At 51.2% G+C, this 57,671-nt stretch carries 43 protein-coding genes and 1 tRNA gene; 12 read left to right on the forward strand and 32 right to left on the reverse strand.

The window, feature by feature from the left end; translation table 11 throughout:
- The first annotated feature begins 374 nt into the window (after positions 1-374).
- Entirely contained in the window at positions 375-1,343 is a 969-nt protein-coding gene (locus AC1S52_RS01820; RefSeq protein ID WP_482027335.1) for an integron integrase, read from the forward strand.
- 148 nt (positions 1,344-1,491) lie between these two features.
- Here AC1S52_RS01820 and AC1S52_RS01825 read toward each other — a convergent pair whose 3' ends face one another.
- From AC1S52_RS01825 to AC1S52_RS01880, 12 genes are all read right to left on the reverse strand, one after another.
- Entirely contained in the window at positions 1,492-3,162 is a 1,671-nt protein-coding gene (locus AC1S52_RS01825) for a tetratricopeptide repeat protein (RefSeq protein ID WP_482027336.1), read from the reverse strand.
- Entirely contained in the window at positions 3,159-5,669 is a 2,511-nt protein-coding gene (locus tag AC1S52_RS01830; protein WP_482027337.1) for a COG1470 family protein, read from the reverse strand. Before AC1S52_RS01830 ends, AC1S52_RS01825 begins: the two co-directional genes overlap by 4 nt.
- Complete coding sequence (locus AC1S52_RS01835) at positions 5,666-7,930, reverse strand: hypothetical protein (protein ID WP_482027338.1); 2,265 nt, start codon at positions 7,928-7,930, stop codon at positions 5,666-5,668. Before AC1S52_RS01835 ends, AC1S52_RS01830 begins: the two co-directional genes overlap by 4 nt.
- A gap of 26 nt (positions 7,931-7,956) precedes the next feature.
- The gene (locus AC1S52_RS01840) at positions 7,957-9,336 is read right to left on the reverse strand and encodes a hypothetical protein (RefSeq protein WP_482027339.1); all 1,380 of its coding nucleotides are present in this window, start codon (positions 9,334-9,336) and stop codon (positions 7,957-7,959) included.
- Positions 9,329-10,381, reverse strand: coding sequence for a phage tail protein (locus AC1S52_RS01845; protein WP_482027340.1), 1,053 nt, complete (start codon positions 10,379-10,381; stop codon positions 9,329-9,331). The genes AC1S52_RS01840 and AC1S52_RS01845 overlap by 8 nt, the downstream gene beginning before the upstream one ends.
- Complete coding sequence (locus AC1S52_RS01850) at positions 10,378-12,645, reverse strand: putative baseplate assembly protein (RefSeq protein ID WP_482027341.1); 2,268 nt, start codon at positions 12,643-12,645, stop codon at positions 10,378-10,380. The genes AC1S52_RS01845 and AC1S52_RS01850 overlap by 4 nt, the downstream gene beginning before the upstream one ends.
- 108 nt (positions 12,646-12,753) lie before the next feature.
- Positions 12,754-13,152 (reverse strand): GPW/gp25 family protein, encoded by a 399-nt coding sequence (locus tag AC1S52_RS01855; protein ID WP_482027342.1) that lies wholly within the window; start codon positions 13,150-13,152, stop codon positions 12,754-12,756.
- 187 nt (positions 13,153-13,339) lie between these two features.
- Positions 13,340-14,383 carry an AI-2E family transporter gene (locus AC1S52_RS01860; protein WP_482027343.1) on the reverse strand — a complete coding sequence of 348 codons (1,044 nt, stop codon included), beginning with the start codon at positions 14,381-14,383 and terminating at the stop codon, positions 13,340-13,342.
- A gap of 113 nt (positions 14,384-14,496) precedes the next feature.
- Complete coding sequence (locus tag AC1S52_RS01865) at positions 14,497-15,249, reverse strand: phosphoadenylyl-sulfate reductase (protein ID WP_482027344.1); 753 nt, start codon at positions 15,247-15,249, stop codon at positions 14,497-14,499.
- 111 nt (positions 15,250-15,360) lie between these two features.
- Positions 15,361-16,974 (reverse strand): iron uptake porin, encoded by a 1,614-nt coding sequence (locus AC1S52_RS01870; RefSeq protein WP_482027345.1) that lies wholly within the window; start codon positions 16,972-16,974, stop codon positions 15,361-15,363.
- A gap of 158 nt (positions 16,975-17,132) precedes the next feature.
- Entirely contained in the window at positions 17,133-17,561 is a 429-nt protein-coding gene (gene gloA, locus AC1S52_RS01875; RefSeq protein WP_482027346.1) for a lactoylglutathione lyase, read from the reverse strand.
- Between the two features lie 156 nt (positions 17,562-17,717).
- Positions 17,718-18,641 (reverse strand): LolA family protein, encoded by a 924-nt coding sequence (locus AC1S52_RS01880; RefSeq protein ID WP_482027347.1) that lies wholly within the window; start codon positions 18,639-18,641, stop codon positions 17,718-17,720.
- Positions 18,642-18,878: 237 nt separating this feature from the next.
- Between AC1S52_RS01880 and AC1S52_RS01885 the strand changes: the two genes are divergently transcribed.
- Positions 18,879-21,953: a bifunctional diguanylate cyclase/phosphodiesterase gene (locus AC1S52_RS01885; protein WP_482027348.1), complete on the forward strand. Its 3,075-nt coding sequence runs from the start codon at positions 18,879-18,881 to the stop codon at positions 21,951-21,953.
- Positions 21,954-21,995: 42 nt separating this feature from the next.
- Here the strand turns inward: AC1S52_RS01885 and AC1S52_RS01890 are convergent, their stop codons facing one another.
- On the reverse strand, positions 21,996-22,682 hold the full coding sequence (locus tag AC1S52_RS01890) for an FHA domain-containing protein (RefSeq protein ID WP_482027349.1): 687 nt from the start codon (positions 22,680-22,682) through the stop codon (positions 21,996-21,998).
- A gap of 454 nt (positions 22,683-23,136) precedes the next feature.
- Between AC1S52_RS01890 and AC1S52_RS01895 the strand changes: the two genes are divergently transcribed.
- The gene (locus AC1S52_RS01895) at positions 23,137-23,673 is read left to right on the forward strand and encodes a pentapeptide repeat-containing protein (protein ID WP_482027350.1); all 537 of its coding nucleotides are present in this window, start codon (positions 23,137-23,139) and stop codon (positions 23,671-23,673) included.
- On the opposite strand, the gene AC1S52_RS01900 is transcribed toward AC1S52_RS01895, so the two are convergent.
- The 3 genes from AC1S52_RS01900 to AC1S52_RS01910 all read right to left on the reverse strand — a co-directional run bounded on the left by AC1S52_RS01900 (position 23,670) and on the right by AC1S52_RS01910 (position 26,992).
- A complete protein-coding gene (locus AC1S52_RS01900) occupies positions 23,670-25,133 on the reverse strand; it encodes a DUF697 domain-containing protein (RefSeq protein WP_482027351.1) in 1,464 nt (487 codons plus the stop codon). The genes AC1S52_RS01895 and AC1S52_RS01900 overlap by 4 nt on opposite strands.
- A complete protein-coding gene (locus AC1S52_RS01905) occupies positions 25,105-26,778 on the reverse strand; it encodes a slr1306 family protein (RefSeq protein ID WP_482027352.1) in 1,674 nt (557 codons plus the stop codon). The genes AC1S52_RS01900 and AC1S52_RS01905 overlap by 29 nt, the downstream gene beginning before the upstream one ends.
- 140 nt (positions 26,779-26,918) lie before the next feature.
- Positions 26,919-26,992, reverse strand: a tRNA-Met gene (locus tag AC1S52_RS01910).
- Positions 26,993-27,514: 522 nt separating this feature from the next.
- On the opposite strand from AC1S52_RS01910, the gene AC1S52_RS01915 reads away from it, so the two are divergent.
- From AC1S52_RS01915 to AC1S52_RS01925, 3 genes are all read left to right on the forward strand, one after another.
- Positions 27,515-34,264 carry a two-partner secretion domain-containing protein gene (locus AC1S52_RS01915; protein WP_482027353.1) on the forward strand — a complete coding sequence of 2,250 codons (6,750 nt, stop codon included), beginning with the start codon at positions 27,515-27,517 and terminating at the stop codon, positions 34,262-34,264.
- 245 nt (positions 34,265-34,509) lie between these two features.
- Positions 34,510-36,438, forward strand: coding sequence for a CHASE2 domain-containing protein (locus tag AC1S52_RS01920; RefSeq protein ID WP_482027354.1), 1,929 nt, complete (start codon positions 34,510-34,512; stop codon positions 36,436-36,438).
- 156 nt (positions 36,439-36,594) lie between these two features.
- Positions 36,595-37,356 (forward strand): DUF928 domain-containing protein, encoded by a 762-nt coding sequence (locus tag AC1S52_RS01925; RefSeq protein WP_482027355.1) that lies wholly within the window; start codon positions 36,595-36,597, stop codon positions 37,354-37,356.
- A gap of 90 nt (positions 37,357-37,446) precedes the next feature.
- Here the strand turns inward: AC1S52_RS01925 and purQ are convergent, their stop codons facing one another.
- The gene (gene purQ, locus AC1S52_RS01930; RefSeq protein WP_482027356.1) at positions 37,447-38,163 is read right to left on the reverse strand and encodes a phosphoribosylformylglycinamidine synthase subunit PurQ; all 717 of its coding nucleotides are present in this window, start codon (positions 38,161-38,163) and stop codon (positions 37,447-37,449) included.
- Between the two features lie 149 nt (positions 38,164-38,312).
- A complete protein-coding gene (locus AC1S52_RS01935) occupies positions 38,313-38,741 on the reverse strand; it encodes a VOC family protein (protein WP_482027357.1) in 429 nt (142 codons plus the stop codon).
- A gap of 319 nt (positions 38,742-39,060) precedes the next feature.
- Here AC1S52_RS01935 and AC1S52_RS01940 point away from each other — a divergent pair, with 319 nt between their 5' ends.
- Entirely contained in the window at positions 39,061-39,714 is a 654-nt protein-coding gene (locus AC1S52_RS01940) for a HEAT repeat domain-containing protein (RefSeq protein WP_482027358.1), read from the forward strand.
- A 148-nt stretch (positions 39,715-39,862) separates the two neighbouring features.
- On the opposite strand, the gene folE is transcribed toward AC1S52_RS01940, so the two are convergent.
- The 5 genes from folE to AC1S52_RS01965 form a co-directional block, all read right to left on the reverse strand.
- A complete protein-coding gene (gene folE / locus AC1S52_RS01945; RefSeq protein WP_482027359.1) occupies positions 39,863-40,567 on the reverse strand; it encodes a GTP cyclohydrolase I FolE in 705 nt (234 codons plus the stop codon).
- Between the two features lie 135 nt (positions 40,568-40,702).
- Positions 40,703-41,428, reverse strand: a complete 726-nt coding sequence (locus AC1S52_RS01950) for an SDR family oxidoreductase (protein WP_482027360.1) — start codon at positions 41,426-41,428, stop codon at positions 40,703-40,705.
- Positions 41,429-41,877: 449 nt separating this feature from the next.
- Complete coding sequence (locus AC1S52_RS01955; RefSeq protein ID WP_482027361.1) at positions 41,878-42,858, reverse strand: acetyl-CoA carboxylase carboxyltransferase subunit alpha; 981 nt, start codon at positions 42,856-42,858, stop codon at positions 41,878-41,880.
- Positions 42,859-42,957: 99 nt separating this feature from the next.
- Positions 42,958-43,998: a long-chain acyl-[acyl-carrier-protein] reductase gene (locus AC1S52_RS01960; protein ID WP_482027362.1), complete on the reverse strand. Its 1,041-nt coding sequence runs from the start codon at positions 43,996-43,998 to the stop codon at positions 42,958-42,960.
- 244 nt (positions 43,999-44,242) lie between these two features.
- Positions 44,243-44,938, reverse strand: coding sequence for an aldehyde oxygenase (deformylating) (locus AC1S52_RS01965; RefSeq protein ID WP_482027363.1), 696 nt, complete (start codon positions 44,936-44,938; stop codon positions 44,243-44,245).
- Positions 44,939-45,178: 240 nt separating this feature from the next.
- Between AC1S52_RS01965 and AC1S52_RS01970 the strand changes: the two genes are divergently transcribed.
- The 3 genes from AC1S52_RS01970 to AC1S52_RS01980 all read left to right on the forward strand — a co-directional run bounded on the left by AC1S52_RS01970 (position 45,179) and on the right by AC1S52_RS01980 (position 48,024).
- On the forward strand, positions 45,179-46,033 hold the full coding sequence (locus tag AC1S52_RS01970) for a carbohydrate ABC transporter permease (protein WP_482027364.1): 855 nt from the start codon (positions 45,179-45,181) through the stop codon (positions 46,031-46,033).
- Positions 46,034-46,152: 119 nt separating this feature from the next.
- A complete protein-coding gene (surE, locus tag AC1S52_RS01975; protein WP_482027365.1) occupies positions 46,153-46,944 on the forward strand; it encodes a 5'/3'-nucleotidase SurE in 792 nt (263 codons plus the stop codon).
- A gap of 117 nt (positions 46,945-47,061) precedes the next feature.
- Positions 47,062-48,024 carry a DUF4351 domain-containing protein gene (locus AC1S52_RS01980; RefSeq protein WP_482027366.1) on the forward strand — a complete coding sequence of 321 codons (963 nt, stop codon included), beginning with the start codon at positions 47,062-47,064 and terminating at the stop codon, positions 48,022-48,024.
- Between the two features lie 132 nt (positions 48,025-48,156).
- On the opposite strand, the gene AC1S52_RS01985 is transcribed toward AC1S52_RS01980, so the two are convergent.
- The 8 genes from AC1S52_RS01985 to AC1S52_RS02020 all read right to left on the reverse strand — a co-directional run bounded on the left by AC1S52_RS01985 (position 48,157) and on the right by AC1S52_RS02020 (position 53,890).
- On the reverse strand, positions 48,157-49,848 hold the full coding sequence (locus AC1S52_RS01985) for a potassium channel family protein (RefSeq protein ID WP_482027367.1): 1,692 nt from the start codon (positions 49,846-49,848) through the stop codon (positions 48,157-48,159).
- A 605-nt stretch (positions 49,849-50,453) separates the two neighbouring features.
- Positions 50,454-50,771, reverse strand: a complete 318-nt coding sequence (locus AC1S52_RS01990) for an urease subunit beta (protein ID WP_482027368.1) — start codon at positions 50,769-50,771, stop codon at positions 50,454-50,456.
- Between the two features lie 21 nt (positions 50,772-50,792).
- Positions 50,793-51,395, reverse strand: coding sequence for a glutathione S-transferase family protein (locus AC1S52_RS01995; RefSeq protein WP_482027369.1), 603 nt, complete (start codon positions 51,393-51,395; stop codon positions 50,793-50,795).
- Positions 51,396-51,468: 73 nt separating this feature from the next.
- Positions 51,469-52,047, reverse strand: a complete 579-nt coding sequence (locus AC1S52_RS02000) for a hypothetical protein (protein ID WP_482027370.1) — start codon at positions 52,045-52,047, stop codon at positions 51,469-51,471.
- A 23-nt stretch (positions 52,048-52,070) separates the two neighbouring features.
- The gene (ureA, locus tag AC1S52_RS02005) at positions 52,071-52,373 is read right to left on the reverse strand and encodes an urease subunit gamma (RefSeq protein WP_223049564.1); all 303 of its coding nucleotides are present in this window, start codon (positions 52,371-52,373) and stop codon (positions 52,071-52,073) included.
- A 2-nt stretch (positions 52,374-52,375) separates the two neighbouring features.
- Entirely contained in the window at positions 52,376-52,690 is a 315-nt protein-coding gene (locus tag AC1S52_RS02010; protein WP_482027371.1) for a HepT-like ribonuclease domain-containing protein, read from the reverse strand.
- A 19-nt stretch (positions 52,691-52,709) separates the two neighbouring features.
- Positions 52,710-53,018: a nucleotidyltransferase family protein gene (locus AC1S52_RS02015; protein ID WP_482027372.1), complete on the reverse strand. Its 309-nt coding sequence runs from the start codon at positions 53,016-53,018 to the stop codon at positions 52,710-52,712.
- A complete protein-coding gene (locus AC1S52_RS02020; RefSeq protein WP_482027373.1) occupies positions 53,015-53,890 on the reverse strand; it encodes an urease accessory protein UreD in 876 nt (291 codons plus the stop codon). Before AC1S52_RS02020 ends, AC1S52_RS02015 begins: the two co-directional genes overlap by 4 nt.
- Positions 53,891-54,126: 236 nt before the next feature.
- Between AC1S52_RS02020 and fmdA the strand changes: the two genes are divergently transcribed.
- Both fmdA and AC1S52_RS02030 read left to right on the forward strand, forming a co-directional pair.
- Positions 54,127-55,332 (forward strand): formamidase, encoded by a 1,206-nt coding sequence (gene fmdA, locus AC1S52_RS02025; RefSeq protein ID WP_482027374.1) that lies wholly within the window; start codon positions 54,127-54,129, stop codon positions 55,330-55,332.
- 93 nt (positions 55,333-55,425) lie between these two features.
- On the forward strand, positions 55,426-55,689 hold the full coding sequence (locus AC1S52_RS02030; protein WP_482027375.1) for an FmdB family zinc ribbon protein: 264 nt from the start codon (positions 55,426-55,428) through the stop codon (positions 55,687-55,689).
- A 123-nt stretch (positions 55,690-55,812) separates the two neighbouring features.
- Here the strand turns inward: AC1S52_RS02030 and crtH are convergent, their stop codons facing one another.
- A complete protein-coding gene (gene crtH, locus AC1S52_RS02035; RefSeq protein WP_482027376.1) occupies positions 55,813-57,396 on the reverse strand; it encodes a carotenoid isomerase in 1,584 nt (527 codons plus the stop codon).
- Positions 57,397-57,671 lie beyond the last annotated feature (275 nt).

Here is a 57,671-nt window from a genome sequence, read left to right on the forward strand (position 1 = left end):
ATAGATCTGCCCAAAATCGGGTATTGAGTCAGGTTAGACGCTCTATGCGCCGCAGATTTTGCTGGCCGAAGCCCAGCAATTGACCATGAGACTGTTATGAGACTGAAAATTGCTAGAAAACCAATTAATCGAGGTGCCCAACTATATATTCACCGTCAGATCTGCGGGATAACACCCTTATTGCCCAGAATTATCTACCAGATCTGCGGGATAATACCTTCTTTTTAAGGAATTAAACAGAAACTTTGCAGGTTAAGTCAGGGATTTTGGGGTGTTATCTGGCGCTTCTGATAGTTAATCCTGGAAATCTGGGGTGTTATCTAGCAAAAGTGACGGATAACACCCCCTAGATTGGTCTTATCCAGCATTAACCCATGTCTCAACCTCAACCGCCTAGACTGCTCGACCAAGTAAGGCAATCAATCCGCCTCAAGCATTTCAGCCTCAAGACTGAAAAATCTTATATTCACTACATCCGTGATTTCATTCTGTTTCACGACAAGCGCCATCCAAGGGAAATGGGGGTAGATGAGATCAGGTCTTACTTATCTCATCTAGCTCTTGAGCGAAACGTGGCAGCATCAACGCAAACAGTGGCACTAAGTGCCCTGTTATTCCTATATCGTCAGGTTCTGCAAGTTGAGTTGCCCTACATTGATGAAATTGAACGAGCAAAACGACCTGAACGGGTTCCAGTAGTGTTCACCCGTTCCGAGGTCAAGCAAATTTTGTCCCATCTAGATGGGGTGCATTACCTAGTCGTCAGTTTGCTCTATGGCAGTGGACTGCGTCTGATGGAATGTCTGCGGCTCAGAGTAAAAGATATGGATTTCGAGTATCAGCAGATTACTGTACGGGATGGTAAAGGCAGAAAAGATCGGATAACAATGCTACCCTCCTCAAGTATTGAACCTCTCAGGCAGCAACTTCAAAAGGCAAGGAGCTTGCATCAGCAGGATTTAGCATTAGGTTATGGCACAGTGGAATTGCCCTACGCTTTGGAACGTAAATATCCTAATGCAAATCGGAATTGGGGATGGCAGTTTGTATTTCCCTCCTGGAAGCGATCGCTCGATCCCCGGACTAAAACAGTGCGACGGCACCACCTCTATGAACAATCAGTTCAGCGAGCTGTAAAACAGGCAATTCGGCAGGCAGGAATCACTAAGCATGGGGGCTGTCACACCTTTCGGCACAGTTTCGCTACTCATTTGCTCGAAGATGGCTACGACATTCGTACTGTACAAGAGTTATTGGGTCATAAGGATGTGAAAACAACCATGATTTATACCCATGTGCTGAATCGAGGTGGGAGAGGGGTAAGAAGTCCGCTTGACTCGTAGACTCAATCTCTTTAGGAATGCGAACTCATTAAAAATGAAAAGTTAAAAATCCAAAATTGTTTCCAGTCGGAGTTTTTTATTACTTTTAATTTTACATTTTGAATGATTCATTGCCCTTAATACCCAGTACCCAGTACCCAACACCCAACTATGGGGATTTCTGCGGCTCCTTTTCCGGTTTTGGAGTCTGCTCTTGCAATAGAGTCACCGCTTTAAGTGCCTGTTGGGCAACGGCTTGCTGGGGATTCAGACCGATCGCCATTTGCAAAGCCTCGATCGCCTTGGGATACTGCTCCAGTTGGGCAAGTGCCAGTCCTAAGCCAGTCCAGGCTTCAGCATTAGTTTTGTCGAGTTGGATGGCTTGTTCAAAACTTTTCTGAGCATCCTTGTATTGCTTCAGGGCAACCAGGGCAGTTCCGTGGTTCTGCCAGCCCTGTGTCAGGTTAGGGTTGGCGATGATGGCACGGGTGGCAGACTCCAGCGCGGCGGGATAGTCGCCGAGGGACCACTGTAAAGCACTCAGATTTGCCCAAACAGAAGCATTTTTGGGATCTCGTTTGAGGGCTTCGGTGTAGGCATTGAGGGCATTTTGGGGTTTGTTCAGCGATCGCCAGATACGCCCCTGGTTTGCCCACGCCTGGGGGTCGTCGGGGTTAATTACCAGTGCCTTTTCCACCGAAGCCAGCGCCTCGTCATAGCGTTGGAAATACCACAGGACGACGGCGCGATCGCTCCACCCTTGTCCCCAGTCGGGGCGCATTCCCACGACCCGGTTTGCCATTGCCAGCGCTTCTTCTAACTTACCCACGCTGGTAAAAGCAAGGCTTTGTTGGTTCAGGGCATGGGCAATGGTTGCTTCGCCACCCCAAACGCCATCTCCCTGAATTGCCTTCTGACAGGCAGCCAGAGCCGCTTCTGCTTGTTGCAACTGGTTCAAGACTCGACACTGGGCAAGTAAGGTCTGGGACGAGGTGGGCTGGAGTTCGACTGCCCGGTTGTAGGCAATCAGAGATTCGGTCAGGCGTTGCAATTGACGCAGGGTTTCGCCCTGCTGGAACCACGTTGGTCCGTGATTGGGGTTGAGGAAGAGGGCGCGATCCAACGCCTGCACTGCAAGTTCCAACTCACCGGAGTTGCGGTGGGTCAGTCCCCGAATGTACCAGGCGATCGCCGGATTTTCGGAACCCCAGTTGCCATTGCCATTCAGGGCTTGCTGATAGGACTCGATCGCCGCCTGTTGCTGTCCCAGTTTTTCCAGTGCCTCCCCCCGGTAAAACAGGGTCAGGGAGTCATTGGGTGCCTGTTTCAATGCCTCCTCATAGACCTTAATCGCTTCCAGAAAAGCCTTTTCCTCGTTCAAAATCGTACTGCGGTAGTGGTGGGCGACCAGGGGAGAGCGATCGCTCCAGTTGGCATTCACCTGGAGGGCTTTGTCACAGGCGGCAACTGCCGCTTCCCTGTCTCCTAGTTCCTTCCAGGCGATGCACTGAGCGGTCAAAGCCTGGGAGTTTTTTGGCTGCCGTTTAAGTGCCTGCTCTAGGGAAGCGATCGCCTCCGGGTACTGCTGCAAACTCAGTTGCAAAGAACCGTAGCGCGCCCACAGTTGGGGGTCTCCCGGACGCAGTTCAATCGCCCGCTCGCAGGCGGTGACTGCTTCTGCTGGCTTACTTTTCGCCTGCAAAGTGCACAATTGTGCCCAGTAAGTGGGGTCTTTCAAATCCTGGAAGCGATCGCGGGCGGAGACGGACAGTGGCAACAGGGCACCTCCCAAGAAGGACAGGAGCGCCAGTGGAATTGCACGCTGGAAGTGAGTCATCATTGGCTAAACTGGGGCGGTTGCTCTGCGGGCGAGAGGCGATCGTCGAGGGTGGGAGACGGTGCGCCAAAGGGAGCAGGTTTGGGAGCAGCGGTTCCAGACCCAGGCGCACTGCCGGGTCCAGGGGCACCGCCGGGGGTAGCAGAGGCACCATCGCCGGAAGCAGCGGAGGATGGTGGGGGTGGGGGGGCTTCAGGCGGTTTAGGCTGAGTCGGATCGTAGGTTTCCAGGGTGACGGAACGGTTCAGGGGTTCGCCGGTTGCCGTTTTTGCCTGGAGAGTCAGGGTGGTGCTGCCCTGGGCACTGAGGGGAAAGTTGACCCTGCCGGTTAGGGGTACACTGCCGGGAGAAGGGGTTAGCTCGACCCGGGTGGTGGAGCCACCCTGGACTCGCCAACTGACCTGAACCTGGGGTACGGTGAGTCCAGGAGGGATTGGGACCAGGAGTTTGGCGGGTGCCTCTCGCCCATTGATTTGAAAGCTGAGAATCTGAGGAACGAGGGACTGAATCTTGACGATTTCCGTGGACTTGGGTTTGACCTCTGCCGCTGCTGGTTGTCCAGTGGCATCCGGGGTTGCCTGGGCAGTGGCACTGACTGCCTGCAATTCAAACCGATATTCGCCCACAGCGGTTAAGCCCGTGGGAACGTTGCGACAGAGCAGGACCGGACCTATCTGGCAATAGGGGGCGAGGGCTTCTGGTAGCTTGCCGGGGCTGGGAAACTCGTACCAGGACTGCCCAATCATTTTGCCCTCCTTATCCCGGCCCACCAGGTGCAGGGCAGTGATTTCTCCTGGCATGGTGACCGTCCAGTCGAGCCGCACACCGGCGCTATCAATCACCGGCAAAGTGGCTTCTGCGAGGGTAGCAGGTCCGGCTTCCCGGTAAATCAGCGACCTGGGCACCAGGGCAGTCACGGCTGGCGAAGGTTTGGCGGTAATTTCGACCGGAGTGGTTTTGACGGAGGTGGAGGCAAGCCGTCGCCGTTTGGGCACCAGAGTCAGTTCAAAGATGTACTTGCCCGGTTGAAAGGCATCTGTTCGCACCTGGCTACAAGTCAGTAAGGTATCCTGCTGGGTGCAGAAGGGTTGCAGGGCAGCGGGCAGTTGGTTGCCTTTGAAGTCGTAAACCAGCGGTCCACTGAGGATGTCTCCTTCGGGTCCATAGCCCGTTAGCTTCAAGGTTTGGATTTGTTCGGGATGTTCAATTTGCCAGCGCACCCGCGCCATGTCGTTGTTGAGTTCGGCATAGCGATTGTCCTCAGCGGCAAATTCCAAAACCTCCGGTGGAATGGGAGGGCGCAGAAAGTACCACCAAATCAGAAAGATCAAAGCACCCAAGAGTCCCAGGGTTGCCAGGACTGCCAGCAACAGTTGCCACCAGGGGCGGGGCATCCAGGTCAGATAGCCCTGGAGGGTTTCGGGGATAATTGGGTGCCGCTCTGGGTCGGTCAGATCTATCTGAAACGGGTAGACTTTGCCCGGTCCAAACCAGGGGCGAGTCCACCAGCGCTGGGGTCGTCCTTCCAGGGGCACCTGGGTAGTCACCTGGGGCGCAATCGTCAGAGCATCGGTGGACAAATCATAGATACAGGTACCGGGAGGAGTCAGGGGCTTAAGCTGAATCTGCACCTGCCGGGACGTGTTGCCTAGATTGGCAAACAGAAGCGTAAATTGGGCGGGACGATCGCGCACCTGCTCCTGAAGGATCTGCAACTGTGCCTGGAGCCGGTAGATGGGTTCCACCTGGAGATAAACCAGCCCCAGTAGTCCCAAGTCTGGATCATTTTCTGAGGCTAGGCGAAAGGTGGGCAGGTAATTTCCGGCAAGGGGCAGGATAGGGGGCAACAGGATGGCGCGGATTGTACCGCGATCGCCAGGATTGATGCCCAGGCTATCGGCAAGTTGCACCAGCCCCACACCGCCAAAATCTCGGGGATATTCCACCTGAATCCGCCAGTCATCCGGCAAGCCAGTGCATTCCAGCCGGAAGCGATCGACCCGCTCCGATCGGTTTTCAACCAGAAACTCGATCGTCGCAGGCACTGCCGGTTGCACCATCAGCGGGCGTTCCGGGGTAGTGACAGGGCTGAGGCTAAAGGTGGGGTCCTGGGTCGATGCGGTGGTTTCCGGTGCCAGAACTTGCAAGCGGCAACGGCTGGGCGGCAGGTAGCAGTCAGCATAGGCACCCTGGGGCGATGCCACCACTTCATAATCCAACCATTGGGGTTGGGCATCGGGGGGAACGGTGATGCAGAAAGTGAGTTCGCCACTTTTATCACGGGCTAAAGCCAGCCATTGTTCCCGCTGGTCACACCACTGCTGCAACAGGTCAGAGGGAGACTCCAGCCGCACCTGCACTACCGCATCCTGTTCTCCCCGGTTGGTCAGCGTTACACCCAGGTAATGTTTTGCCCCCGGTGTCACCCGGTCCCGGTCCCAGGCAGCCACCATAATGCTCAGGGGTTGGTAGGTCATGGCGTTACTTTCGGGAATCTGGTTGGCATTCATGCCCCACCTCCTGCCAGAACGGGACAGAAATCACCTCGTCGCCCCGCCTGGTCCAATCGCGCCCGATAGAGCCGCACCCGCCGATCATCGCCGCCGCTAGTGACCCAAATTTCACCGCGAGTTTCGATGATGTCTACAGTATTCACAGGTTTATTCAGTTGCGCCAGAACCCGTCCTTCTAAGTCGCTAGAGCGGCGCATCCCCTGTCCATCCAGTGCCCACAGTTTCACCTGTCCGTCATCCCCTGCACTTGCCAGAAAGCAACTATCCGCACTGAGGGCGATCGATCGCACCGGGCTACCCGCATGTCCCAACCACAGCTTTTCGGTGGGGGCACAGCGTCCCCGGTTTTGCAAACAAGCCTGGGTGTCCCACAGGCTGAGGCGGCCCTGGTTATCTGCAATGGCTAGTCGGTTGGGCTGCTGCTCCGCCACGCTGAAACTGGAGATATAGTCTGTGGGGCTACCGGCGGGGTAGGGAATCTCCAGCGTTGGGGCAGTGTTAGCGGCTGGATTGCCATTGGGTTTGATATCCATCATCAGGAAGCGATTGTAACGCCCACCCATTGCCAGATAGCGGTCTTCATTGCCCACCAGCGCCATGGTTTCAATCGTCAGGCGGGTGTTGTAGGCACGTTGGGGGATGGTTTGCTCCGGCACCATCCGGGTGACATCCCATTGCAGCACCAGCCCGCTGCCATGACCACTGAACAGGGTGCGAGAATCCCGGCTGAACACCAGGGAAAAAACGCGATCGTCCTTGTCTGGGGTAAGGCGCGATCGCTCCCCCGTCAGTAAATTAGCAATCTGGATCTCGCCATTCTCAAACCCCAGGGCAACCTGGTCATTGTTCACCGGACGGTACCGAATCACCCGGATTGCCCGTCTCAAATTGCCAGAGTGGCTTTGGGAGCGGAGTTGTTTTCCCTCTGCCCGCCAGCGTCGGAAGGTCTGATCATCGGAACCGCTGACGACCTCCGTTCCCTGCCCATTGAATTGCACCGAGTTGACGGGACCACGATGCCCCGGATCGGTCAGCAAGAACCATGCCAGTGTCCCCAGCCCTAGTGCCAGCAGGGTGCCCAATATCTGTAACCAGAGGGGAATCACCGGAAACACATGCACCTGGAGGGTTTGCGTTTCAGGCTGGAGCGGAATGGGCGATTCCAGCGGCTGTGCCGATACCTCAAATCGGTGTAACCGCGCCCATCCTAACCAGGGCAACCGTCGCTGAATATAAAGGGGAATGGTACTGCTACCAACGGGGAGTGGCAGCGTCGAGGAGTCTGCCAGAGACACCCCTGGGGGCAACAGGGTGGGAGCTGGGTCAACCTCCAGCGATCGCGATTTCTGCCAAAACCTGCGCCGTTTCGGATTCAGATCCCTGACCCTGAACTGCACCATCGGTTCCAGATTGCTCCGGTTCTCAAACTGAAGCCCAAAGGTGGCAGTCCCCTGAGTCGGGTTTTGCCAGCGCCCTAAGACTTCTGGGATAGCCGCTTCCCAAGGTTCACAAGCAAATAACACTTCCCCCGCAGGAAGGACATGGAACTGCCCGGTAGTAACGACCGTGGGGAAGCGCCCAGTCGCCTCCAGTTGCAGGGGATAGATCTGGCTGGGTGCCTCCATCGGGGCAGGCACCTCACACTCAAACCGCACCTGTAAAGGTTTACCAAAGGGCACCACCAGGGTTTGTAGAATTCCCTCTGGAAACCAGCGATCGGGTAAACCGGAAAGGCGCAGGGTCACTTCCTGGGGCGATCGCGTCGGGTTATGAACCTGGGCAACAATGCCAACTCGCTCACCCGGACTCGCCTGAATCGATGGCACAATCAAAGACAGATTGGGCGGTTGTCCCTGAAACCCTTCTGCCAGCAGCCGCAACGGTTGGCGATCGTACTGACTGTCCAGTTCCCGCGAGGTGACTTCCACCGTCAGGTCAATTGCCCCCCGAAACTGCTGAGCAATCGGCGGCAAATCAAAAATCTCAATTTTGAAGCGGGTGCTGTCGCCGACTGGAATCTTGGAAGATACGGAGGGAGTCAGCCGATACCAGGATTTGTTCACACCTGGGAGGCTCCCGGCTGCCAGGAGCCTGAGTTGGAAGGAGGCAAAGCGATCGCTGTCGTTGTAGACCGTGACATAAAACACATCCGTGGTCTGACTGGCATTCAGGGACACCTGCCGACTTGATAGCTCTGTAATAATCTGCTTTTTCGCAGCGGCAGGTTCAATCATCACCTCATACTCCTTGGATGGCACATTGGGCACCTGGCAAGCAGGGCACCTCAGACAGAAAACTGAACCCGTTGCCGCAGGTTATCGGTGGGGGGAACTTCTGAAACAGCAGGTAGCGGTTGCATCGCCTGCACCCACTGATGTCGTTGAGCCGCAAAATGCAATAGATTAATCCCCCACTCCTGGGCAGACCGCAGCACTTCCCGGGGCTGTTCTGGCACTGCTTTGCGACCCCAGCAGTGGCTCAGGTCGCCCACCATTAATACCAGCCCATCCCAGTTTTTGACATAGATGGGATGCCCCTGACAGGTCGGTAGCTGGCTGAATATAAAGGGCTGCCAGCGCAGGGGATGGTCATCATCCAGTTCCCCATTGCCTGTGAAGGATAAACCCAGACGGGGGGCGATCGCCCCCAGGGGTTGCTCAATTTCAGCCAACCGTTGGCTGACGGCATTTTGGTTGGCTATGATTTCTGCCTCAAGTTGGGCACCCGTCTGTTCAAACAGATCCCGATCGCGTTCGGCTTCTGCCAAGCCCGCCCGAAGTTCCCGTCCGATATTTAACAATTCCAACAGGTTGACTTCGGCAAAGTCGGCAACGACCAGCAACACTCCACCCTGAGCCAGATAGAGCTGTAGGCGTTGCAAAACCGGACTCATCAGCCGCAGCAGAATGCTGTAGGGGATGTAGAGCAACTGGCTACCAGTGACCGACTCCCGTGCTAAGGATTGGGCAGGCAGCGTTTGGATGGTGGGATTGCCGTGCAGCAGAGGATACAGCCCATCCAGCGATCGCAGCAGGTCTACCCAGCCATTCAGGGTAATGCTATCGCTGGGGCGATCGCTGGTTATCTGCCCTACCTGCACCCGAAACTGAGGATAGGGCTTGGGATGGCAACGCCCCCGAAAATCGAGCTGGTTAGTACCGGGAGAAAAGACATCAGTAGGCGGCTGAATTTGGGTGGTTCCGGGTAACAACAAAATCCGGCAAATTTCCACATCGCCCGGCTCCAGGTGCAATTTTTCGACAATCCGAAAACTTTCCCGCACGACCTGGGTAGCGGGAATACCCCGTAGAGTATCCGGATCGACATAGTTGACCGCCAGGTGGACCAGCAGAGATTGACCTTCCGTGGGTTCTGAGACAATCCGAAATTCTTCCGGTTCCTTAACGACGATCGGATTGCCCTCAACATCGATCGCAATCCCCGGTTGAACCTGCAACAACCGCCCATCCCCTTGCCCAGGTAAAGTGGCTACGCCTAAACCGTAGACAATCCCTGGTTCATAGAGTGCCTGGTACTGAAAGTTTTGGCGCTGGCGGTGGTATCGATGCGCCTGCTGCCACCGCTCGGCATTGATCGCCAGCCCATCGCTAATGTGCAGCCGCTCAAAGGCTTCCAACCGGGGATAGGCACGAAACTCAGACATGGACAGCCTCCTCGATCGGGACAATCTGTAGGTCGTAGGTGCAAACAACGGGCTTTTCCTGCTCAATGATAGAACGCACCAGCGTTTCATCCAGGAATTGCCCCACCTGGGGGCATAATTTGACGCTGAAATGCAGGGGTCTGCCGCCGCCCAGAATTGCAGTCGGTCCTATATCGGTTTCCCCCAGCACAAACCCCTGGCGAGTTGCCGTATGGATTTGAATCGGCTGCTCATGTAGAGGGCGGGTGGCATCTCTCAAGGGCAAGCCTGTGTAGAGATGGAGGTAAAGTTCTAAGCCCCGCCGGGTTCCCCGCCAGCGGTAAATTTCCATTGCCCGCCGAATCAGCGATCGCTGCCGTTCCACACTCCAGGTCGCTTCATTTTGCCAACCGACCCACTGTGCTAGAAAGGGGAGTAGGGCTTCCGGGGCAGTCAGGGGATCTAAATACGCCCAGAGCGTCTGTAAAGTGTTAACCGCAGGCTCAAACGACTGCTCAAAAATCTTCAGGAAGCGTCCAATAAAGTCCACTTCTCGATAGACACTGGGTAAAAACTCAGGATAGAGGCTACGGGGACGCAGGAAGAGGCGAAAGGGTTCGCTTGCCAGCAGTTCTCCGGCACGGTCTGATGCAGGCAACCCATACACCCGCACTTCCCCCTGATAGTCCAGGGTCAGGGTTTGCTCCGGTGCCAAAGCCTGTTTGCCCTCAAAAAAAAGGGGATCGGGGCGAAAGCGGACGACTGCCTCGGTGGGGCGCTGGGGCTGGAGTTCGGTGCCTTCCGTGTAGAGGGTATACCAGGCAAGAGGAAAATTCCCATCCACCTGAAGCTGATAGTTGAGGATATGGTCGCCCCGATGCTCTAACCGCACCAGCAGTTCCGAGGCTTCTCCCGGACACAGACAGAGATGGGGAAAGGTGGTGGCTCCGCTGTCTGCCAGGGCACCCCAGGTCGAGAGAGAAACCTCGCCAGCAGAGGGCGGGTTTGTCACGGACATGGGTAACAGTTGCAAGCGAAGGGTGCGGCGATCGGCACGCTGGCTCATAGGTCTGCCTCCTCACCCAGCAGTTGCACCCGATGAGCCGATTGCCGCTCCACATCTGCCCAGGAGCAAATAACCCCCGTGGGTCCTGGATAGACAATACCACCGGATACCAGTTGGCGCTGCCAACCCGTTTCTGGACGCAGTTCAAAGATCTGAACGGTTTCCAGGAATTGCACCCCCGGTGTGTTCTGGAATAGCCTTACCAGGTCAGATTGATAGAGGGGCATCCCCATTTCCCAACCCTCGCCATGCCGTCCACCCGTGGCGGGATTGAGCAACTGATAAAGCGCCTGGAGCAACTGTCGCCGTAAGCCAACCCGTGCCATGCCAATCTGATAATCCGGTTCCACCCCCAACACTGCCTGCACCGAAACCCCCACATAGTTGGGTTCCTGAAGTTGCAACTGGGTACCCAGCAGGCAGCGATCGCCCAAAAACTGCTCAATTTCATGCCGCAACGGCAAACTCAGGGCAAACCTCTCTGGGGCAACTCCCTGCTCCAGGTTTTGCATCATCACACGGGGCACCACATAAACCGTCGCTACGCCAGGAGGATTTGCCGGTTGCTGCCGGGGACAGTATGCCCGTGCCACTGCCCGACTGGATTGTAGAGTCAGGGTTTCATAGTCTTCTGGGGTGACTGCCCGGTTATGGGTCCGCAGCAGGCGCGGAACTCGCAGAACCGCCTCTTCCAGGCTTTCTTCGTTAGCACCATCCCGCGCTGGTTCTAGATTGGTCACCTGTCGGATATAGGGCAGGGCGGTTTTGAGAATGTGGAGTGCCGCTTTGGGCACATTGCCCTGTTCCCCACCCCCCGTCCGATAGGAAACCATGTGCAGCAAAGCCCCCCGTGGTGGCACCGCACCGTACTGGTTTTCCAGAGTTTCAACCCGTTCCATCTCTGCCTGAGCCGGGGAATGCCCCTGCCACTGCACCTGTCGCCGCAATTGCACTTCTTCCTGCAAGTGCTTCGGTTCCCGAATCAGGGGACCAAACTGGATGCGTCCGGTACGGGAATCCAGGGTGTAGTGGCGATCGCTGGGACCCGATGCGGAAAAATTATCCACCTCCTGCCACTGCTGGGGCGGCTCTCCAGACGGAGTCACCTGGAGATATTCTCCCTCCTTGCGTTCCAGGATGCCCTGGGATTGCAGGTAAAAGCTCTGTCCAGGTGTTCCCATACTTTCGCCCACCAGTTCATTCGTAATGTGGGAACACTGGCTGGCACGAATTCGCCCACCCGTGGTTTGGGCAACCAGCGTCGTTAACTGGGGCGATCGGCTGAAGCGATCGACCGTGGACTGAACACAGCGACAACGCAACCAGCGCCCGTAATAGCCTGCAAAGGTGGCTGCTACCCAGGTCAGCGGCATGTGCAGCGTCACGTCTGCCTCACTTAGCCCTGCTAACCCACGCCGTTCCACATCGTCAAAGCTGAAGCCTTTGGTGCCATCGTCTTCCTCCTTTAGTAGCACCGGATGCCATTCGATCCCATCCCAGGCTTCCCACTGGCGGGGTGGACGTTTGGGGTTAATCCCAGTGGAGCCTGCCGGTTCCCCTTCAATGGTTAATTGAATGATGCTGCCATCTAGCGGTTGACTGGCATCAAACACTAAATAAAAACAGTCCCCTGGTTGCGGCATGATTTGAAAAAGGGGTTGCTGCCGCCCGTTCCAGCGTCCCGCATCGTCCCGTACCCACTGGTTAGTCAGGCGATCGCGCACCTGTTGGGGCAATCGCGTCTTCTCCTGTTCCTCTTTTTGTTGAATTTCTTCGACAGTTAGCACGCGCTCCGTTGTGGTCGGCTCTTCTGCCGCTTCTTCAGTCAGAAAATAGCGGATCCAGGGATAGCCCAGCCGCAATTCCTGATCGGTACTGAAGACAATCGCAATGTCAGCCTCCGTCCGTTCGGTGGCAACCTCAGCCCCAGCCGGGATCGATGGAATTGACCCTGCGGCATCCTGGGGACGGGTCAGGTAAAAGGCTAAAACGGTGTGGGCAGGAGCCGAGGGCTGCAACTGAATGCCCAATAATTCCAGAAAGACTACGTAGTTACGGCGTGGCACCTGGTTAAACCGCAACAACATTTGATCGGTCAGCCACGCAAACAGTTCAATCAGGGTAACGCCGGGATCGGAAGGGTTGTGATGCGTCCACTCTGGGCAATAGCGGGGAATGCGGAGCAGGCATTCATCGACCAGATCCTTAAAGGTGCGATCGTCCAGATTCGATTTGGGTAGCTGAGTTAAAAAATCAAAATCCACAAGCCTTCCCCACCGTAAAACAATAAACTTGCAACTTGCCCCGCCCTACAACCCGGTTTCACCTACCCCGTTTCCCCATCCCCCCATCACCCACCCCTACTTCAGAACCTATGCCTCCAGATCCCCAGGCAGCAGGTAAAAGGGATAGACCAGGCTGCGGGAGTCATGGCTATCCTTTGGGTGATAGTTGATTGTGATATCCACCCGCCCTCGCACCGGATCCGGATCGGTCAAAATTTCATCCAGTTCGATCCGGGGTTCCCACGCTTCCAGTGCCTCTTCCACATAGAGCCGCATCAGTAATAGGGTATGGGTATTCAAAGGTGCAAATACCAGATCGGATAGGCGGGAACCAAACTCAGGGCGGTAAACCCGCTCACCCAGACTGGTACGCAGAATCAGGTGAATCGATTCCTCCAGGTTTTGCCCTTCCGAACTGAGTTGCAAGCTACCTTGGACACTGGTTTTGAGGGGAAACCCGATGCCTTTTCCAATCGGAGCGGTCATAACTGCGGCACTCTAAAGGTGGATTAGAAGTACCTTCCAATGTATTGAGCAGTCAGCATTCAGGCTATTTGACGAAAGTTAGGGATTAGGGCTGAAGTTCATGCTTTAACCCAGCCTGCGGGCTAACCAGATGAGTTCTTGCTGAACCAATTTCGCATAGGAACCTGCCCTCTCTTTAGCCGCTGGGTTAATCAACCCCCTCCCCCCTCATTTCATCCACATTGAACAGGCTGATCAGCACACCCGCGATCGGGATTGACAGAAAAACACCTACTAAACCCGCCACTCTGGCACCCACTAGTAAGGCAAAAAACATGACCACTGGATTCATATTGATTGAACCTTGCATAATGCGCGGCATCAATAAATTTTCTTCAACCTGTTGCAGCAGAATACAGCCAACCAAAACCTTTAAACTGGTCAATACCCCCTGGGGCAGAACAATGATGGAAATCAAACTAATGCCTAAAGTGGCTCCAATCCCAGGAATCAGATCAAATACCCCTGCGATCGTCGCCAGCACCAACGGATAGGGAACACCCAGCACAATAAACACTAGAAACGCTGAAATTCCGAAAAAGATAGACAGTAGTAATCGTCCCCAAAAGAAACCTAGAAAATTTTGTTGAATGATAGTAGTCAAACTGTGACGAAAATCTCTAGGCACTGGTTTAAGCACAAAATTCCACAGCCGCTTACCATCCAGTAGCATAAAGAACGCCACTACAGCGATCAAAACCAGATCAACTAAATTTGTCAGCAAGTTTTGAAGTGTTGCGAAACCTATACCAATACCAGCTAAGACCTGGTTACGAAGCTGCTGCTCAAGCTCACTAAAATCAGCACTAATATTCCATTGAGTCAATAGTTTTTGCAGGTTTTCAATCCAAGAGATCGCCACATTTAAGGATTCTGGAGCCTGCTTAAGTAGTTGCTGCGCCTGGGACACAATTGCCAGCCCTAAGGTTGCTACTAATCCCGCAAAGATCAGAATTGCCAACAGAAACACGACTATCACAGCCAGGGATCGGGGAATGAAGCGGGCAACCCACCGTACCGGATAGTTGAGCAGAAATGCCAGGATCGCAGCAAAAATAAAGATAACCAGCACCGTCTGAAAATACGCCAGCACCTGTACAATCGCCCAACCCAGGGCAAATAGGAGCAGGTAGCGGACCAGCTTTATCGTAGTCAATTGTTCCCAAAAGGTGCTGGTTTCTCGTTCATTCATACTGTTAGTTGCGGCATTGCTGAATGGTAGTAGAATTCTTCATCACCTCGAAGGAAACTTCAAGGTTTTCAGCCATCGCTTCATCTCTGAAATCAGCAACGCCTCAGTTCTCATCAAGAAGCCTGAACTGGGTTAATGGCATGTAAGCCACACTCTTTCTTGCCAGCATCTTCCCACCACCAGCGCCCTTCTCGCTCATGCTGATTGGGTAAAACTGGGCGGGTGCAAGGTTCACAGCCAATGCTAACAAATCCCCGTTCATGCAAAGGATTGTAGGGAATTTCATAGGAGCGGATGTACATCCAAACATCGGCAGAAGACCAGTTGGCGAGGGGATTGAATTTAATCAGGGAGCGATCGCCGGTCGAAAACGCCGTATCTGTCTGAATCACAGGCACACTGGCACGGGTAGAAGGGTTTTGATCCTTACGTTGCCCCGTAATCCAGGCATCCAGGGTAGCCAGCTTGCGACGCAGGGGAGCCACCTTGCGAATATCACAGCACTCCTTATGCCCATCCTCATAGAAACTGAACAGTCCCTTCGCCTTTACCAAGGCTTCTATCTGGGCAGTATCCGGATACATCAGTTCAATCTCAATCCCATAATGCTTTCTGACGCGATCGATAAACTGATAGGTCTCAGGATGCAGCCGACCCGTATCCAGGCTAAAAACACTGACATCACGCTTAATTTTGCAAGCCATGTCAATCAAAACAACATCTTCAGCCCCACTAAAAGAGATCGAAATGTTGTCAAATAAGGTCAATGCCCGTTCCAGAATTTTTTGGGGACTCTGGCTAGAAAGCTCTGCCTCAAGAGCGGGAATGTCTAGTTCAGCAATGTTCTGCCCCGTCAACTGCGTCATAATGGGTCTTCCTTAGAAGCGGTGTTCGCCTTAGAAAAGGATGTTTTCTTTCACCGTCCCATTCTATCAAGCAGGTGTCCCACGGCTGAACCAAGCCAGTCAGCGTTGGTGTCAAAAGGAGAACACCATTCGCACATAAAATTCCCAAACGGTACTGGAACGACGATTGTCGGGATTGGTGATAACCATTAAACCAGGGGTAAAGCTGATATTCTCATTCAACAAAAAGCTGTAAAACCCTTCCACATTCGTTTGGGTCGCGTTGCCCAGTCCTCCACTGACAAACGGTTGCCCAATTGCCAAGCCTGCGGTTGAGTCAGGAATAACAATATTACGGACGATAGTACCAATTGCCCAGGTTTGGGGGGTGAGGTCGAGGGTTTGACCCAAAAATGGATTAAAGCCCCGGTATGTGCCAATCCCATAGCGACCAAAGATCCCAAACTGCTTATTCCAGGTCCATTCCACATTCATCCCACCGGCATAGATATCCATACCATTGATAGCGGCACGGGTGAACTGCAGGCGGGTAACGAAATCCCGGTTTAACGCATATTCCAACTCAAGGCTGCCCTGATAGCGATCGCCAAACAGTCCACCGTCGGTCATCCCTGCCTGGGGGCGATCGGCATCGGTGGCAGCGTAAAGGGCTTTTACTGACAGAGAAGAACCACCCGGTTGCCAGCGAACGACTGCCCCTGCCCCTCCCGGTCGATCGACTTGATTCTGGACAATCAGCGGATTGCTCATGAAAAAGCTGGAAGCAAAGTTTCTATCAGAGGCGTTCGCAAAACGATTGTAGTCAATGAAATCTCTGGGGTTCAGGCGCGTGCCCACCGTCAGGCTGAGATCGGCTGTGGGCTGAAAGGTATAGTGCAGCTTGCTGACCTGCACGGCTCTGTCAACCCCAACATAGTCTAGCCCGCCTCCATCAGCCAACAGTCCCAGCGTTCCCAGCAAATTAATTCCCCGACTTTGGGCACGGCTGACCGCATCACCGCCCGCATTGCCAGCCTCCAATTGGGTCAACAGCAGATCGTTACCTGAAAAACTGGTTTGCAGGTTAAGGCGAATACGGGATACGGTTGTGAACGGTGCCCCAGAACCGTCGGTAATCACCGCAATGCTTTGTCCAGTCAACCGGGTAGTGATCGAAAACTGTTGACTTTCTCGGTTGCCCAGCCTGCGGTCCAGGAGATCAAGACGAGTGTCCAAATTAGCGGCAATGCTTCCGTAGGATTCCTGAAGCCGCCGCAGGGTTGAAAAGTCCTCTCGAATTCTGGCAATTTCGCCCGTTGCAAACAGTTCTTCAAGTTTAGTAAAAACCTGGCTCAGGACAACCGCGAACTCATGCCGGGTAAGCGGACGATTGCCGCGAAAGGTTGCGTCTGGATAGCCGGTAAAAACGTTGTAGCGTTCAATTAAGGATTGCAATGCCTGGTATGCCCAATCGGATGGATGCACATCAGCCAACTCAGCAATGGAGCGCACCTGTGCCATTGAATTGGTTTCTGTCTCTTCAAAGTCAGGACAACCAATTGGGGGGCGATCGCCCTCCACCCCATCCATTTCACTGGGACAGACTCTGAGATTTAGATCAGACTGAGTTGCATCTTTAACTGGAGCAATAACCTGTTCTGGAACTGGCGCAGCCACCCAAAATGATGTCTGGGAGAAAACCAGCCAATAGCAAAGTCCCCCAAACAGCCAATTCACTTTTCTCACGTTGCAATCCTCACCCAGACATCGATTAGGTAGCTCTTTAGACAAAAACAACCCAAATCTAATTCCATCAGGAGCATTTTAAAGGAGGAAAGAGGGAATCGCCGATTGGCTCTTTCCTCTACCCATTGTTCCACCCTTCTTTCGACTCAATCTTTCACCTAGACCGTTGCAGCTTGCGAGTCCTCTACCTTGCTAGAACGGTGGGTACTGAGTTGAATCAGTTCAACTTTATACCCGTCCGGATCTTCAACAAAGGCAATGACAGTCGAGCCGTGCTTCATCGGACCCGGTTCGCGGGTTACTTTGCCGCCACGCCCTTTAATCGCATCACAGGTGGCATAAATATCATCGACCCCGATCGCAATATGCCCATAGGCATCCCCAAGATTATACTGTTCGGTGCCCCAGTTATAGGTCAACTCAAGCACCGTATGGTCTGATTCGTCCCCATAGCCGACAAAAGCCAGGGTAAACTCGCCGCCCGGATAGTCCTTTCTACGGAGCAGTTTCATCCCTAAGACCTCGCAGTAGAACTTGAGAGATTCTCCCAGGTTGCCAACGCGCAACATTGTATGAAGTAGTCGCATAGTTTAGATAGTAGGTAGTAGGTGGGGGAGTTGTTAGAGAGAGGAGGGGGAGCAGAGGGGAGGAGGAGCAGGGGGATTCCGAAACTCTTAACTTTCAATTCTCAACTTTCAATTCTCAACTTTGAACTTTATAATCCCCCGCTCCATTCTGAATAATCACAGGGGACCAATTGCGAGGGTCTTGACCTGTTTGGCACCAGAAAGGGGAGGGGGTTGAAAGGTGAGGCGGGTCACTGTGGGGTCAGCAACCCGGCGCAGGACACGTTCGGTGATGACAATGTCAAAGCCTGCTGACTGACCGGATAGGACGATTTGCTGTAGGAGAGCTGTTTTGGGATCGACAAAGGCGCGAATGGAAAAGTCTTCCTTGTCAATATACTCATAGCCATAAAGCTCCTGCCCGTCAATGGTCTGAGTAGTGCCCTTGACAGCTAGATTCTCGGACAGTCCCAGGTCTTTCTGCACTTTTGGATCAGATAGCGCCCCCTGAGCAATAGTTTTCCTGGCTTCTGGAGGAATTTCTAAGAACCATAGGGAAGACATACCAATCCAGTAGTTATCATCGACCTGCCCAAACTTCTCGTAGGGGATAATCGCGTATTGCTTCAAATCAGGGCGGGAGATCCACACCTGTTTACCGTCAGAAACCACAATGCTATCGGGTTGGTTGGAGTTTTTGGAGTCGGGGAAAGTAATTTCTGCCCGGAACTGATTAGGGGACTGGACGAGGGTGTTCACTCTGGCAGTGGAGATCAGGCTGGTGCTGTTGGAGGTGGCTTTGACCTGAATTTCTGACTCGGTCCGGTAGCGATCGCCCTGGAGGAAAGCCGCACTGGCTTTTGCCAGCAAAGACAAGTCGAGGTTGCCCCCAAGCTGACTAAGTAGTTTGGGCAGATAGGTTGGTCGCAGGGGAGAAATGGGTAAATTTGATCGGTATCCCTGGCTGGGGGGAGCAACCGCAGCCGCCTGGGGGAGGAGCATCGGTTTAGCCGGAAAAGTCACCGCCCTGGACAAAGCAACGATTTCTCCGGATACGAGCAAAAAACCAAACATAGCAACCGTTCTGACAATCACGTTCATAGCTAGATGATTTGTTCCGCTACGATATTAATCCTTAAATGAATCCTCCATTAAGCGATTAAATAACTGGTACAGGTTGGCGGTTTGTGGGAACTACGTAATTAGTTGAAGTTTTGTGTTATTTATTGCCGTAGTTAACTGTAGTTTCAAGATAGGCTAAGAGATTACTGTGAAAGAGCAGAAATTGGCGCAGATCTCGCCGAGCAGGTTTTTTCCAGGCACCGATGGAGAGGAAATGTGACCTCTGAGAATGTGACCTCTGAAAGTATGACTGCGTTGTGGACAGCATTTGAAAATAGCCCACTGGGTGTTTTTGTTTTAATGGTTCATCCATCGGGGGACAAGCACAATCTGGATGTTAGCTTTAGCCTTGAAGCAACGAACTCAGCCTTTACTAAGCTGTTCAAAACTGGTTGCTCGGATGGTTTTCAGTGCAATCCAATAAAAAAGTTGCCGGGGGTGGTAGCGGATGTTACCTACCCCTACGCCAGAAAGTGTGTGGCAAAGCAGAAGTCGATTTCCTATTTTCTCACTCCCGGTTTAGAGCGATCGCTAACCCTCATGATCACCCTGTTTCCAGTTGTTCAACCCGATGGGTCAGTTTCCCAAGTCGTCGGAATTTGCCAGGATGCAGAAATGGCATTGGGAGAAAGCCAGCAACGACTGGCAAACCTGATCGATGCGCTGCCAGGGATTGTGTTTTCCTGCGCCAACGATGGCGAATGGTCAATGAGCTACCTCAGCAATGGCTGCCTGGAGTTAACGGGCTATCCCAGCCAAGACCTGGTGGGGAAGGAACGGAAGATTTCCTACAACGCCATTACCCACCCTCAAGATCTGCCTGCGGTGCTGACCTCGATCGACCGGGCAATTGCCCATCAAGAACCTTACGTGATCGAATATCGCATTCTGACGCGATCGGGTCAGGAGAAGTGGCTATGGGAAAAGGGGCATGGCGTTTATGACAGCAATGGGGAAGCCATCAGCCTGGAAGGGTTCATCACCGATATTACGGAATTGAAACAGGCAGAGGCGGCTCTGGGGCAAGCTGAATCAAAGTATCGCAGCATTTTTGAAAATGCTGTCGAGGGCATCTTTCAGACCACACCCGATGGTAGCTATCTGACGGCAAACCCAATGCTGGCAAAGATCTATGGCTATGATTCTCCAGAAGAATTGATCACAACCCTGACCGATATTCGTCACCAGCTTTATGTCGATACCAGCCGCCGAGAAGATTTTATTCGCCTAGTGCAAGAACAGGATGCCGTCTGGGGGTTTGAATCCCAGATCTACCGTAAAGATGGCAGTATTATCTGGATCTCAGAAAATGCCCGCACGATTCGTGACCTGGATGGTCAACTGCTTGGATTTGAAGGAACGGTTGAAGACATCACGGCACGCAAACAGTCAGAAGAAGAGCTACGCCAGCGCGATAGTCTGCTGCAAGGGGTTGCCGAAGCTACCAGCCATTTGTTAACTGATACCGACTATGAGGTGGCGATCGCCAAAGCTCTTGCCACGATGGGAAAAGTGGTTGACGTAGACCGGGTCTACATTTACCAAAACCATCCCCATTCGCAAACAGGCGAACCCGCCATGAGTATGCGCTATGAATGGGTGAGTGAAGCGGTGGAGCCATCCATTCACCAACCCCACTGGCAAAACCAGCCCTACAGCGCCTTTGGGATGACCCGCTGGTATGAAGCATTTCTCAACGGGCACTCAATTAGTGGGGTTGTCCGCGAACTTCCTGCCTTAGAACAGAAACTTTTAGGTAAAGACCAGATTCTTTCGATTCTAATCGTGCCTATTTTGGTCGATGACCAGCTCTGGGGGCATGTTGGTTTTGATGACTGTCAGACTGAACGCCAGTGGTCAAATTATGAAGAGTCGATTTTGCTGGCAATGGCTGCCAGTTTTGGGGGTGCCATTAAACGGCAACAGGCAGAGGCAACCATTCGCTATCAGGCTTTTCACGATCTATTAACCGGGTTACCCAACCGGATGCTGTTTAACGATCGCCTGCCCCTGGCACTGGCAAATGCCAACCGTTACGACCACATGCTGGCAGTGCTATTCCTCGATCTGGATCGGTTCAAAACCATCAACGATACCCTCGGACACGCCGTTGGTGATTTGTTATTGCAGGCGGTTGCCCAACGCCTTGCCGGTTGTATGCGAGAAGGAGACACCGTTGCCCGGTGGGGCGGAGACGAGTTCACCTTGTTACTGCCTCAAATTCAGTCTGCGGAAGATGCTGCCAAAGCTGCCCAGCGGCTGATTGATTCTCTTAAACCTGCTTTTCATCTGGAAGGGCAGGAACTTTACATCAGTAGCAGCATTGGCATTGCTCTCTACCCCGCCGATGGAGAGGATGCCCAAACCTTGCTCAAAAATGCCGATGCCGCTCTCTACCGGGTGAAAGAGCAAGGACGGAACGGGTATCAAATTTATACCCCTGCCATTAACTCCAAAGCAACTGAACTGCTAGCACTGGAAAGCCGCCTGCATCACGCTCTAGAACGCAACGAGTTTGTGGTTCACTATCAACCCCAGGTCAATACCGATACCTGGGAAATCACCCGCATGGAAGCGTTGATACGCTGGATTCATCCTGAATTGGGTTTTGTTTCTCCCCGCGTATTTATTCCTCTAGCAGAAGAGAACGGGCTGATCTCGGCGATTGGTGAGTGGGTGCTGCACACTGCCTGTGCCCAAAACAAGACATGGCAAAATGCCGGAATTTCGCCCCTGCGGGTTGCGGTTAATCTTTCAGCCCGTCAGTTTCAAGACCACGAATTAGTTGGAACGATCGCCCATATCCTGGCAGAAACCCAATTGGAAGCCAATTTCCTGGAACTGGAAATTACTGAAACGACCGCCATGCAAAATGTAGACTTTACCTCAGTCATGCTGCAACAGTTGCATGGGATGGGCATCCACATTTCACTGGATGACTTTGGCACCGGCTACTCCTCACTGGGCTATCTGAAAAAGTTTCCGCTGCATACCCTTAAGATTGACCAGTCCTTTATTCGAGATTTGACAACGGATGCCAACGACACCGCGATCGCCAGTGCGGTGATTGCTCTGGGACGAGGACTCAATTTAAGTGTAGTTGCCGAAGGCGTTGAAACCCAGGAACAGTTGGCATATCTGCGATCGCTTAACTGCTATGAAATGCAGGGCTATCTGTTTAGCAAACCAATGCCTGCGGAAGAGGCAACCCAGTTTCTGCAAACTTATCAAGCACAGGCTCTGTTTGCCGTCTTGCAAGATCCTCCTGCGCTGGAGGTGCGGTTTGCCTGAGGGTAGGTCAGATGCCTGCCAGGAACTTACAAAGGCTATCGCCTATTCCCTTTTCCCAAACAAAATTTCTGGATCTTCCAGTGCTGAATAATCGATAAAATCAGCCGACCGGGTTTCAGCCTCATTGAACCGGGAAAGCACTTCCGGGTGAATGGCATCCAGGGAACGGTAGCCCTGGCTGGCAAAAAACGTGAATTGGATACTGCCTAAACGAACGCGATCGCCATCCTTCAATACATGGCGTTGTTGAATCCGCGCCCCATTCACAAAGGAACCGTTCATACTGTTCAGATCAATTAACTGAAAGCCCATATTCCGCACATATAGGAGAACGGAATGGCGACGAGACATGGCACGATCCTTCAAGGGTAGGGCAGCTTCCCGATTCCGCCCAATAGTCCACACCATTTGGGGTTGGAACAGAATTTCCGACTCTCCCAGTAGGTTGGTCACAATGTAAACCCGTTGTCCCTGCACCACCCCTTGAACATATCTAAAGATTTCCCCAGGGGGATCAAAATCCGCATTCCCGGAATCGGCAGAAGGCAGATCAATCATTAGCGTCTGCGCTCTAGCAAGGGATACTTCATCCCCATCAGCGTTTGCAATATTAGATAGTTGAGGACTAGCTGAGACACGCCGAGATGGGATAACTCTGGGGTCATGCTTTACCGCAGGCTCATTGGCTACCTCTTTAAGCAATTCAGTAGAGTCTAGTTCTGAGTTCATGCTGGATTTCCAGGACCGTAGCCGGTCACTAAACGACCTTGTTTAATCTTGTTCAGTTTAGAGTTCCCCCACGGAAGCCCTCTACTAACGTACAAATTTCATTCCCGCTTCCATCTCCGACCCAGGGGACAGCTTAACCTTCTGTTATCTTGCCTTTTCTCAATCCTGATGGGGATGGGGGTGAACCCATCTACGCCAGCGATCGCGCAGAAGCCAGGATTCCAGTTTCTCGTTGAGTCTGGCTCAATTTACAGCAAAACCCCTTCAAACGCTGGAGATCCAAAGGGAGCCTGTAGGGTTAACAAAAAATTAAGTAACCGGAAGAAATGATTAAAAAAAGTCTCGATTTATTCACAATGCTTTACATTTCTTCTAAAGGGTATAAATACCTATGAAATCATTTAGCTGTAGCAAACCCTGACGGCTGACTTTGTTCTGGTTAAGCAAAACAGAGATGGAAAGGTTAAGTGCTGAAAAACTTTTGATTCAATACGCTGAAGGAAACCGCAACTTCAAAAATTTGGATTTAAGTGGGGAGTATTTGTTTGAGGCTAGTCTACCGGGAGTTGATTTCTCAGGTAGCAATCTCACCCAGAGCCATTTACCCTATGCAAACTTAAGTCAGGCTAACTTTTGCAAATCCCAATTGCAAAAGGCTGAAATGGGAGATGCCCAACTATATCAGGCAAATCTAGCTCAGGCAAATTTGCAAAAAGCCAGTTTGCCCAGGGCAAATTTACGCTTTGCCAATTTGCAGGCTGCCGACCTGACCGGAGCCAATTTGCAAGGAGCCGATCTCTATGGCGCTGATCTGAGTCGCTGCAATCTTCAGGATGCGGATCTCCGTCGCGCCAATCTGGAAAAGGCAATTTTGACCGAAGCTGAGTTGAGCGGTGCTAATTTGTTTCGGGCACAGATTGCAGATATTTCCAGCGCCTACACCAATCGAATGACCATCTACCCCGATGGTTATCAAAATGGAGCATCCTAATATCCCGGCATTCCCAATTCCTGGCTCAACTCCTGTCGCAGACGGTAAATAATGGCTTTAGAGTCCAACTGGTTCAAGATGTCTTGAATCACGGTATTAGCTCCCTGCGGTCCCCAGCTACAGCCCTGTTCTAGATAAACCTGGGCAGCACGACCGACGGCGTAGGAGCCATAACCTGCGATCGCTGCCTGGAACAGGGCAACTCCTGCATAGGCGGAAAAACCAGGTGAGCTATCCAGTCCAGCGGCAGCACTTTTGCCCATTCCGAGTAGAATGCCACTGCCAAGCTCACCCAACAACAGGCTACCGGAACTGAGCAGGATGGTTTTCCAAATTTTGCTTGCTTCATGGCGTGTAATGGGTAGTCCATAGAGTTCTGCCAAAGCGCGGATCATTGCCAGATCAGAAAATGCCCCACCAATCAGATCCAGAAAGGCGATTGGGTTGAGGGCGATCGCGATCGCCTTATAGCGGGTATATCGCCAGATCAGCGCTTCTGCTTCCGGCTGGCGTAGCTGCAAAATTTGACTGGCGAAAGCGGTTTCTGCCTCCTTTGCCTGAACCAATGCATTTAGTGCCAGCAAGGTTTTTCCTTCCTGTTTGAGAATCTCCAGGATTTTTTCTCTCAAAGTACCGATCTGAACTGGCGGCGTTTCCCATTCATAGGAAATGCGTCCATCCGCTTGCTCTACCCGAACCTGAAGCGGAGCCGGATCGGCAGCGACCAGCACAATTTCATCAGCCGATAACAGGTTTTGTAAGCAATTTTTGCCCTTACTTTTGGTTGCCAGCCGTTGCAAGCTCTGGAAAATCATTTGTCGAGTCTGCTCCGGATAGAGATCAATTTTGTTGAACACCAGCAGTAAAGGCTTTTGGGACTGGCGCAGATCACAGAGTGCCTGGAACTCGGTGCGGGTAATATCCCCAGCCACCACAAACAGGATTAGGTCGGACTGACGAGCGATGTCCTCTGCCATCTGCGCCCGCGCCTGTCCATCGATTTCATCCAGTCCGGGAGTATCAATCAGTTCAATGTTGAGGCGTGGGTTTGAAGGGGCAAAAAGTTCTATCCCTGTGGCTGCCTGTCCCTCTATCGCTCCATTCTGTCCAGGAAACCAGGAAATGGATTGGGGAGTCAGGGTCACACCATTCAAAGGTCCGGTCGGCAAAATATTCTGTCCCACCAGCGCATTCAGTACAGCCGATTTGCCCCGACTGACCAACCCAAACACCGCAATTCGGATCGTGTGGCTCTCCAACTTATTCAGGGTCATGGCAAGCCGCTCCATATCTCGTCGCAGGGAGTTCTGAACCGCTGTATCGGGCAGACGATTTTTTGCCACCCGAAAGTAGGCAGTGTAGCGATTCAACGCCTGCCGCAGACTGGCACGGGCACGGGTCACCTGGGTTTCCTGGGAGTCAGGTATGGGTTCAGGCTGAGGGGATCGTGGTTGAGTCAAGGTCAGAAACTGCTAAGCGGATACCAGTTCCATTGTGATCGGAAACTTCCGTTTGTGGAGTGGCAAGGGGAACGGATTCAGGAGTGAGGAGCGTGGCACCAGGACTGAATGACCCTGAGGAGGAGGAAGTGAAGAAAGAGGAGTCAGAAGCTGGCGCAAGTTGGGGCTGGGGGAATGCCGCAGAAACCCGATCCATGGCTTGATTAACAAACAGTTGCAGAAAGGCTAACTGTTGGTTTTGCTGGAAGACCCGCTGCAAGATTTGAGTTAAGCGCTCGATCGCCAATGGGCTGGCTTCGCTCAAGGTCAGGTTGGGTTCCTGGCTATGGAAATACTCGATTAAACTCAATCCGGCAACCCGCGTCAGGTAGGCGGCACTGATGCCCTGGATGCAGCCCCCTGCCAGGTAGGTGATGGCATTGCTTTTCAGTAAACTGGCGATCGCCTGGGTGGAAAGCTCTACCAGTCCCAGCTTGAGCATGACACTACCGAGGGTAGCGGCTATCTTTTGTGCTTGCTGAAGGGAAACTTTTTGACGGTAAATTGCTCCCAAGTCGTGAATCATCTGAGCATTAATGGCAACGGTCGCTACCAGATCCATCGCCGGTAGCGGACTGGCAAAGGCAGTCCCAGCGGCAACCCACTGAAACTGCTCAACCACTGGCAGGGCACGGGTGCGGCGCACATCGTTTAATACGGTTTTAACCTGCACCCCCAATGCCATTGCACTGGTAAAGGAGCTTGCCAGGACCAACTGCTGGCTTTCTTGCTGCAAAATTTGCTCTAATCGCCCGGTCAGGGCAGAAATGTCTGGTTTCTGTTCCTCCAACCATTCCTGGATGGAACTATCGGACTGGTGCTGCCGGACTTTGATCGGATTGGGCGCGGCGGCGATCGCCACTACATCGGCTTCCGCCTTCAAACTGCCCTGTCCCCGCCGTTGAAGCTGATTCAAAATGATCTGACGCTGCTCAGGCAGATACTGATCCTGCTTGTTGAATATCAGCAAAGTCCGTTTGGTGGCTGCCAATCGTTTCAAGGTTTGATATTCTGGCTCGGTGATGTCTCCTGTAACCAGGAACAGGACTAAATCAGCGGCGATCGCCTGCTGCTGTGCCAGTGCTTCCACAGATAGCCCATCGTCTCCGGCAGTAAACAGGCTGGCGGCTTCAGCAAAGCTTAACTGTTTGGATGAATGGTCTGCCCAGCCAGACTGCATGAGCTGGATTAAGGTGGTTTTGCCAGAACCTTTGACTCCCATCACCACCAGGCGAATATCATCCCGGTTCATGTCAGTGGCGATCTGATTAACCTGGGACTGGAACAAATTGACCTGGGGTTTGACGGCTGCAAGGCTAGGGTCTTGGGGATCTTCAACCTCTGTGCCTAATTGGGTGATGACCTTCTCGGCTTCTGCCAGTGCCCGCCGAATAATTCCGATGTCAAGGGTTTGGGGAAGTTGGAAAGCAGTCCTCTTCGGTGCCGGTTCCTGCCGCAACCAGACGAATGCTCCCCCGGCGATCGCAACCAACACAGCATAGACACCCCACTCTCCCAGGGTATGGCTGAGAATTTCCATCAGCCCAATCATCACCGCTAAAACCGCACCACCCACCAGGAAAGGATAATCTCGTTTCTCAGTCATTGCAGGCACCGAAAATTGCAGAAGCATCCCCATTCTACCGGGGTTCGGATGTTTCTGAGGGGAATCTAAACAAAGTAAAGCCTCGCCGAAACAACGGCGAGGCTTTACTGGACTAAACTCAAGTCTTAACTGATATTAAGTGGCGGGGCATGGATTTGAACCATGGACCTTCGGGTTATGAGCCCGACGAGCTACCAGACTGCTCTACCCCGCGGCGGCTTATCCAGTATAGCTATAAATTTGGAAAAAAACCGCAGTCTTGAAAAATAAAATTCCTATTCCCAATTACCCATCCCCATAACCCAATCCCTTTGCTAGTTTTTCCGGAGCCATTGCGGTGGAAGATGAATTCTTGTCTTAGGCGCTGTTAGCCTTTATACGGCTGGAGTGTGGCGATAGCTTCCGATTTTGAACAGGGTTTATAGGGCGATCGCCGTAGGAACCTCATACTTTAAACATGAAGTTACCGTGTCTTCTCCGTGATCTTCGCTACCTGAAGAAAGGAGAGATGATAATTTAAACTCTGCATCTACTCAATTTAATAAGAGCAGAGAATAAATTTTATTCTGTTCCATTTTCATCTTTAGAAAATCCTATGCGGTGTGCGCCAACTTCCAGATCCCTGGTTTCTTGTTGAATTGGGTTCCGCTTACCGAATTATTTTCCTAGAAACCGGGGATCCGGGCTACCGGCTTGCCCATCGCTTAATCCTCTTAATATCAAGGAGAACCCTGCAATGGCACACCAATGGGGTCGATCAGTTTGCAACCTGGGACTGGCGGGGACGCTGACGGTGGGTGGAGTGTTGGCGATGGGCGATCGCACGGCTGCCCAACTGACTCCTGACGCGACCCTGGGGGCTGAAAGCTCCACTATTGTCCAGGATGAGGTGATTGGGGGAGTGTTGAGCGATCGCGTTAATGGTGGCGCAGCGCGGGGAATCAACCTGTTTCACTCCTTTCTTCAGTTCAATGTAGATGCGAACCGGGGGGTGTACTTCTCTAACCCGGTGGGCATCCAGAACATTTTGACGCGGGTGACAGGGGGAAGTCCTTCCCAAATTCTGGGGCGGTTGGGGGTGGATGGGGCAGCGAACCTGTACCTGCTAAACCCCAACGGAATTATATTTGGTCCCGGTGCCAGTCTGGATGTACAGGGTTCCTTTATTGCCTCTACAGCCGATGCTATCCAGATCGGGGACGGGTTCTTCAGTACTACTGACCCAGAGGTTAGTCCGTTGTTAACGGTTGAACCAGGGGCACTGTTTCTCAATTCTCTGACGAGTCAGCAGTCGGGAATTACAAACCAGGCAAACCTGGTAGCGGGGCAAAATTTGGTGCTGGCAGCAGGCAACGTTGATAGTAGTGGACTGCTTCAGGCAGGGGCAGAAGCGAATGTGAGGGCGATCGCAGGCAATGCCAGCATTGCCAGTGTTACGGCTTCGCTGGTCAACCTCTTCACCAGCGGCGATCTGGGTGTGCAGAATGTCACCGCAGGCACCGCTAACCTGGCGGCTGACGGCAACGTGGCTCTCAGCGGTAGCCAGTTACAGATTACTGGGGATTTGACCGTACAGGCATCGAACGGGCTTTTTATTGGGGATAGTGCCGCTAATCCATTTAATGCCCAGGTTGATGGCAATCTACGGTTAGAGGGCAATGAGGGGATTAATATTCAGGCATTGAACAACCCGGCTTCTTTGATCCAGAGCGGGGGTAGCCTGGATTTGATTAGTAACAATGGACCTATTACTGCTAGTGCCGTCTTTACCAGTGGCGGAAATTTCACTGCCAGGGCTACTGCCGCTGACCTGAACCTGACGGAGAGCCAGGTTAATGCAACGGGTAACCTGACCCTGACTGCCAATACGATTCAACTTCAGGACAGCGTACTGAATCCCCTGCGTCTCGATGCCGGTGGAGTGTTGGAGATTAATGGCGGGCAGGGAGTCACGCTTGAGGCATTGAGTAATGCGGCTTCTCTCGTGCAAAGTGACACTGACCTGAACCTGAACAGCGGTGGAAATATTAATGCCCGTGCCATCTTTAGCAGTGACGGAAATTTTACTGCCGCTGCCACTGATCTGATTCTGAACGAGAGCCAGATTAACACAGGAGGAAATCTGGCTCTGACGGCGGCAATCTCTATTCTGTTTCAAGATAGTGCCTTAAATCCATTGATTGTGAATGCCGGAGGCGGGTTACAGATTGAGGGAGGAGCAGATATTACAATTCAGGCATTGAATAATCCAGGTAGCCAGTTTGAAAGTGTTGGAAATCTCAATTTATTTAGCAATGGGAGAATTGAGAGTAGAGGTCGCTTTACAAGCAGCGGTGCAGATGTCTCTTTTTCTGCGGGAAATGACTTAACGCTGACAGAAAGCCAGATCCTTGCAGCAGGTGACGTGGAGTTGCTGAGTCGGCAAGCTTTTGTAGTGCTTGGGGACAGTCCCACTACTCCCTTTCTAGTGACTGCTGGCAACAATCTAAGGATTGATGGATTAGCGGGAATTACGATCTTGGCAGGCAATGCGGATAGCCTGTTCCAGAGCGTCGGCAACCTTGAGTTAAGCAGCGACAACGGATCTGTAAATGCGATCGCCGAGTTTATAGCCAACAGCGAGTTCAACATTAACGCAGGGCGAGATATTTTCTTGCCAGGCGGGTATACCGGAACCTCACTTGGTTTAAACTCTGGCGGCAGGATTGATGTTGGGGCAATTGATACATCTTCCAGTACAGGCAATGGTGGCTTTGTCAGTCTGAGTGCCAGCCAGGATATTAATCTTCTGGGATCAATCAGTGCCTTTTCCACGGCGAATGGTGGCAATGGGGGAAATGTTAGCTTGATTTCTCAGCTTGGCAATATCTTTACCCCTTTGGTAGATAGTTCCTCTGGCACCGGGAATGGTGGTCTGGTGAACCTGCAAGCAAGAAATGGGGGAATTGCGACAGGGGCGATCGCCACCAATTCTGTTAATGGCAATGCTGGCAACATTTCTGCTAACGCTGGCGGAAATATTATTCCTGGCGGTTCAGTCGATGCAAGCTCTCAGTTTGGGGCGGGTGGAAGTATTACCTTTACAAGTGCAAATGGGGCGATCGACACCCGTGCTGGAAGCCTGGATACTTTTTCAGTCAACGGACCTGGTGGAGCAGTTTCTTTAGCATCTAATGGGACGCTCATTACGGGAGCGATTAACGCTTTCTCTAACAATGCCAACGCTGGCAACATTACTCTCTCCAGTCAAACGGGAGCCATTGACACCACAGCCGGCGAACTTAACTCTTCGTCCGTTGTTAGCAATGGTGGTGAAATTAATTTCAATGCCGGAAGCAGTATCACGGCAGGCGCAATTAATTCTTCTTCTAACAATGCCAATGGGGGCGATGTTTCGGTCACGGCTAATGGCACTATAACGACTGCAACCATCAGTTCTTTTTCAATCAATGGGAACGCTGGAGCCATTGATTTAAGGAGCACAAATGGTGGAGTGAATACCACAGGCGGAACACTCAATGCCTCCTCGCAGTTGGGAAATGGCGGCAACACTTCTATCTTTGCCAGTAGCGATATTTTCACTGCCACCATCAACACATCCTCTGGGAATGCCAATGGAGGAAATATTGGCTTAACCAGTGCCAATGGTTCAATTGACACAACAGCCGGGGACCTTAATTCCTCTGCCGATTCTGGTGGCGGCAGTGGGGGGAATGTCTTCCTACAAGCTGCGAATAATATCCAGGTGGGCACCATTGAGGCAGATGGGGGTACCGGTTCTGGCGGCGACATTTCACTGTTAAGCAACGGGGGTGGCAACCTTGTGATTGCCGATCGCATCACCAGCAACACCTCTGGAGCAGGCAAAGGCGGGGACATTTCGTTTGAAACCAACGGCACTCTCTCCTTCTTTCGCAGCCTCATCCAATCTCAAGTGGAACCAGGGGCAACCGGGGAAGGAGGCAGTATTTTCATTCGTGGTGGTTCCGTCCTGTTTGACCAGACGACGCTGGATACCACCACTTCAGGGGCAGGGAACGGCGGCAGCATTTTTGTCACGGCATTGAATAATGGCACTGTCTCCCTTGCCAATAGTACTTTTCAAACCACAGTAGACGCAGGTGCGACCGGAACGGGTGGTGACATCGAGATTGAGGGAGGTGTAGTTTCCCTAAATGGCTCATTTGTAAGAACAGGAACCAGAGGGAATGGTAGAAGTGGCGATATCAGCTTCTTAGGAAATTCCTTTTTCCTGAGTGGATCTCGTCTGGATGCCACAACTGAAGGGGTGGGAGATGCCGGAAACATTGACATGATCGCCACTGGAACAATCGCCTTCACCAATAGCAGTTCTGCCAATACGGAAGTTAGCGATACGGCTGCGATCGGAAAAGGTGGCAACATTAACTTCTCGGCACAAAATGCTTCTCTAACCGGGGGTTCTCTGCTGAGAGCACTGACCAGAGGCACAGGGGCTGCCGGAAACATTCAACTGACCGTCCCTGGACTGATTGAAATTTCTGGAGCGGACGACGTAGGCTTCTATAGCGGAATACTGACTTCCTCCGAAGAACCAGGTGGGGTAGGGTTTCCTGGCAGCGGTTCAGGCGGCAACATTACCATTAACTCGGTAGATCAGCCTCAGGGAACCCTGCGCGTTTCAGATGGTGCGGTTTTAAGTGCGTTGAGCCGGAGTGATGCTCCAGGAGGCAACATTGAGGTCTATGTCAGCAATCTGGAGCTAACAGGTGGGGGACAATTTACGGCTTCTGCTACGGAAACCAGTGGGGGTGCGGCAGGCAACATTAACGTAAATGCTGTTCAGGGGATTTTGATCTCCGGGACAAATCCCGACTTTACTCCAGGTGGACTGAGTCCTAATGAGAATGCAAGCAGTGGCATGTTTGCTCAGTCCAATGGGACAGGATCTGCCGGAAGCGTGACTATTAATACTCCCTGGATGCTGGTGCAGGACAATGCCCAGGTATCCGTCGCCACTGATGGTAGCGGAATGGGTGGGGAGTTGATGATTAATGCCAACCAGTTCAGGGTTGACACCAATGCCAGGATTTCTGCCTCGACAACCAATATTGGAGAAGGTGGTCAGTTAAAAATTAGTGCAGATCAGGTAGAGGTCAGCGGCAACGGTGCGATCGCTGCCTCCACGACCGGACCAGGTGGGGGAGGAAAGCTAACTATTGACACTAATCTACTCAAGGTGTTAACGGGAGGAGAAATTTCTGCCGCCACCTTTGGTATAGGGGCGGGTGGGCAGTTGACCATCAACGCTAACCAGGTACAGGTGCAAACAGGGGGAGAAATTTCTGCCTCAACCACAGGAGCGGGGTCTGGTGGACAGTTGGCGATCAACACCAACCAGTTGGGAGTTGAAACCGGAGGTGGAATTGCGGTATCTACCTCTGGCACAGGATCTGGGGGGCAGGTACTCATCAATGCCAGCCAGTTAAATGTTCAAACGAATGGTGGAATTTCTGCTTCCTCATCTGGGCTGGGAAAAGGCGGACAGATGATTATCAACGCTGACCAGCTACGGGTGCAAGCAGAGGGAGAAATCGTTGCTTCTACCTCTGGTTCAGGAGACGGCGGGCAATTAATCATCAATGTCAAACAGTTGGTGGTTGACCGGGGAGACATCTCTGCGTCTACATTTGGTGCAGGAGATGGAGGGCAACTGATTATAAACACGAACCAGGTGGAGATTCAGTCCAATGGCAAAATTGCTGCCTCTGCCTTCAGTAGCGGAAATGGGGGGCAATTAATCATCGTTGCAGACCAGATTTTGGTTAGGTCTGGCGGGGAAATTGCTGCCTCTACATTTGGTACAGGAACAGGGGGGCAGTTGGCGATCGCTGCTAACCAGGTTGGAGTTGAAACCAGCGGCAAAATTTCTGCCTCTACAGGTGGCAGTGGGGCGGGTGGGCAGTTAGTTATCAATGCCGGACAGGTCAGGGTAGCCACCAATGGTGAGATTGCTGCCTCAACTAGCAGTTCTGGATCAGGTGGAACCCTGTTCATCTTTGCTCCCCAATCCGTCGATCTGAATAGTGGTGGACGTCTATCTACTCAGTCCAGTGGGACTGGGGATGCAGGCAGCCTGTCTATCTTCACCCCCAATCTGCTGGTACAAAATGGGGCAGAGGTAACGGTCAGCAACACAGGCACAGGCGATGCAGGCAATTTGACTGTTGATGCCCGGTTCGTCATCCTGAATAACGGTGCCAAACTAGCAGCAGAAACCGCTTCCGGCAGTGGTGGCAACATCCAGTTATCCGTCCTGGAAACCTTGCAACTCAACAATTACAGCGAAATTTCTGCCTCAACCGAAACTGGACAGGGAGGCACCGTGAGCATTAGTGCTGGCCGCGCGATTAACCTGAACAATCAGAGTGGTGTGGTTGCCCGTGCTACAGGAACAGGAAATGGGACAGCAGGCAATATAAATTTGTCAGCCCCGCAGATTAGACTCCAGAACAATTCTGAAATCTCCACCTCTACCGCAGGACAGGGAGATGCTGGACAGATTTTTGCCCAGGCAGAAAACCTGTTTCTCTGGAGCGGCAGCAGCATTACTACTCGTAGTGCCGGAGCAGGCAATGCCGGATCGATCAATCTTCAAACCAATAATCGGGTTCGTCTAAATCGGGGAGAAATCTCCGCCTCTTCAGAACAGGGTGGTGGTGGCAACATTAACATTGCTGCCAGAGATATTGAATTAAAAAATAGCAGCCTGATCAGCACCCGTGTTTTCAGTGGCGATCGCGGGGGTGGCAATATCTCCATCAGCGCCAGTCGAATCTTTACTGCCTTTGAAGACAGCGATATTCTGGCAAATGCCGAGGATGGCAGGGGGGGCAGAATTGAGATTCGATCGCCCCTATTCATTGCCGATCTGTTTGCTTCAGTGGGGCAAAACCCCGGTCGAGACTTTTCCCGCTTCCGGGGCAATGGTCAGGTTGATATTTCCGCCTCCTCCCGATTTGGGGTCAGCGGGGTAGTGAGTATTCCCGATTTCAGCTTTTTGGAAGACTCCCTCGACCAGCTCTCCGAAAACTTTGTCACTCCAGAGCAAATTGTTGCTGGAAGCTGTCTGGCACGGCGCAATGTAGAACAGGGCAGCTTTGTGATTGCTGGTAATGGAGGGCTACCCGCCGATCCCGACAACTGGATGAAGAGTGACTATCAAGTCGTTGAAGTGAGTCCAATTGGCGATCGCTCCGATCCCACCCAATCCACAAAACCAGCATCAACCCCTAGAGAATTCCTGCCCCTACCCACTCCAAAAGCCTGGAAACCGGGCGATCCCATTCAGGAGGCACAGGGATTCTTAAAAACTGTGGATGGACGAACCGTTTTAGGCACCGACACGCAACTGGCTGCGATCGCCAAAGCACAGGATATCATTTGCGACGAAACTGAATCCAAAGTCTCTTCATCCCGCGTGGAGGCGGTAGGTGGTAGGGAGTGAGGAATTGAGAATTGAGAGTTAAGAATTTTGAGCTAAGGAGATATTCATTCTTCGCACTTAACTTTCAACTCTTAACTTTTAACTCTTAACTCTACCTTCCCCCTTCCCGCCGCCCCTTGTTTGGGCGATGCCTTCATCCAAAAGCTGCTGTAAGCTGGTATCTTTATCCGTTCGCGATCGCCCGGATAAGATATTTTATGGGGGAAAAATTTTCAGCCCCTCCCTTCCTTCCCTGGTGACCAGTTATGTGGGCAGCGCTGACTAAACAGCTTTGGAAATGGCGTGGAGTCTGGATTACAGCTCCCAGTGCAGCGGGAATTGTGATTTTGCTGCGGCTATTGGGCTGGTTACAACCGTTTGAATGGATGGCGTTGGATCGGAGCTTCCTGCTGCGTCCGACAGAACCCCCCGACACCCGGATTGTGATAATTGGTATTGACGATACAGATATCAAAAATCTGGGGCACTGGCCCATGAAAGATGCTGAATTGGCAAAGCTTCTGGAGCAGGTAAGACAGCAAAAGCCCAAGGCGATCGGCTTGGATCTGTATCGAGATCTTCCCGTAGAACCGGGTCATCAGGCGCTGGTTCAGATTTTCAAAACCACACCAAACCTGATTGGGATTGAGAAAAAAGGAGGGAGAAAAGATATCCCCATTGCCGCCCCGGCAGCCCTGTCAAAGTTGGGGCAGATTGCCTCAAACGATATTTTGCAGGATGGCGACAACCGAATTCGACGGGGATTTCTTTACTGGACTGATCAAGACACAGAGTCATACCTGGAAAGCCTGGGTCTGAGGCTGGCACTCATTTATCTGGCAGGGGAGGGAATCACCCCCCAACCTGCCGCTACTAATCCAGAATATTTGCAGCTAGGGCAGGGTATTTTTCCAATCTTTGAGAAAAATGATGGTAGTTACATCCGGGCAGATGCAGCGGGCTATCAGATTTTGCTCAACTATCGGGGAGGGACAGGTACTATGCATAGGGTTTCTCTAACCGATGTGATGCAGGGTAAAATTGCCCCCGATTTGCTGCGCGATCGCATTGTTTTGATTGGGTCTACGGCTGAAAGTCTGAAGGACTTTTTCCTCACCCCGTTCAGCAGCACTTCCATCATTTCGCCGCAAGTCATGTCAGGGGTTGAAATTCAGGCAAATCTGACCAGCCAGGTGGTGAGCGCTGCCCTGGACGGCCGCCGGAACATCCAGGTCTGGGCTGATTGGGTTGAGCATGGATGGATTGTGGTTTGGTCTTTTGTGGGTGCAACCCTGGGCTGGATAGTGCGATCGCCCCGCTTTGCCATTGCAGGTATGTTTGCCCTGGAGGGAAGCCTGATGGTGGGCTGTTACCTTCTATTTGTGGGTGGTTGGTGGGTGCCGGTGGTGCCCCCGGCGCTGGCATTGGCAGGTTCAGCGATCGTCCTCACTGGCTATGCCGCTTACCAGGAACGGGAAGACCGCCAAACCGTGATGAACTTGTTTGGGCGACATGTTAACCCTGAAATTGCAGAAGCCATCTGGCGTGATCGCGACCAGATTCTCAAACAGGGTCGCATGCCAGGGCAAAAAATGACTGCTACTGTTCTCTTCACCGATATTAAAGATTTCAGTGGTATTACCGAACGCATCGAGCCGGAAGCCTTAATGGAGTGGCTGAACGAATACATGGCAGCCATGAGCGATCTAGTCCTCGATTACAGCGGCATTGTGGATAAATTTATTGGTGATTCCATCATGGCGGTGTTTGGGGTCCTCCTTTCCCAGGGCACCCCGGAGGCGATCGCCGAAGATGCCCAGCAAGCCGTTCGATGCGCGATCTCCATGGCTGCCACGCTGGATACCCTGAATCTGAAATGGCAAAGCCAGGGGCTACCGACCACCAGCATGCGAGTCGGTATTTCTACTGGTATGGTTGTCACAGGCACCGTTGGCAGTCGGCAACGACTTGACTACACCACAATCGGCGATAGCGTCAACGTTGCAGCCCGACTGGAAAGCTATGACAAGTCCTTATCTGGCGGAGTTTGCCGCATCCTGATTAGTGAAGAAACCTATCAACTCCTGAATGATGAATTTTTGACCAAGATTATTGGCACGGCACAACTCCGCGGGCGTGAGCGTCCGACAAAAATTTATCAAGTCTTGACAGAAACACGGAGAAAGGATGACTAAAATAAGTGTATTGAAGGGAAAAAAGTAAAATAAGCATTTACTATATACTTACGTGTTACTTATGTTCTCCGTAAGATTACTGGGTGCAGGCTGCTAGTGGGTTCCCTATTTTTCGATGACTAGAAATCCCTCCCCTTAAAAACTCAGAGGAACACTATGGCTACCCCCCGCTTCTTAATCACCTCCGCCGCTGCTGTTCTTATCTTGCAGTCGCTAAGCTTCCTCAACGCTCCAAGTCAAATCTCATCCCGTAGTTTTCATGGCACCCTGGCGGCTTCCGCTTCAGCCTCCCAAACGGTTTACACTCCTCCCTTGCGTCCCAAGCCAATTCTACGGACTGATAGCACAGGTTCGCGGGGGTGTTTTCAAAAGGATCAACCTGCTCAACTGAGCCTGCTGGTGCCAGAACGCCACATTGGGGAAACCGTTTCAGCCCGTCCCAGCTTTTTCTGGTATTTAGAGAATGCCAAAGTTGCCAAGTTTGCCCTGGTTGAGTTTGGAGTAGCCAAGCCCCTATTTGAGAAGACACTTGAAGCAGACAAAGCCGGAATTATGCGGGTTGATTTGCCGCCGGATGCCCCAGAGTTAGCCGTTGGTAAAGAGTACCGCTGGTCGGTGACCGTTGCCTGTAACCCAAACCGTCCGTCTGACTATGTTGCCTTTAATCAGTCGTTTGTGGCGCGAGTTGCTCTTACCTCTGATCTATCCCGGCAACTAGCCGGCGCAAAGACCACGTTGGAACGTGCCCGCGCCTATGCTCAGAAAGGCTTATGGTACGATGCGTTGGGATCTCTTTCTGATGCCAGTGAGAAAGACCCTACTGCCCACAACGAAATGCTCTTCATGCTGGATCAGGTCGGTTTGTCCAAGGTTACAAAGTACGCCCGTAAAAACGCGCAGGCAATTAATTTGCGTTAGTAGAGTAATCTAAAAGTTCTGCAACGTAGGCTGGGTAGAGCGCCAGCGAAACCCAACCTACGTTGCAGTCAGATGTTGCAAAATAATTACTCACTGCATTAGAATTGACGGCAATACCGCGGCTTCCAGTAACCCTTGAAACAGGCGAATCCCATCGGTTCCACCGATCGCTGGGTCAGAGGCACGCTCTGGGTGGGGCATCATACCCAGAATGTTGCCCTGGCGATTACAGATACCGGCAATGTTGTTTAACGACCCATTGGGATTGCTTGATGGGTCGATTGTTCCATCCATAGTGCAGTAGCGAAATACCACCTGTCCATTTGTTTCTAACTCTGACAGGGTATTAGCGTCAGCGTAGTAGCTGCCTTCACCATGGGCGATCGGGACTGTAATCGTTTCGTCTGGTTGATAGTGTTGAGTCCAGGGTAAATCGGTTCGTTCAACTTTTAGAGGGATGCGATCGCAAACAAAATGCAGATCCCGATTCCGCACCAATGCTCCCGGTAATAGACCCGCTTCGGTCAACACTTGAAACCCATTACAAATGCCTAATAGAAACTTGCCCTGTCGGGCATGGTCAATGGCAGACCTCATCGCTGGTGAAAACCGAGCGATCGCCCCACAGCGTAAGTAATCTCCATAACTAAACCCCCCCGGCACAATCACCACATCCAGATCCGACAAATCGCTATCTTCGTGCCAGACCATCCGGGTCGGTTGGTTCAACAGTGTGCGGGTGACATAGGCAACATCGCGATCGCAATTAGAGCCTGGAAACACAATTACGCCAAACTTCACCGTCACAGCTTATCTCTCCCTTTAATTGACATCTTGATTGTAGGGGATGGAGGAGTTGGGAGTGGAAAGTTGAAAGGTTTTATCAAGCTTAGGATACCGCCCTCGCTCCACTTACAGCTTCCCAGACCTCGGAGGTTTTTCAAAACCTCCGAGGTCTAAGCCTGTTGATAGGCTTCATGCAAAATCAGCCAGTTTCCCTCTGGATCGCAAGCATCAATTTCTCGTCCGTGGGAAGCGGTGATGATTTCACTGAAAGGGGGATAACCCAGATCGCTGAGATGAGCGATCGCGGCTTCCAGATTCCCTACCTCCAAACACAACGCCATTCCAGTGGAAAATTGTTGATTCACTATTGAAGCTTGGCTCACAGCTAAATTACCCCCCTGGCTCCGCCCCCCCTCGCTCCCCTGCCCTCCTCTCGGTCGAAAGATTCCTAATCTCACACCGGGTAAGCGAAATTCAGCATAAATGCCGTTTCTATATATCACAGGCTCCTGGCAGAGAAATTGCTGATAAAACTGAACCAGTTGCTCAAAGTCACAGGCTGCCAGTGTGATTAGTGCATCTGTCACTATTAAGGACATTCGATAAACTCAGACAATAAACCTCACCAACTTAGAAACCCGTAGTTTTTCCTGGAAAAATCTCCAGTTCTCAACTTGGATGAGGTTTAAAGGAGAACCCAAAAAAAACTTTGCTTGAAACCTGGAGTGCCTGATGCCAAACTTTTAGGAAAACGAACTTCCCATTCTATATCGATCTTTAAACCGCCATGACTGAAGCCATTTTTCAGCCCCCATCGATCAATTCCTCTCTATAGGTGAGTGCAAGCTAAAGCGTGACTGGATCAACTATGTAGAAAAGTTTGGTCTGGAATCAGAACATATTCCTGACTTGATCCGAATGGTAACCGATGAGGACTTGAACTGTTCTGGACCGGAGAGTTTGGAAGTATGGGCACCCACCCATGCATGGCGAGCATTAGGGCAACTGAAGGCGGAGGCAGCGATCGCTCCCCTGCTTGAGATGTTTGATGAAATGAGCGAAGACGACTGGTTTAACGAAGAAATTCCAGTTGTCTTTGGAATGATTGGGGCACCAGCGATTCCTGCCCTTCAAACCTTTTTGGCAGACTCATCTCACCTTCCCTTTTCCCGTATTGTCTCAGGACACTGCCTGGAGAAAATCGGTACATTGAATCCCGGTGCTCGGTCAGACTGTGTAGCTGTCCTGACCCAACAGCTTGAGCAGTTCACGAAAACAAGCCCGGAAATTAATGGTTTTCTGGTCAGTTACCTGCTTGACCTTAAAGCTGTAGAATCAGCACCCGTCATGAAACGGGCATTTGCTGCCAAACGAGTCGATTTAAGCATTGCCGGAGACTGGATTGATATCCAGTACGATCTGGGTATGATTAGTCGCTCAGAAGTTTACGAACTCCGCACAGCGCTAGATGCAGAAAAACTAAAAGAGAAAGCTGCCAAGCCCATTGTCCAACCTGCCCGTGGTTTTGGAGGGGCAAAAAGCATTTCCAAAAAAAGCAATAAGAAAAAATAGGCTTAGACCTCCGAAGTTTTTAAAAACCTCGGAGGTCTGGAGGGCTATTTACTCCGCCGTTTTAGAAAAGGCGTTGCTGATTGTGGATATGAATTGAGAGTTGTATGAATTGAAATTTCGTTCCAATTCATACTGCTTTCAGCACCATCTACCAAAACGCAGGTTGGTGACGAATCAAGTTCAAGAACTCTTCGCGGGTTCTTTGGTCTTCCTGAAACGCCCCAACCATTGCACTGGTCACAGTCCAAGAACCAGGCTTTTGCACACCGCGCATCACCATACACATGTGGGTAGCTTCCATCACGACTGCAACCCCTTGAGGCTCAAGAATTTCTTGCACTGCCTCAGCAATTTGGCGCGTCAGACGTTCCTGTACCTGAAGCCGACGAGAATACATCTCAACAATGCGTGCCAGTTTACTCAACCCCACAACCTTTTGGTTCGGGATATAAGCCACATGGACTTTACCCATGAAGGGCAACATGTGGTGTTCGCAGAGGCTGAAGGCGTTAATGTCACGCACCAGCACCATTTCGTTGTGTCCTTCGTCAAAAATTGCGCCGTTCACAATTTCTTCCAGGGACTGCTGATAACCGCTGGTCAGAAATCGCATTGCCTCTGCGACTCGTTTGGGTGTTTTGAGTAAGCCTTCCCGCTCTGGATCCTCGCCAACTCCCAATAGAAGAGTCCTTACAGCATCTACCATGTCATCCTGGATTTCTTCAGGAGGTCTTTGGAGCTTGGGTTCTTGCTGCCCATTCAAAGTGTTGCGATCGGGGCGGGTCTCAAGGGCTGAAGCTTTCATAGAAGAGGGTTGGGAGCCGTTGAAACCGTTAGCAGAAGCGGTAGTCATGGTAATTCAAAGGTAGGGGTGCGTGAACAAATAGACAAGCTACGGCAGAGCCGAAAGTGGATGAGATTCGGCAGAGCCGAAAGTGGATGAGATTTGGCAAAGCCGAAAGGGAACAGGTAGAAACACCAGAAAACTCTAAAACGTACCCACATTGGGCATTAGCCGCAGTTCTTCAATGACCGCCTGTTCAGGTAACCGAACAGTATAAAGAATTGACTGAGCGACAATTTCAGGCGTCAACATGAGAGTGCGGTCAAAATCAGCATGGACTGTATCAGAATCCCAAATCTCTGTATTGACCGAACCAGGAGAAAGGGTCACAACCCTAATGCCGTGGGCGCGTTCTTCTACTGCCAGGGTTTTGGAGAGGGCGACCAGACCAAACTTGCTGACACAGTAGGCTCCCCAATCAGGAAAAACCTGGTGTCCAGCAACGGAGGCAACATTAACAATGATGCCTCGCTGTTGCTGACGCATTCCAGGCAAAACGCCTTGAATGCACTGAAAAACACTGGTCAGGTTGAGGTCAATAACCCGTTGCCAGTCCTGTAAAGAAGTCTCTGCCAGGGAACCTGTATAGCCCATACCGGCACAATTCACTAAAACATCGACTGCACCGAAATCGGCAGCGATCGCCCCCACTCGATCCTTCACCTGAGCCACCTGAGACAGATCAAGAGGATAGACCTTGACCTCTACCCCAAAGTCAGACACTTCACGAGCAACAGCATCCAGCTTGGATTGGGTGCGGCTAACGAGTGCCAGATGAATTCCAGCCTGGGCAAACGCAAGGGCAGTTGCCCTGCCAATTCCACTGCTGGCTCCAGTAATGAGAGCACGCTGTTCTGGTTGGGAAGTCATGAAACAAATTAAGGTCCTAAAGCCTGAAATGTTCTGAGTCTTGCGATCGCGGTGGACATCGCTAACAAACTAGACCGAACTTAAACCTAAAAGAAGCTGATGAATGGGAGATTAAAATCTGAGAAAATTGCTCACAAAAAACCCCGTTCAATCCTTGGCAATCAGATTGCTGGCTGGCGGATTCGCCGTTCACAAGATTCAATAAAAATGACATAGGTATAAAGCCTGCATTAAACTAGCGGTTCATCAACCTTATGTTTGTGAGTCTGGGATCGAAAAGGATTATTATTTTGGGGTTTTCCAACCTACAAAATAATTCTTGACAGAACACTAGCAACAACCACAAACGAACCATCAGCCATCATAGATTGTGAACATTTGTTACAAAACTATTATATCACTCAGATTTTCTGTTTTGGCAGGGAAGTGAACAAGATGGCGAACTATACTCATGCAGAAAGTTCGCTAAAAATCCCCATCACCCTGAATTTTTGATACCGCAGATCTCGCCGCTGTTGTCCTGTTATCTGGGTCAAATCGTTCAGGTGCCGCAGTAGTGCCTCACGCAAAATTTCGGTGGTTTTCAGCGGGTCAGAGTGAGCACCCCCAACTGGTTCCGGCAAAATCTCATCAATAATGCCCAGTTGCTTTAAGTCTGGAGCTGTAATCTTCAATGCTTCGGCTGCTTGAGAGGCTTTCCCGGCATCCCGCCACAGGATAGCTGCGCAGGCTTCTGGTGGTGCAACGCTGTAGACCGCATGTTCCAGCATCAACAGGCGATCGCCGACACCAATGCCCAATGCCCCCCCAGAACCACCTTCCCCAATCACGGTACAGATGATGGGCACCTCAAATCGAAACATCTCGCGCAGGTTGTAGGCGATCGCCTCTCCTTGCCCAAACTCCTCGGCTTCCAATCCTGCCCAGGCAGCCGGAGTGTCAATGAACGTCAGAATCGGCATTCCAAATCGATTGGCATGATCCATCAAGCGGATCGCTTTGCGGTATCCTCCGGGTGATGCCATGCCAAATTTGCGCGCAATATTGTCTTTCGTATCCCGTCCTTTCTGCTGACCCAGCATCATCACCGGACGACCCGCCAAACGGGCAACCCCACCTACGACTGCGGGATCATCAAAGCCACCGCGATCGCCGTGCATTTCGATCCACTCATCGCTGATTGCCTGAATATAGTCAAGCGTACTGGGACGGCGAGGATGACGGGCGACTTGAAGCCGCTGGGAAGGAGACAGGCTACTAAAAATTTCTTGCCGAAGTTCCATTGCCCGTGACTCAAGCTGCTGAATCTCATCGGAGACATCGACGTCATTTTCTTCAGCAAGTTCACGAATCTGGGTAATCCGTGCCTCTAGTTCTGCCAGTGGTTTTTCAAAATCAAGAAGAATCGGTTTGCGTTCGGTCGTTGCCATAGTGGGGGAATTTAGAAATCAGGAGCGAGGAGTGAAAATACAGCACATTCACACCATTGTCATTTTAAGAGGTTGTGGAGACACTCCACGCTCTAAGGGCTAACTCCTGACTTGATGTTCCTCCAGCAATAGAGGTCTAAACCCATGTTTGACCGATGCTCCACCAATCTGCTCCATTTTTTCAGCCGTAATCCGATTCCGTCCCCAAGAAAAATTGGTGTGCCACTTTTCAAACTCCAGCAGCATAGATTCTGCAAAGCAAGCAAACAACTGGCGAGCGGGCACATTCATATTGACGATGGTCATGATTTTCCAGTCGATATCCAGAGAATGTTCCACAATGCCACCATTCAAAACATGCACCTGAGGATGATGGATTTTGGTCGCTAAATTTTTGGGATAACCACCATCAATCAATAAGCAAGGGTGCTTCAGGGCAGAAGGATCAATTTCAACTCCTTTGGGCATACTGGCAACCCATACAATAATGTCTGCCTGCGGCAGCGCCTCAGCTAACTCCATAATTTTGCCCCGTCCCAGTTCCTCTTCCAGCGCTTTTAGCCGCTCCTGGTTGCGAGCAATCAGCAATAGGTCTGCCACATCGGTCCGTTCATTTAACCAGCGGCAGACCGCACTGCCAATGTCTCCAGTAGCTCCACAAACGGCAACGGTTGCCTTGGAGAGGTCAATTCCTAGCTGCTTGGCTGCGTGCTCGACTTGACGGCAAATGATGTAAGCCGTGTGGGTATTGCCGGTTGTGAATCGTTGAAAGTCTAGAATTACATTGCGAACTTGCTTGATCTGCTCCAGATTGAAATTCTCAAAAATAATCGATGAAAACCCGCCCAAAGCTGTGATGTTGATACCATGCTTCTGAGCGTGTGCCATTGCATTAATTACCTTGCGAGTCGCGGCTTTAATCCGTCGAGCAGCCAACATTTCTGGTAAAAAACATGACTCGACGTATTTACCTTCAATGATTTGACCCGTAAGGCTTGTTACTTTGATGGTGTCAACGATTTGTGGCGGTGCGCTGCACCAAAAATCCAGTCCTTGATCCGCGTACTCTGGATAACCTAATTCCTTAGCAACTGCCTGGGCATGTTCCAGGCTGGTAAGATGACCGATTAGACCGAACATGGACAACTCTATAAATTGTATGGAATGGATTGAAGCAAGGTGTATGAAGAGCAAACGTCATAAAAACGGAAGGGATAGTACCTAAAGCTACCAATCCATTCCCAAATCTGGGATGAGCAATGATATGAACTTCTGATAGGAATGATTAATTGGCTTGATACAAGCTGAGGACGAGCTTTTCACTAGCATAAATAACACTGTGCGTGGAAGACTCCACGCAACCCCGTCCCCATAAACCCATTGATCAGATGGTTGCCAGCCCCATCGCAGATAGGCGCATGACATCGCGATTGCTAAATCCGATATTGCCTAATGCCTGGCCGTATTCGATCATGAAATCTTCAACCAGTGCATCTTTTTCCATACCAAGAACGCGGGCATCGTCTTCCACCTGGTTGAGCATTTGCCAGACAATCGGCAAATTCTGGCGATTAGCGATTTCTAACTCCTCTTTTGAAGATTCGTAGTTGGCTTTTAGCCATTCTTCTCCAAAGTTGAGGTGACTATACTCATCTTTGACAACCCCTTCGGTGATTTTGCGGGCAAAGTCATCCGCGACAGGGATATAGATGTTGTAAGCGGCGATCGCAAAGCATTCGATCACCAGAGATTGAATTAACAGACAAGTCACAACCTTGTTCTGAGCAGCGGCATCCTGAAAGTTTTGATGTAACCGGGAGAAAAACTGACGGGCAAACTCCATATCTGGTGTTACGCTCAAATTCCGCCCACAGGCTTCAAATCCCTTTTTGTGACGGCTCTCCATCTTTGCCAGATTGAGTAGGCTATCTTTACTTTCTGGCAGCAACTCTGCCAGCTTCAGGTAGTTCTCGTTTGCCTCTTGTTCACCTTCAATTACGATCGCATTAATTCGACTGTAGGCATCTTTGTAGGTTTCACTCTGGAAGTCGATCGCTGCTGTAGCCTCAAGCTGCGGCATAGGTCTCTTATCTCCTCACAAATATAGCCGATACCCAACTCGGCGCTAGGACAGTAGGTTCAGGATAAAGGGGGTGTCTTTAACTGAAAGATGTCAAACTCATACTTGTATCACTTTAGCTCGTTACATGAAGGAAATCGACTAACCAGCTCAAGATTCAGCCACGATTTCCAAACTTAAGAACTTAGGGTTTCCTGACTGAATATTTTCTCTCCCTCCTTAATTGTCAAGTTACCGACCATGCCTGAAACTCAACCTGGTTCTACTCCCTTCGCTAGCCAGAGAATTCAGTTTAACCGATCGTCCCTACTTAGCTTGACGCTACTGACTATTGGGGCTGGCTTGGTATTGCTGCCCCTGGTCGTTGTGATCGTTACCTCTTTTTCATTACCCGAAGTAATTCCCGGAATGCCAAAAACAGGCTGGACCTTGCAGAATTATCAGAATGCCTGGTCCAAAGGAAATTTTTTGGTTGCCTTTGCTAACTCAGCCCTGGTTGCGATCGCCGTCACCGGGTTTCAAATGATTACTTCAGCCCTGGCAGGTTATGCCCTGGCGCGGCTTCGGTTTCGGGGTAGGAAAGCGATTTTGCTGATTGTTCTGGCAACGCTGGTGATTCCCTTTCAAATGCTGGTCATCCCAATTTTCCTGGTGCTGAAGTGGGGGCACCTGATCAACACCTATGCTGCCTTGATTTTGCCCACTGCTGTGAATGGGTTCAGCATCTTTTTGATGACCCAATATTTTCAAACGATTCCGGTTGAACTGGAGGAATCCGCCGCGATCGATGGGGCGAACCGACTGCAAATTCTGTGGCGAGTCATGTTACCTCTAGCACGTCCGGCGCTGGTGACACTATTTCTGTTTACGTTTATTGGGGAGTGGAATGACCTGTTTAAGCCTCTAGTCTTTACCACCCGACCAGAGCTAAGAACAGTCCAGCTTGCCCTAGCAGAGTTTCAGGAACAGTTTACCAATAGCTGGTCGCTGATGATGGCGGCTGTGGTAATTGCCACCGTTCCGGTTGTTTTACTCTTCCTGTTGGGGCAACGCCAGTTTATTCGAGGTATTGCGACGACTGGGATTAAGAATTAGGTGGTAGGGGTCAGGAGTCAGAGGTCAGGTGGTAGAGATCCCCAGGGCAGAATAAAGGTCGTAGGAAAGGGGGAAGGGGTTAGAGTGGTTGGTTGTAAGTGGTTGGCTGTTAGTAACGGATGAAGCTACTGATTAGTAATGATGATGGTGTTTCTGCTTTGGGGCTTCGTTCACTGGCGAACCGTTTAGCGGAAGCAGGACATGAGGTAACCGTAGTCTGCCCTGACCAGGAGCGATCGGCGACAGGGCATGGGCTGACCCTGCATCAACCAATCCGGGCAGAGGTTGTGGAGTCTCTATTTCATCCAGCAGTCAAAGCCTGGGCATGTTCTGGCACTCCGGCGGATTGTGTCAAGCTGGCGCTTTGGGCATTGTTAGACAGTCCCCCCGATCTGGTGCTGGCTGGTATCAACCACGGCTCTAACCTGGGTACGGATGTCCTCTACTCTGGAACCGTTTCCGCTGCAATGGAAGGTTTGATTGAGGGAATTCCCAGTATTGCCTTCAGCCTGTGTAGTTTTATATCCCGTGACTTTGAACCCGCTGCTGCCTTTGCCGTATCCCTGGTTGACCAGTTTGCTCAGCAGCCTCTTTCCGAGCTATTGCTGCTGAATGTAAATGTGCCAGCGGTGGAGGCAGGGGCGATCGCGGGAGTCACTATCACCCGCCAGGGCATTCGACGGTATGTAGATGTGTTTGAAAAGCGGATTGACCCGCGCGGCAAAACCTACTACTGGCTGGCTGGCGAACTATTAGAAGACGTGGAAGAAACCTCAGACCTGGCAGAGCAAGCCCCCACAGATGTACAAGCAATCCGAGACAACTACATCACGATTACTCCTTTACAGTACAACCTGACTTCAGGCACGGGAATCGGAAGTTTACAGCAGTATCGGTTTTTGGTGGAGTGAGGGAGCCTCTCCTTAGCATCGCACTCCCTCCCATGCTCCAGCCCTGTTGAGCCAGCGTGAAGGAGCGTCCACCCCATACAAAACACCTACTCTCCTGGGACGAATGGTTGATTGCCAATGTCCATACCACGCTCAGACCAAGACTCTCCCTGGAAGGACATTTTGCGCCTCTACTTTCAGGAATCGATCGCCTTTTTCTTCCCTGACTTGCATCCCTTGATTGACTGGAAGCAACCACCAGAGTTTCTGGACAAAGAATTCCAGCAGATTGCCCCCGATACGGAAACGGGCAAACGCTATGCTGATCTGCTGGTCAAAGTTTGGCGTAAACGAGGGAAGGAACTGTTCTTACTGCTGCATGTCGAGGTGCAAGCCAAACCAGAAGCTAATTTTGCCGAACGGATGTTTGTTTATGCCCTGCGGATCTTTGATCGATTTCGCCAGCCTGCGGTCAGTTTAGCCATCTTGTGTGATGCCAGGGCAGATTGGCGACCGAACCGTTATGAGTTCAGCTATCCCGGCACACATCTGTCGTTTCAGTTCGACACCGTCAAACTCCTCGACTACCAGGCCCAATGGGCAACCTTAGAAGTCAGCCCTAATCCCTTTGCCACGGTAGTGATGGCGCATTTGAAGGCACAGGAAACGAAGCGTCATGCCAGCCAGCGTAAGGAGTGGAAACTGAGCCTGGTTCGGCGCTTGTATGAAGCGGGCTACAGCCGTCGGGACGTGGTGAATCTGTTCAAGTTCATTGATTGGGTTATGATTTTGCCAGAGGGGTTAAAGCAAGCATTCTGGTTAGAGTTGAAGGCTTACGAGGAGGAACGCAAGGTGCCCTACATCACAAGCGTGGAAGAAATTGGCTTTGAGCGTGGCATCCAACAAGGGCGGCAACAAGGACAGCAAGAAGGGCAGCGATCGCTGATTCTGCTGCTGTTGGAGCGACGAGTTGGGCAGTTACCGGATGACATCCGCGATCGCATTTACCAGTTGAGCCTGACCCAGCTAGAGGCACTGGCGATCGCTCTGCTGAATTTCTCCACCCTTGCCGAACTGGAGATTTGGCTAGAAAGCCATTAGCTGAGGGCTGCACTGCGATCTCATCTCCTAATGCAGGATCGCCTCTCGCCTAGATACTTCTTTGTCAGGGCGATCGCTTGTCATCATAACGAAATTACCCTATCCACAATGAGCACTTTCTCCCCTCACCCTTCACGCCGAAGTCATATACTGCGACGGCACCGATCGCCACAACAACTGTAGCTGTCCAGCAGGCATCGTCAAATACAGGACATCCCCAGCACTCAAACAGACATTCAGCAAATCCCAACCGTGAACCGTCTGACAGCGAGTGACGACATACATCGGCACACAATCCACCTCCATTGCCACATCCTGTACCCGCCGACCACAGAAGGGATGACCCGGTGTGATGACGGTTGCGAGGGCAACCCAGAGACTATCTGCCGCCATGCCATTGCCTAAGATGCGTCCCCCTAGAGCCGCCGCCGCAAAGGCTGGAGCAACCAATTCGGCTGGACTCAGCACTGCTTCAAATTCAAATACCCGCTGCGCCATGTGGGCAAATTCTGGATCCTGATAGCGCACGATCGCCGATATTTTTGGGTTCAAGCCTTTGGCATTTAGAGCAATTTCCAGGTTTGCCGTGTCATTACTGGTGACCGCCAGAATTCCCTGAGCCTGATCAAAGTTTGCCGCTTTCAGGGTTGCCGGAAGACTGGCATCCCCCTGAACCACTGGAACTTTCATCGACCGTACAGTTGTGAGAAAGCGACAGTTGGCATCTTGTTCAATCACCACCACTTCATGCCCACAGCTATAGAGGTGATTGACAATCTGCACCCCCACACCCCCCAGACCACAAACAATAAAGTGCCCTTTCTGGGGAATCCGCGCCACCTCCCAAAACCGATCAAACCGGGTACCCAGGATAAAATCATTCAGCAGGGCATAGGAAAGCCCAATGACTGCTGCCCCAACCAACATGACAAAAATGGTGAATAGCTTTAGATGATCGGGCAGATGTTCAACCGCAATCAAATTATCGCCTGCGCCGGTAATCAAACTAACGGCAAAGTAGAGGGCATCAATGGGAGAGGTTTGCAGGATGGAGGTGAGATAGGTGAGGGTGCCAATACTAATGGTGACCAGCAGCAACAGAGTACTGATCAGGAGCGCCTGACTGTGTTGCCGCAGGTACTTGAGGGCAGTGGGCAATTTAGCCAACCGTTGGGTCAGCGATCGCTTACTTTGACGCACCCCCGGTTTCGTTCCCACAATCAGGCGATCGCCGGGTTGCAGCCACATTCCCCGCATTACAGCCGTCACCAGATCAATGTGTTCGTCAACGGGTAAATAGTAGATCAACATGCGCTCGCGATCGTCCCAGAGATCGCTCAACTTCCGCCTTACCCAGGGATGATCAGTCGTAATGTACTCTTCATGGATGGGCCAAGTCTGATTGAACAGCCGCAGTTGCCCAATCGCCGCATTCCCCATGGCTGAGAAAGCAAAAATTGGAGCCGCCAATGCCGCAACACTCATCGTGATGTGGTCAGGCAGGGTATTATCGAGCCGATCCCCTAAACTCGTATTGAACAAACGATTGACAATCCGAACGCGGGGATTCAATATACGCGCTTGCATCAGTACAGCCAGGTTCAGCCCATCTTCGCTACTTGCCAGAACAATGGTCTGCGCCTCTCGAATACCGGCGGCTATGAGCGTCGCCGCTGATCTCATATCGCCAACAATTATATCCCCGTTGTCACCGGAGAGGGATTGATCGTTAATGCCAACAACCTGCGCCCCCTGTTGCCGCAGTAACCGCAGGATTGCGTACCCAGTGGGACCCAAGCCGCAAACAATGATTCGAGGTTTCATGGGGTAAAGAAAGCTCAGAGCCAACCGGCAGTCGATAATCCTTTATTTTTGAATGAGTCTGACCAGATGACTGTAGCTGAAAGCACTATTGGGAAAGAATTAGGAGCAAGAAAGGGGAGAGGAAAGAAAAATGGGGCGGGCTAATTGATAGACCTGTTGAGATTCCTCCAACTATATCTGCTGCCTTTAGCCCTGACGGAAAAACGGTTGCTATTAGTCTTCGGCATAGAAGTGTGAGCCTGTAGGATTAGCAGAAGAGCCAGATTAGTAGCTTCCTGAAAGCTCATGAGAATGGAGTTGGTTCTATCGCGTTTAGTTAGTAAAGATAACTAACTCCTGCAAAGTAGAAAGTCTCAAAAACCTAAACTTTCAGTTTTTAGACATGAATCATCGTGCGATCGCCAAACAGAATGCCAACCAAATGTGTAAAGCAAAACTTTCAAAATGCCAAACCATCCTTGAGTCTGGCAACCTAAATAAAATCTGACTGACCATCTCCGAATTAGATTTTGAGGAATATAGAGCAATAAACATTGCAACATGCCACTAATGTATACTTCACAAGTCATCAGCGTAGCTTCTGCTGGTTCTTGCTTGTTGCCTGTTTAATGTTCGCTATCCAGAGCACCCCCCACTTTGTTATTCAAGCCATACACCTCCCGACTCCCCACTAAAGCAACCAGTGTCACTGCTTTTTCATCTCCCGGTTCAAAGCGCACTGCCGTTCCCGCTGGAATATTCAGACGAAAACCTCTGGCTTGTTCCCGGTCAAACTCAAGGGCAGCGTTGACTTCGTAAAAATGAAAATGGGAACCAACCTGGATTGGACGATCGCCCGTATTGGCAACGGTCAGTGTCACGGTTTCCCGTCCGGCATTCAGTTCAATTTCGCCCTCATGGATCAACATTTCACCAGGAATCATTTGTTGTTTTCTCCGTTGGTTTTATGGTTGGGTAATTGGAATGTAATCAGGTTGTGCCTGTACTCGCTGAATCCAGGCTTGAATCGCGGCAAAGGAACTGAGATCAAAGTTACCTTCATCTGCGACATGAGTGTAGGCAAATAAAGCAATATCGGCAATGGTATAGCGATCGCCCACCAAAAATGGATGGTCTTTGAGCCGCTGTTCCATCACACCTAACGCGGCATAACCGGGTGCTTGCTTTTCTGCTAACGCTTGCTGCTTTTGCGCTGCCATACCGTGAGATAGCCAAAATCGGGAAGTGGCAATGTAGGGTTCATGGCTGTATTGTTCAAAGAACAACCATTGCATCACATACGCTCGTTCCAGGCGATCGCTGGGTAAGTAAGAAGTTCCTTCACTTAAATAAATTAGAATTGCATTCGACTCAGACAAGAAAACATCTGGCTCAATTTCCAGGAGTGGAATTCGCCCATTCGCATTTTTGGCTAAAAACTCAGGTGTACGGGTTTCTCCTTTCAAAATATTGACTTCAATCCGTTCAAACGGAATCCTCAATTGAGTGAGTAGAAGGCGAACCTTGTAACCATTACCTGAAGGCAAAAAATCATAGAGGCAATACATATCACCAGCCTACAGAGTTGAATTGCAAACAGCGACAAGCTTGGTGCCATTCGGAAAAATCACGTCTAATGCGTTACTTCTGAGATAGTTTTTTGAGATAGCGGGCATGTTGTTTTTTCAAGCTTTCAAACGCGGATAGCGTGTCATTTTCAAATTCGTAAGGAAATGAAACTCTGGGTTTCGGAGGATATTCAATCCCTTGTTCTTGCCATCGCAGGTGATCGATTTTTAGAGCGTTGTGATAGTCCAGAAACTTAATGTAACTATCTGGCATCTTGGAGCCTTCAATCAAATGGGTTTTTGACATCAGTAACTCCTGGACTTTGTTATGGCGGGGAAAAAGATCCTTTTCCAACCAAAACAGCCAGGTATCTCGTTCCTGTTCATTTCTTAAAGGAAAGATGTTCTCAGAATGACCGCGTTCCAGGATTTCCTTCAAGTCCTCGTAGGTGCGCCGACCTTCCCAGGTTAGAAAAGCCAATGGTCCGTATAATTCCTCAAGCTGCCGTTCAATGTGTTTGAGGGAAGCGGTGGACTGTTGATTTTGTCTATCGCGATAGCCAGTTAAAATGTGATTGACGACCCAACCAACCGCCGCAAATACAGTCGCGATCGCCGCCGAAATAATCGTTGCTGTTAATCCAGATCCCATCTTGAAGCCTTAACGAATTGCCCTTAACGAATTGGGTTATGCACCGTAACTAGCTTGGTTCCATCGGGAAAAGTCGCTTCTACCTGCACTTCATGGATCATTTCGGGAATGCCTTCCATTACATCGGTTCGCTTCAGCAGCGTAGTACCATAGCTCATTAAATCAGCCACACTGCGACCATCCCTTGCCCCTTCCAGAATGGCAGCGGTGATATAGGCGATCGCCTCCGGGTAATTGAGTTTCACGCCCCGTTCCTTGCGGCGTTCTGCCAGGAGCGCAGCGGTAAAGATCAGTAATTTGTCTTTTTCCTGCGGGGTCAGTTGCATAGTCAGTTCTCCTCCTCATCAGCGATCATCTTCTCAAGCTCCGGCAGAATTGCAGGCAGGTTTCGAGTAACAGTATCCCAGACAACATCAAAATTGATCTGAAAATAAGCATGAACTAATCGGTTTCTCATCCCAATAATTTCAGTCCAGGGAATCTGGGAGAATTGATGCTGTTTTTCCCACGTAATTCTAGAGGCTGTTTCGCCCAGAATTTCAATGCATTTGACCAAACTCAGTGCCAGCATTTCGTCTGATTCTAAATCGTTTCGGGTTTTACCTTGAGTAAATTGAATCGCTTTCTGAGCGGCATCCCGCATATGTTTCAGATGACTTGAATCATCCAAGTAGATAAATTGTCTCAGCCTCATCCAGAACTCTTTGTCGAAAGTACTGACTCAGTTCCATCGGCGTTCTCAAATCAACCTTACGACCGACGATTTCAGTCAAATCAATCTCCATTCTCACCAATTCAAAGTAACCAATTTTCGCACCTGGAGTAAATTCGACCAGCATGTCCACATCACTTTCTGGCTTGAAGTCATCCCGCAAAATGGAGCCAAACAAGGAGAGTTTACGAATTGGATAGCGGCGGCAAAACGCTTCAATTTGGGCAAAGGGCAGTTCAATTGGGAGGGTACGGTTCATAATGGATACCTTTGCTCCAGTTGCCAGACGCGGGGAATGCAAGCAGGTCGATGCAAATAATGAGTTCGGACCAGATGCCAGACGGCAATCAACCACTGACGCGCCTCCATTGTAGAACTACCCCGATAGCGGCAGAGTAAACCTGACACTAAGCGAGTAACACCGATTTCGCCAGAACTTCCCTGCCAGAGGCTGCGGGCTTTTTCAACCAGATCAGGTTCCACCGATCGCCCCACAAACGCAAAACTTGCAACAATTGGACATCCTGCTAACCCGTGGGGACTGTGGAAAACTTCCTCGCTGCCGGGAAGCCACTGGCGGTCAATCCACAACGGTTTTCCCTGTTGCCAGATTTCGGTATGCGATCGCCAGTTCCCTGCCAAAAATTTTTCCCCTCTGGCACTCCGCCCAAACCGGGTCATGTCCCATCCTAACCACGTTGCACCGGGAGCCAATTCTACCCGAATATTCTGCCGATAGATTGCCTGATTAAATACAATCGTTTCCAGCGGCAACCATTCCAGACAGGCACCAGCGGCAACGTCTAGCTGGATTGTTTGAGTCGCTTCTAACCCATTGCTGCGGTAAATTTTAGCGGCGGCAACCGTGGTCAGTAGCGCATGGGCATTGGGTTGTAGCTGTACCTGAAGCGAGAGGCGATCGCCCCCCACAATCCCGCCTGCCGTATGCAAGATGGCACTATGGCAAACGTCTGCCCCCTCTGGGTAAAACGGTCGCTGAACCTTGAGGGGTGCCTGCACCTGTTCGTGGATCAGTTGGGTTGCTTCATTTTGACTCGCAAAGACAAGCTGTAAGTTGCCATGCCAACCGCGAGACTCTGGCAAACCCTGGGAAGAACTAGCTAACTGCACAGAATCTAAACAATTATTTCGTAGTCAAAATACCATTGGGGACACAAATTTGGGGAAAACAGAAAACCTTTTGTAAGAATTCAGGAACCAAAAGCCAGATTGGGAAAATCCTTCTGGCTACTAAATAAGGTCTGTGAAGATGTAGTCGATCTTACAGATTGTCTGGATATTCAAACACTAGAGTCAGAACGTCGTCAAGCCTATGAATAGCCATTCATAGGAATAGGGGTGATTGAATGCCAAAAACACTCTTTCAGGTCGATCTGACTAAGCCAATGGATCAGCAGGAACTGCCAGGGCATAATCGCTGGCATCCTGATATTCCAGCCGTTGTTTCTGTCAATCCGGGTGAGGTATTTCGGATTGAGTGTAAGGACTGGACGGATGGGCAAATCAAAAATAGTGACGACCCAACCGATATTCAAGATGTGGATCTGACCGTTGTTCATGTGTTGAGTGGACCAATCTGGGTCAACGGGGCTGAACCGGGCGATATTCTGGTCGTTGACCTGCTCGACATTGGGGCACTCCAAGGCGATGAGTGGGGCTTTACGGGAATCTTTGCGAAGGAAAATGGCGGTGGTTTTTTGACCGACCACTTCCCCAAAGCTGCAAAAGCCATTTGGGATTTTCAGGGGATTTATACCTCTTCCAGACACATTCCCAATGTTAAATTTGCAGGCATTATTCACCCTGGTTTAATTGGTTGTGCGCCTTCCCATGAGTTATTAGCAACCTGGAATAAACGGGAATCTGAATTAGTTGCAACGGCACCTGACTTACGCACCTATGGAACAGGACTTTCGGGCGACAAACCTGTTTTAGCCGCGTTACCAAACCCCAATAATGCGATTTTGGGAACGTTGCCCAAGTCTGATTATGACCGGGTTGCCGCTGAAGCTGCCCGGACTGTGCCGCCGCGTGAACATGGCGGTAACTGCGACATCAAAAACCTGTCAAAAGGGACACGGATTTACTTCCCGGTGTATGTGGAAGGAGCGAAGTTGTCGATGGGCGATATTCACTTCTCTCAAGGGGATGGGGAGATTTCCTTTTGTGGGGCGATCGAAATGTCGGGCTATATTGATCTCCACATAGACATCATTAAGGGTGGGGTTGAGAAATATAGCCTGGTGAATCCCATTTTCAAACCGGGTCCAGTCGAACCTCGATTCTCGGAATATCTAGTGTTTGAGGGCATCTCAGTGGATGAGTTTACCGGCAAACAGTACTACATGGATGTTCACATTGCCTATCGGCGAGCCTGTTTGAATGCGATCGAATATCTGAAAAAGTTTGGTTTTACAGGTGAGCAGGCATACCTGTTATTGAGTTGTGCTCCCGTTGAAGGCAGAGTCAGTGGCATTGTTGATATTCCCAATGCCTGCTGTACCCTAGCAATTCCAACCGAAATTTTTGATATGGATATTCTGCCGACATAACAGCTATTCCGTTAGGGCGTTGGAACGTTCCAGCCCAACAGAGTGTTCAATGGCTCAGTGTAAACAGCAACTCAACAGAATTTAAGCAAAGAAATGCCACTGTACGAATTTAAATGTCAGAGTTGTGGGGTGTTTGAGGAATGGCGATCGCTTTCCCAATCCAGTGATCCGGCATTCTGTCCCACCTGCCAACACCAGAGTAAACGGGTGATTTCAGCCCCAGCGGTTAACCTATCAAATGGGTTGCCCCGGCAGGGCATCCGTTCAGAACCGGAGTTAGTCAAACGGGAGCCAGAACCCAAACCCCCGAAGTTCCAGAGCCAGTCCTGCGGACGACCCTGGATGTTGAACCATTAACCCTTTTGGAGCAACCGTTAAGTGGCTCAGTAAGGCTTCGACCGCCGCGTAATATGTTACGGGGAGGTCACGGAAACTTTCTATATAACTACGTCATCCCCAACACCTGAGCCTGATAATTCCTTAGAAGCCAAGATCAACGGCAACTCGATGGGCACAGGCAAACCCAGAAAACGCCACCGCATTGAGTCCCTGTCCCGGAAACGTGCTATCTCCGACACAATATAGACCTGCGATCGCAGTCCGGTTGAAGGGCATCCCTAACAAACCCATCAGCTTACGAGTAGGGATTGGTCCATAGGTGCCATCCTGCCGTCCCAGGAACCGACGATGGGTGCGGGGAGTCCCCACTTCCTGGTAGTCCACATGGTCAGATAGTCCTGGAAAAATCTTTTCTAACCGAGCAATCAAACGGTTGGCAGCTTCTGCCTTGCGGCTCTGGTACTCCGTTGGAGAAAGCCCCTGCCAATCGTCCATCCAGCTTGGAGTAAAGGTGTGGATGATGTGGTGACCGGGGGGAGCCAGATCGGGATCCAATAGGGTAGGAATTGAAACAAAGATGGTTCCTTCGGCTGCTTCCAGGCGATCCCAATCTTCCAACAAAATATGATGGCACTCGGTCCCATCTGGTAGGGCTGCTGCCTTAACCCCCAAATGCAGGCTGAGAAAACTGGGTGATTTTCGATAGCGCTGTTGCCATTTGCGCTCGGCAGCGGGCATCTGCTCAGGGGACATCAACTTTTCAAACGTATCCCAGCGAGTCGCATTAGAAACAACTCGCTTTGCCCGGTAAATTTTGCCCGATGCCAGTTGCACACCCACAGCCCGCCCATTTTCCTGGACAATGCGGGTCACTCTGGCTTTGTAGTGGATCCGCCCACCAAAGTTTTCTAGTCCCTCAACCAGCTTTTGAGCAATTTGACCAACCCCTCCCCTGGGGTAGTTGATGCCGCCATAGTGGCGATCGCTAAACACCATCCCTGCATTAATCATGGGGGTTAGATCGGCGGGAACTACCGACCAACAGTAGCACTCCATATCAATAAATTTCAGGAGATCCGGATCGCTAATGTGGCGGCGGGCAATATCACCAACGTTTTGGGGCAGGTATTTAACCAGTCCCAGACAGGCAAAGGGATGCTGAAAAAAGACACGAGTTAGATAACGAGGTTCCTCCAGGGACAGCAGATCCATTGCATTCAAGCAACGGAAAACTTTCCAGCATTCATCGTAGAAGCGACGAATCCCGACCTGTTCATGGGGAAAAAGCGAAGTCAGTTCTTGCAAGAAGTTCTCATATTCTCGATGAACTTTCAAGGTCAGTCCATTGGGCAGGTGATAGTGAATCTGCACAGGATCGGGAATCGTTTCCAGGCTGGCATTAACGGCTTTCAGGGCACGGGTCAACAAGTTAGTAGTCCCCTGGGAACCAAACCCGAAGATCATGGAAGCCCCCACATCGAACCGATAGCCTTGCCGCTCAAAGTAACCTGCACTTCCGCCTGGAATCAGATAACGTTCAAACACCAGCACACGGACTCCCTTAGCCGCAAGTTGGGTTGCCGTGACCAGCCCTCCAATCCCTGAACCAATCACAATCACATCCCAGTCCTGACGATCAGCCAACTGGTTGGATCCATCCTCTAAGGCTTTAGCACTCAAACTTTGCCGATCAACATGCGGTGCAACGGACATGAACAAAGACATCGACAGTACTTCCTCAGTGTATCGGAGCGCGATCCGAATTGGAAAAAATCCGAATTGGAAAAAAAGAGGGACTGATCGATAGCCGACCAATCCCATCTGCCGATCCTTCAGAGAGGAGAACACTGAAATCAATGTAGCCTTATTGAGATAAGTTGTCAATAAATTGGTAGGAGTTGAAAGTTGAGAGTTGAAAGTTAACTGACTTCCCCCTCCCCTTCTTCCCCCTCACTAATAACCAACAACCAACAACTATCCCCTCACCCCTCACCCCATAG

This window comes from Kovacikia sp. CALU 1929, assembly GCF_056784235.1.

Coding starts and splice junctions, on each gene's coding strand:
- AC1S52_RS01950 (WP_482027360.1), bottom strand. CDS start 41,428: ATGACTTCCCAACCAGAACAGCGTGCTCTCATTACTGGAGCCAGCAGT.
- AC1S52_RS02030 (WP_482027375.1), top strand. CDS start 55,426: ATGCCACTGTACGAATTTAAATGTCAGAGTTGTGGGGTGTTTGAGGAA.
- AC1S52_RS01880 (WP_482027347.1), bottom strand. CDS start 18,641: ATGAACGTGATTGTCAGAACGGTTGCTATGTTTGGTTTTTTGCTCGTA.
- gloA (WP_482027346.1), bottom strand. CDS start 17,561: ATGCGACTACTTCATACAATGTTGCGCGTTGGCAACCTGGGAGAATCT.
- AC1S52_RS01995 (WP_482027369.1), bottom strand. CDS start 51,395: ATGTATTGCCTCTATGATTTTTTGCCTTCAGGTAATGGTTACAAGGTT.
- AC1S52_RS02010 (WP_482027371.1), bottom strand. CDS start 52,690: ATGCGGGATGCCGCTCAGAAAGCGATTCAATTTACTCAAGGTAAAACC.
- AC1S52_RS01915 (WP_482027353.1), top strand. CDS start 27,515: ATGGCACACCAATGGGGTCGATCAGTTTGCAACCTGGGACTGGCGGGG.
- crtH (WP_482027376.1), bottom strand. CDS start 57,396: ATGTCTTTGTTCATGTCCGTTGCACCGCATGTTGATCGGCAAAGTTTG.
- AC1S52_RS01845 (WP_482027340.1), bottom strand. CDS start 10,381: ATGAGCCAGCGTGCCGATCGCCGCACCCTTCGCTTGCAACTGTTACCC.
- AC1S52_RS01925 (WP_482027355.1), top strand. CDS start 36,595: ATGGCTACCCCCCGCTTCTTAATCACCTCCGCCGCTGCTGTTCTTATC.
- AC1S52_RS02015 (WP_482027372.1), bottom strand. CDS start 53,018: ATGAACCGTACCCTCCCAATTGAACTGCCCTTTGCCCAAATTGAAGCG.
- AC1S52_RS01980 (WP_482027366.1), top strand. CDS start 47,062: ATGTCCATACCACGCTCAGACCAAGACTCTCCCTGGAAGGACATTTTG.
- AC1S52_RS01830 (WP_482027337.1), bottom strand. CDS start 5,669: ATGAATGCCAACCAGATTCCCGAAAGTAACGCCATGACCTACCAACCC.
- AC1S52_RS01965 (WP_482027363.1), bottom strand. CDS start 44,938: ATGCCGCAGCTTGAGGCTACAGCAGCGATCGACTTCCAGAGTGAAACC.
- AC1S52_RS01985 (WP_482027367.1), bottom strand. CDS start 49,848: ATGAAACCTCGAATCATTGTTTGCGGCTTGGGTCCCACTGGGTACGCA.
- AC1S52_RS01840 (WP_482027339.1), bottom strand. CDS start 9,336: ATGTCTGAGTTTCGTGCCTATCCCCGGTTGGAAGCCTTTGAGCGGCTG.
- AC1S52_RS01940 (WP_482027358.1), top strand. CDS start 39,061: ATGGTAACCGATGAGGACTTGAACTGTTCTGGACCGGAGAGTTTGGAA.
- AC1S52_RS01820 (WP_482027335.1), top strand. CDS start 375: ATGTCTCAACCTCAACCGCCTAGACTGCTCGACCAAGTAAGGCAATCA.
- folE (WP_482027359.1), bottom strand. CDS start 40,567: ATGACTACCGCTTCTGCTAACGGTTTCAACGGCTCCCAACCCTCTTCT.
- AC1S52_RS01905 (WP_482027352.1), bottom strand. CDS start 26,778: ATGACTGAGAAACGAGATTATCCTTTCCTGGTGGGTGGTGCGGTTTTA.
- AC1S52_RS01860 (WP_482027343.1), bottom strand. CDS start 14,383: ATGAATGAACGAGAAACCAGCACCTTTTGGGAACAATTGACTACGATA.
- AC1S52_RS01855 (WP_482027342.1), bottom strand. CDS start 13,152: ATGACCGCTCCGATTGGAAAAGGCATCGGGTTTCCCCTCAAAACCAGT.
- AC1S52_RS01935 (WP_482027357.1), bottom strand. CDS start 38,741: ATGTCCTTAATAGTGACAGATGCACTAATCACACTGGCAGCCTGTGAC.
- AC1S52_RS01895 (WP_482027350.1), top strand. CDS start 23,137: ATGGAAAGGTTAAGTGCTGAAAAACTTTTGATTCAATACGCTGAAGGA.
- AC1S52_RS01825 (WP_482027336.1), bottom strand. CDS start 3,162: ATGATGACTCACTTCCAGCGTGCAATTCCACTGGCGCTCCTGTCCTTC.
- AC1S52_RS02000 (WP_482027370.1), bottom strand. CDS start 52,047: ATGGGATCTGGATTAACAGCAACGATTATTTCGGCGGCGATCGCGACT.
- AC1S52_RS01970 (WP_482027364.1), top strand. CDS start 45,179: ATGCCTGAAACTCAACCTGGTTCTACTCCCTTCGCTAGCCAGAGAATT.
- AC1S52_RS01990 (WP_482027368.1), bottom strand. CDS start 50,771: ATGATTCCTGGTGAAATGTTGATCCATGAGGGCGAAATTGAACTGAAT.
- surE (WP_482027365.1), top strand. CDS start 46,153: ATGAAGCTACTGATTAGTAATGATGATGGTGTTTCTGCTTTGGGGCTT.
- AC1S52_RS01960 (WP_482027362.1), bottom strand. CDS start 43,998: ATGTTCGGTCTAATCGGTCATCTTACCAGCCTGGAACATGCCCAGGCA.
- AC1S52_RS01890 (WP_482027349.1), bottom strand. CDS start 22,682: ATGAACTCAGAACTAGACTCTACTGAATTGCTTAAAGAGGTAGCCAAT.
- fmdA (WP_482027374.1), top strand. CDS start 54,127: ATGCCAAAAACACTCTTTCAGGTCGATCTGACTAAGCCAATGGATCAG.
- AC1S52_RS01920 (WP_482027354.1), top strand. CDS start 34,510: ATGTGGGCAGCGCTGACTAAACAGCTTTGGAAATGGCGTGGAGTCTGG.
- AC1S52_RS01865 (WP_482027344.1), bottom strand. CDS start 15,249: ATGACGCAGTTGACGGGGCAGAACATTGCTGAACTAGACATTCCCGCT.
- AC1S52_RS01955 (WP_482027361.1), bottom strand. CDS start 42,858: ATGGCAACGACCGAACGCAAACCGATTCTTCTTGATTTTGAAAAACCA.
- ureA (WP_223049564.1), bottom strand. CDS start 52,373: ATGCAACTGACCCCGCAGGAAAAAGACAAATTACTGATCTTTACCGCT.